This is a genomic window from Streptomyces xantholiticus (assembly GCF_014651015.1).
GTDB lineage: Bacteria > Actinomycetota > Actinomycetes > Streptomycetales > Streptomycetaceae > Streptomyces > Streptomyces xantholiticus.
This window is the reverse complement of the sequence record NZ_BMWB01000002.1, coordinates 113407-169913: the sequence shown is the minus strand read 5'-3', so window position 1 is coordinate 169913 and position 56507 is coordinate 113407. Positions and strand designations below refer to the sequence as shown.

Below are 56507 nucleotides of genomic sequence, written 5' to 3'. Positions count from 1 at the left end.
CGAGGCGAAGCTGGCGATACTGCTCGACGACCCGGTGCCGGTGGTCTCGTTCACCTTCGGCTGCCCGACCCGCAATGTGCTGGAGTCCTTCACCAGGGCGGGCACGTTCACGATCGTGACCGTGACCACGCCGGAGGAGGCGCAGGCCGCCCAGTGGGCCGGTGCGGACGCCGTGTGTGTGCAGGGCATCGAGGCCGGCGGCCACCAGGGCACGCACCGGGACGACCCCGCGGCCGACGGCTCCGGCTACGGCCTGTTCACGCTTCTCGAACTGGTGCGGGGGACCGTGGAGTTGCCCATGATCGCCGCCGGCGGCCTGATGCGCGGCAGCCAGGTCGCCGCCGCCCTGGTGGCCGGCGCGAGCGCCGCGCAGCTCGGCACGGCGTTCCTGGTGTGCCCCGAGTCGGGCGCGCACGCTCTGCACAAGCAGGCGATGACGAATCCCCTGTTCGTCCGCACCGAACTGACCCGCGCCTTCTCCGGGCGGCCCGCGCGGGGCCTGGTCAACCGGTTCATGCGGGAGCACGGGCCGTACGCGCCGGCCGCGTACCCCGATGTGCACCATCTGACGAGCGGTCTGCGCAAGGCCGCGGCGAAGGCGGGCGACGCCCAGGGCATGGCACTGTGGGCCGGCCAGGGGCACCGGCTGGTGCGTGAGATGCCCGCCGCCCAGCTGGTGGGGGTGCTTGCCGCGGAGGTCGACTCGGCACGCGCCGCGTTCGCGCACGGCGGTGGTGTGTGATGACCGCTCCTGTCTTTCTGGTCGAGTCGCTCGAAGGTGTCGCACCGGGCGCGTCCGTCACCCTCGACGGGCCCGAGGGGCGGCACGCGGTCTCCGTGCGCAGACTCCAGCCCGGTGAGGAGATCGTCCTCACGGACGGCCACGGCCGGGGGGCCTCGGGGGAGGTCCTGTCCACCGAGGGCAAGGACCGCCTGGTGGTCGGGGTGCGCGAGTGCCCCGAGGAGCCGGAGCCGGCGCCCCGCATCACCGTCGTACAGGCCCTCCCGAAGGGCGACCGCGGTGAACTCGCCGTGGAGACCATGACGGAGACCGGTGTGGACGCCGTCGTACCGTGGGCCGCAGCGCGCTGCATCACCCAGTGGAGGGGTGAGCGCGGGGCCAAGTCGCTGGCCAAGTGGCGGGCGACGGCCCGCGAGGCGGGCAAGCAGTCACGCCGGCTGCGTTTGCCCGAGGTCGCGGAGAGCGCCACCACCAAGCAGGTGGCGGAGCTTCTGGCCGCGGCCGACTTCGCGGCGGTGCTCCACGAGGAGGGCGCGCAGCCGCTCGCGACCGCGGAGCTTCCGGCGGAGGGCTCGATCGTGCTGGTGGTCGGTCCCGAGGGTGGTGTGTCCCCGGAGGAACTGGCCGTGTTCGCGCAGGCGGGCGCGAAGCCGTACCGGCTGGGCCGTACCGTCCTGCGCACCTCCACGGCCGGCACGGCGGCGGCCGCGCTTCTGCTGGGCCGCACCGGACGCTGGTCCTGACCCGGGCCCCGGAGCGGACCTCACTCCGCGGGACCACCCGGGACGGGGGCCGTCACCGTGCCGAACAGCGGCCACCCGTCGACCTCCGACCTCCGTAGTGCCCCGCACGGGCCGGCAGCAGCCCGCCGGCCGCGGCGTCCAACGACCGCCTTGCCATGCCCGGTTCGCGAAGATTGAGCCAGGCGCCGTGCGAGGCGACCGCGCCCGACTCCCAGTAGCCCTCGGAGAGGAGCCGGCCAGGGCTCTCCCGAAAGGTGATCGCCGGCCCCTCCTGGGTGCCTTCGCGTCGAAGGGACAGCGTCGTGCGGCACTCGGGGGCCTTTGCCCCGCGAGGGTGCCGATGCCGTACGGACCGGATGTAGGCGGTCTCCCCGTCGCACCAGTCGGCGCACACGTTCGAGGTTCTTGGCCATGGCGCGACCGTACGGGCCGGACCTGGCCACAACCACTCTTTTCCGCGCGGGCCGTTGCTGGCACTCTGGCCTCATGCCCGCCCGGACAAGAGCGCGGCGCGCCCTCGCCGCAACCGCCGCCGCAGCAGCGGCAGTCGGCGCCCTGGCTGCCTGCGAACCCACCGCCGGCGGCCTCAACTCCGCCGCCGTGGCCTTCACCACTGACCGGACCGCGACCAGCACCCTCGAGCGACTGAGGTTCGACGTCGCATGGCTCAGCTGCACCGCCAAGGCCGACGGCGGCGCGGCGACGGGAAGCCGCTCGGCGTCACCGTCCGCTGCGACCCGGGCCACCGTGGACTGTCAGGGGGAGACCCGTGCCGGTCAGGACATCACCGTCACCGGGGAGGTGACGGAGGAACTGGCGGGGAAGTGCGTCCGCGGGAACCTGACCGCCAGGATCGAGAAGAAGATCGTGTTTCAGGCGACGATGCTGGGAGACTGCTCCGCCGCACCGAGCACGACCCCCGCCGATCCCGGGCGTCCGCAGCCCACGGTCACCGTCACCGTGACGGAAACCGTCACCGCTGTTCCGGCCAAGTGATCCAAAACCCTCGCCCCGGGTCTCCTGCCTGCCTAGGGTGACAGTGTGACGCACCCTGCCTACCTCCGGTATCCGCATCTGCACGGTGATCTGATCGCCTTCACCGCCGAGGACGACGTCTGGGTGGCGCCGCTCGACGGCGGCCGGGCGTGGCGCGTGAGCGCCGACAACATGCCCGTGAACCATCCCCGGATCTCCCCCGACGGCACCCACATCGCCTGGTCCTCGTACCGGGACGGCCCGCCGGAGGTGCACGTCGCTCCCGTCGACGGCGGCCCGTCGGACCGGCTCACCCACTGGGGCAGTTACCGGACCTCGGTACGGGGCTGGACTCCGGACGGCCGCGTACTTGCGCTTTCCACCCAGGGGCAGGCGTCCCTGCGCCGCAGTTGGGCGCACGCGGTGCCGCTCGACGGCGGCCCCGCCGCCCGGCTCCCGTACGGGCCGGTCGGCCACGTCGCGTACGGCAAGCACACGCTGCTGCTGTCGGCCACCATGGGCCGCGAGGCCGCCGCCTGGAAGCGCTACCGCGGCGGCACGGCGGGCAAGTTGTGGATCGACCGGGAGGACGAGGGGGAGTTCGTACGCCTCCACGAGGACATCGACGGGAACATCGAGTATCCGCTCTGGGCGGGCGGCCGCGTCGCGTTCCTCTCCGACCACGAGGGTGTCGGCGCCCTGTACTCGTCCCTGCCCGACGGCTCCGACCTGCGCCGCCACACCGGTCTCGACGGCTTCTACGCCCGCCACGCCGCGACCGACGGCACCCGGGTCGCCTACGCGAGCGCCGGCGAGCTGTGGCTCCTCGACAACCTGGACGGCGCCGAACCGCGCCGGCTGGACATCCGGCTCGGCGGCCAGCGCACCGATCTGCAGCCCCGCCCGATCGACGCCGCCGACCACCTCGGCGCCGCCGCCCCGGACCACACCGGCCGCGGCAGCGCCGTCGAGATCCGCGGCGGCATCCACTGGGTCACCCACCGTGAAGGGCCCGCCCGTTCGCTCGCCGTCGAGCCCGGCGTACGCGCCAGGATGCCGCGCACGTTCAGCGCCGACGGCGAGCAGCACGTGGTCTGGGTGACCGACGCGGAGGGCGACGACGCGCTCGAGTTCGCGCCCGCCACCGGCACCGCCGCCGGCGCCACGCCGCGCAGGCTCGCCGCCGGCCGGCTCGGTCGCGTGCTGAGCCTGGCCGTCGCCCCCGACGGCAGCCGCGCCGCCGTCGCCTCGCACGACGGCCGGGTGCTGCTCGTCGAGCGTGAGACCGGCGAGGTGCGCGAGGTCGACCGCAGCGAGCACGGTGACGCCGACGGGCTCGTCTTCTCCCCCGACTCGGCCTGGCTCGCCTGGTCGCACCCCGGCCCCAGTCCGCTGCGGCAGATCAAACTCGCCAACACAGGTGACCTGACCGTCTCCGAGGCGACGCAGCTGCGCTTCGCCGATTTCCAGCCGGCCTTCACCCTCGACGGCAAACACCTCGCCTTCCTCTCCGAGCGTGCCTTCGACCCCGTCTACGACGCGCACGTCTTCGACCTGGCCTTCGTCGGCGGCTGCCGGCCGCACCTGATCACCCTGGCGGCCACCACACCCTCGCCGTTCGGGCCGCAGCGCCACGGCAGGGCCTTCGACTCCGACAAGGACAACGCGCAGGACCAGGACGACAGCGCCGAGCCCGTCACCCGCATCGACCTCGACGGACTCGCCGACCGCATAGTGCCGTTCCCGGTCGAGGCCGCCAGCTACTCCACGCTGCGCGCCGCCAAGGACGGCCTGCTGTGGCTGCGCCACCCGCTGCGCGGCGTCCTCGGCGCCACCCGCGCCACCCCCGACGACCCGGAGCCGAGGACCACCCTGGAGCGGTACGACCTCGGGCAGCAGCGCGTCGAGGAACTCTCCTCCGACGCCTCGTACTTCCGCGTCAGCGGCGACGGCAAGCGGGTCCTGCTGTTCACCGGCGGCAAGCTCAGGGTCGTCCCCAGTGACCGCGAGGTCTCCCACGACGACAGCGACGGCGACGGCGGTGCGAGCGTCACCGTCGATCTGTCCCGGGTGCGTCGCACCGTCGAACCCGCTGCCGAATGGCGGCAGATGTACGACGAGGCCGGGCGCCTCATGCGCGACCACTTCTGGCTGCCCGACCTCGGCGGCGTCGACTGGGAGGGCGTCCTCGATCGCTACCGGCCCGTCCTCGACCGGGTCGCGACCCACGACGACCTCGTGGACCTCCTGTGGGAGGTCCAGGGAGAGCTGGGCACCTCGCACGCGTACGTCATGCCGCACGGCGGCCACGGTGACGCGTCCACCCGGCAGGGCCTCCTCGGCGCGGACATCTCCCGTACGGACGACGGCACATGGCGTATCGACCGCATCCTGCCGTCCGAGACCTCCGACCCCCACGCGCACTCGCCGCTCGCCGCGCCCGGCGTGGCCCTGCGCGCCGGCGACACGCTGCTCGCCGTGGACGGCCGGCCCGTCGACCCCGTCAGGGGCCCGGGGCCGCTGCTCGTAGGGGCAGCCGGCAAACCCGTCGAACTGACCGTCTCCCCGACCGGCGGCGGCGATCCACGGCACGCCGTCGTCGTCCCCCTCGCCGACGAGGAACCCCTCCGCTACCACGCGTGGGTCGCCGACCGGCGCGCCTACGTCCACGAGAAGTCCGGCGGCCGTCTCGGCTATCTGCACGTCCCCGACATGCAGGCGCCCGGCTGGGCGCAGATCCACCGCGACCTGCGGGTCGAGGTGGCGAAGGACGGGCTCGTCGTCGACGTACGCGAGAACCGCGGCGGACACACGTCCCAGCTCGTCGTCGAGAAACTGGCCCGCCGCATCGTCGGCTGGGACCTGCCGCGCGGCATGCAGCCGTCCAGCTACCCGCTGGACGCGCCGCGCGGCCCGGTCGTCGCCGTCGCCAACGAGTTCTCCGGCTCCGACGGCGACATCGTCAACGCGGCGATCAAGGCCCTCGGTATCGGGCCCGTCGTCGGCACGCGCACGTGGGGCGGCGTGGTCGGCATCGACAGCCGCTACTCCCTGGTGGACGGCACGCTGGTCACCCAGCCGAAGTACGCCTTCTGGCTGGAGGGCTACGGCTGGGACGTGGAGAACCGGGGCGTCGACCCGGACGTCGAGGTCGTCGCGACACCACAGGACCAGGCGGCGGGGCGCGACCCCCAACTGGACGAGGCGATCCGCCTCGCGCTGTCCTCCCTCGCGGAAACCCCACCGAAGCAGCCGCCGTCGCTGCCGTAGTGCTGCGCTTCGCCGGCCCGGGGCAGGTTCTTGGGCGTGGCCCGGTCCGGGCGCCGCGTTTCCGGGCGGGGCCCGGTCGGTCCGTGCTGCGTCCTGGTACCGCTCCGGGGACATGGCCGGGGCGGGGAGACGTCCCCCGCCCTCCCCCTACGCCTGGTGATGCGGGGGTACCCGAACTCCGACCGCGGCGGCGCCGCAGGGAGACCGAGGACACCGCGAAGCGCGGTACGGGGTCCTGGGCCTGCCGTCACGCGGCGGAGCCGCGTTCGGTACCGCGGGGCGGGGAAACAGCCGCGCGCAGCGGCCCGGTCCGCCCCGCCACGGCCGCACCACGTCCCCGGCCCCGAAGGGCCCGATAGCATGCGGGGCGGAAGTGATCGCAGCGCGAGGAGGCTTTCCCGAATGGCCGGAGAACCGCAGGCGGACTGCCTGTTCTGCAAGATCGTTGCCGGGGAGGTGCCCGCCACCGTCGTACGCGAGACGGAGACGACCCTCGCGTTCCGCGACATAAACCCCCAGGCGCCCACCCACGTCCTCGTCATCCCCAAGGCGCACTACGCGGACGCCGCCGCCCTCGCCGCCGGCGCCCCGCAGTTGGCCGCCGACATGCTCCGCGAGGCCGGTGAGGTCGCGGCGGACGACAAGACGGCCGAGAGCGGCTATCGCATCGTCCTCAACACCGGTTCGGGCGCCGGCCAGACCGTCTTCCACGCGCACGCGCACGTCCTCGGAGGCCGCGGCCTCGAGTGGCCCCCCGGATAGACGGAAGCAACGCGCCTTGTCCGTACGTGAACTCGTGGTGCTGGGCACCGCCAGCCAGGTTCCGACCCGGCACCGCAACCACAACGGCTATCTGCTGCGCTGGGACGGTGAGGGCCTGCTCTTCGACCCGGGGGAGGGCACGCAGCGCCAGATGCTGCGTGCCGGTGTGACCGCGCACGACATCAACCGGATCTGTGTCACGCACTTCCACGGTGACCACTCCCTCGGTGTCGCGGGGGTGATCCAGCGGATCAATCTGGACCAGGTCCCGCACCCGGTGTCCGCGCACTACCCGAAGAGCGGGCAGCGTTTCTTCGACCGGCTGCGGTACGCGACGGCGTACCGGGAGACGGTGAAGCTCAAAGAGGTTCCGGTCTCGGCAGACGGCGTCGTCGCGAGCACGGCCGGCTACACCCTGCACGCGCACAAGCTGTCGCACCCCGTCGAGTCGTACGGCTACCGACTCGTCGAGCCGGACGGCCGCCGGATGCTGGCGGAGCGGCTTGCTGCGCACGGCATCAAGGGCCCGGACGTGGGCCGGATCCAGCGTGACGGCGTGCTGGACGGGGTCACACTGGACGAGGTGAGCGAGGTCCGCCGAGGGCAGCGGTTCGCGTTCGTGATGGACACCCGGCTCTGCGACGGCGTGTACACACTGGCCGAGGGCTGCGACATGCTGGTCATCGAGTCGACGTTCCTCGACGAGGACGGACAACTGGCCGTCGAGCACGGTCATCTGACGGCCGGCCAGGCCGGCAGGGTGGCGCAGGAGGCGGGCGTGCGCCACCTCGTGCTGACGCACTTCTCGCAGCGCTACACCGATGCTGCGGCCGAGTTCGAGCGGCAGGCCAGGGCGGCCGCCGGGTTCGACGGTGAGGTGACCGTCGCCAGGGACCTGTCGCGCATTCCCGTGCCGAAGCGGTCCTGAGGCTCGGACCCGGAGGTGCTGCCCGGCCTAGGATGTGATCATGCCCCTCCCCAAGGCAGAGCTCCACCTTCACATCGAAGGCACCTTGGAGCCCGAGCTCGCCTTCGCTCTCGCCGGGCGCAACGGCGTCGAGCTGCCGTTCGCGGACGCCGACGCCCTGCGCCATGCCTATCTGTTCAAGGATCTGCAGTCCTTTCTCGACCTGTACTACGGGCTGATGACGGTGCTGCGCACCGAGGAGGACTTCGCGGACCTGGTCGACGGCTATCTGGAGCGCGCCGCCGCGCAGGGGGTACGGCACGCGGAGATCTTCTTCGACCCGCAGGCGCACACCGCGCGGGGCGTCCCGATCGGCACGGTCGTGGAGGGGCTGGCGCGTTCGCTCGACCGGGCGGAGGAGCGGTACGGCGTCTCCACCCGGCTGATCATGTGTTTTCTGCGGGACCAGCCGGCCGGGTCGGCGCTCGCCACGCTGGAGGCGGCGAAGCCGTATCTGCACCGGATCACCGGCGTGGGCCTGGACTCCGCCGAGGCCGGTCATCCGCCGTCGAAGTTCCGTGAGGTGTACGAGGCGGCCGCCGCCCTCGGCCTGCGCAAGGTCGCGCACGCCGGCGAGGAGGGGCCGCCGGCGTACATCAGGGAGGCACTGGACGTCCTCGGCGTGGAGCGCATCGACCACGGGCTGCGCTGCATGGAGGACGCGGAGCTGGTGGCGCGGCTGGCGCGTGAGCGGATCCCGCTGACGCTGTGTCCACTGTCGAACGTACGGCTTCGCGCGGTCGACGTGCTGGAGGACCATCCGCTGGCGCGGATGATGGCTGCCGGTCTGATGTGCACGGTGAACTCAGACGACCCGGCGTACTTCGGTGGCTACGTCGGCGACACCTTCCACGCGGTGCACGAGGCGCTCGGGCTGGGCGACGAGCAGCTGCGGGAGCTGGCCCGCAACTCGTTCCTGGCGTCGTTCCTGGACGACGACGAGGAGCGCCGCGCGCGGTATCTGGCCGAGGTGGAGGAGTACGAGTTCGAGCACGCCCGTTAGGGCAGGCCGGCCGAGGGCCGGACCTGCCCCGTGGGCTCAGTCCCGGTGGGGCCGGTCCAGCCGGCCGGTACGTGCGCGACGCGCACCCGCTGCGGGTGGTCGCCCACGGCGACGGTGGCGACCTTCTTCCCGGTGGCGAAGTCGATCGCGCTGACCGCGTCGGCGCCGCTCTCGGAGACGACGCAGGACTTGCCGTCCCCGCTGACGGTGGCCCAGTAGGGCTTGGACGCGGGCACCAGCGGGCTCTCCTCGAGGGTGGCCCGGTCGACGACGGTTGCGTAGTCGTCCATCGTTCCGGCGATGCAGAGCTTGTCGCCCCGGGGGCTCATGGACATGCCGTGGTGGCGGGAGTCGTTGACCCAGGTGGTGCGGTCCTCGCTGGTCGCCGGGTTCTTCGGGAGGGTCTTGCTCCGGGTGATCGTGTCGGTCGCCACGTCGTACTCGAGGAAGCCGTTGAAGAACGACACCTGGAAGTAGAGCGTGGATTCGTCGGGGGTGAAGGCGACGGGCCGGATGGAGTCGGAGAGGTCCTTGCGGCCGAAGGCGTCGAGCCGTTCGCGCATGTCGATGACCTTGATTCGCTCGAAGTTCTGCGTGTCGACGACGGTGATGCGGCGGTCTCCCTTGGTCCAGTCCAGCCAGGGCGCGTCCAGCGCGGTGTTGACCTCACCGATGGACATGTTCCACAGGTACCGGCCGCCGTCGGTGAAGACGTTCTCGTGCGGCTTGTCGCCGGTCTTGAAGGACCCGGTCTGTTCGCCGGTCACGATGTCGAGGACGTGCACGGTGTTGGACGTCGAGGCGGAGACGGCGACCCGCGTGCCGTCGGGGGAGACGGCCATGTGGTCGGAGCGGAAGCCGGAGACGGGGAAACGCCAGTTGATCCTGCCGGTGGCGAGGTCGATCGAGACGACGTCGGCGAAGCTGGGCCGGGACACGACCATGGCGGACCCGTCGGGGGTCGAGTACATGTCATCGACGAACTGGTCGTGACCCTCGCCGGGGCCTTGGCGGATGCCGAGGAAGAAGGCCAGCTTCAGCGGGTTGAGGTAGATCTCCTTCAGCCGCTCGTCCTTGTCGGGAACGACGTTGATCCGGCCGATCCTCGCGAAGTCGCCCCGGGCCTCGATGACATCGGCGGTGCCGTCCCAGTTGTTGCCGACGAACATCACCTCCCGCAGGCCCGCGGTCCGGTCGCCCGTGGGGTCCGGGGCGTCCGCGGCGGTCGCAGTCACCGGAGCGGTGGCGGTCAGAGCCAGTGCGGCGAGGGCCGCACCCACGGCCCGCCTGGTGCTGGACTGGGACATCGTCGTTCCTTCCAAGGGGGCGGCCGCTGTGCGGGCGCAGTCTGAAAACGGAACCGTTCAGATTGGGCTACTGGAAAGTAACGAGCGGTGGCAGGCGTCACAAGACTCCGGACACGCCGAAACACGAAAATGGGTCCGCGAACGTCGAGGGAGGCGCCAGTGGCAGGCAGGGTCCGACCGGCGACCGGCCGTTATGGAGGCAGGTCGGCAGAGGAACGCCGGGCCGAGCGCCGCCGCCGCTTCCTCGACGCGGGCCTCCAGCTCTTCGGTGACGCACCGGGCTACCGCGCGACGACCGTCGCGGCGCTGAGCGAGGCGGCCGGGCTCTCCACCCGTCAGTTCTACGAGGAGTTCCGGACCCTCGAGGACGTGCTCGCCGCGCTGCACCTCGAGGTCAACGACTGGGCGGAGGAAGCCGCGCTCGCAGCGCTCGCACAGGCGGCCCACCTGCCGGTGGCGGAGCGGGCGGCGGCGGTCTTCCGCGCGTACGCGGCGAACGTGACGGGTGATCCACGGCGCATCCGGATCTCGTTCCTCGAGATCATCGGGGTCAGCTCGCAGATGGAGAGGCAGCGGCTGGCGCGCCGGGCGCGGTGGGTGGACTTCATCTGCGCGGAGGCGGCGCGCGCCGTCGAGCGGGGGGAGGCGGAGCCGCGCGACTACCGGGTCGCGGCGGCCGCGTTCATCGGCAGCGTCAACGGGCTGCTCCACGACTGGACGGTCGGATGGGTGGACGCGACGCTGGACGACCTCGTCGACGAACTGGTCCGGATGCTGCTCGGCATCCTCCGCCCGGTGGCCCTTTAGTGCCCTCGTCGGGATCACGGCGGGCTCGCGTGGCCCGGCACGCCCTCCCAGCAGCGTCGGCGCGCCCCGGGCACGGACGGCGCTCCGTGGCCTGCGGGTCCGCCTGCGGTCAGCTGTCGGTGCCGTCGGGCAGACTGGCTTGAACTGCACCACGTACGGGAGCGCTCACGGTGACCACTCGCAACGGAGAGCAACTGACGCGGTCGGACTCGCCCGACCCCCTCGCGACCACCCGCCTCGACACCGCCGGGGCCACGTGTCTCGACCCCCTCGCCGCCCTCCGGACGCCCGGCGATCCCGACTGCGACGTCTATCTCACCGGCAGCGTCTTCCTCGACATCATCTTCACCGGCCTCGACTCCGCCCCCGTGCGCGGCACGGAGTCGTGGGCCCGCGGCATGGGCTCCAGCCCCGGCGGCGTCGCCAACATGGCCACCGCCCTCGCCCGCCTCGGGCTGCGTACGTCCCTCGCCGCCGCCTTCGGCGACGACCACTACGGCGAGTACTGCTGGGATGCCCTCGAGCAGGGCGAGGGAATCGACCTGGCCCTGTCCCGCACCGTCCCCGGCTGGCACTCCCCGGTCACGGTCTCCATGGCGTACGAGGGCGAGCGCACCATGGTCTCCCACGGCCACGAGGCCCCGCCGTCCGAGTCGGCCCCCGACTGCCCGCCCCCCGCCCGTGCCGCGGTCGCCTCCCTCACGCCGGGCACCCGTGCGGAGTGGATCGCCCAGGCCGCGCGCGAGGGCACCCGGATCTTCGCCGACGTCGGCTGGGACGAGTCGGGCCGCTGGCACCCGGACGACCTGGCCGACCTGGAGCACTGCGAGGCCTTCCTGCCGAACGCAGCGGAGGCCATGCGCTACACCCGCACCGACTGCCCGCGTGCCGCGGCCCGCGCCCTCGCCGACCGGGTGCCGCTCGCCGTCGTCACTCTCGGCGCCGAGGGTGCCTGTGCCGTGGACGGTGGCACCGGCGAGAGCGCCGAGGTCCCCGCCATCCAGGTGGAGGCGCTGGACCCGACGGGCGCCGGGGACGTGTTCGTGGCCGGGTTCGTCACCGGCACGCTGGCGGGCTGGCCGCTCGCCGACCGGCTCGCCTTCGCCGGCCTGACCGCGGCCCTGTCCGTGCAGGAGTTCGGCGGATCGCTGTCCGCGCCCGGCTGGTCGGAGGTCGCGGCCTGGTGGCAGTCCGTCCAGGCCGTGCCCGCCCAGGATCCGGCAGCCCTGCGTCGGTACGGCTTCCTGGAGCGGCTGTTGCCCGCAGCGGCCAGGCCTTGGCCGCTGCGCCGCGCGGTCCCCACGATCGGCTTCGGTCGCTCGGCCTGAGGCGGAGAGGGGCCCGCAGGCCTGAGGCGGAGAGGGCCCCGCACACGGGCACGCGAGGGTCCCGCACGAGGCCGGTGCGAGCCTGCGCGGCCGTGCGGGCCCCATGCTCCTGCCGAAAAAACCTTCGGCCTTGTCAGTGGCACGTCGTACCCTGGATGTTCCAGAGGTTGTCGAGCAGCGAGAACCCTGCAACGGGAGGTATGTGCAGGCCACAGAGCCGGCCCATGACTCAGACACCGACAGACCAGACCCCTGCGCCGGGCCAGGCGCGAGCCCACTTCACCGTCCCGGCCAAGCACCCGATGGTGACGGTTCTCGGTTCGGGTGATGCACTGCTGCGCGTGATCGAGAAGGCCTTCCCGGCGGCCGACATCCATGTCCGGGGCAACGAGATCAGCGCGGTCGGTGACGCCACGGAAGTCGCTCTCATCCAGCGCCTGTTCGACGAGATGATGCTGGTGCTCCGCACCGGGCAGCCGATGACGGAGGACGCAGTGGAACGCTCCATCGCCATGCTCAGGGAGGAGACGGGGGGCAAGGCCGTCGAGACCCCGTCGGAAGTGCTCACCCAGAACATCCTCTCGAGCCGCGGCCGCACCATCCGCCCCAAGACGCTCAACCAGAAGCGGTACGTCGACGCGATCGACAAGCACACGGTCGTCTTCGGCATCGGCCCGGCGGGCACCGGCAAGACGTACCTCGCCATGGCCAAGGCCGTGCAGGCGCTGCAGTCGAAGCAGGTCAACCGCATCATCCTGACCCGGCCGGCCGTCGAGGCGGGCGAGCGCCTCGGCTTCCTGCCCGGCACGCTGTACGAGAAGATCGACCCGTATCTGCGCCCGCTCTACGACGCGCTGCACGACATGCTCGACCCCGACTCGATCCCGCGCCTGATGGCCGCGGGCACGATCGAGGTCGCGCCCCTCGCGTACATGCGCGGCCGCACGCTCAACGACGCGTTCATCATCCTCGACGAGGCCCAGAACACGAACCCCGAGCAGATGAAGATGTTCCTCACGCGGCTCGGATTCGATTCCAAGATCGTGATCACCGGTGACGTGACGCAGGTCGACCTGCCGGGGGGCACCAAGAGCGGTCTGCGTCAGGTCCGGGACATCCTGGACGGGGTCGACGACGTGCACTTCTCGCTGCTCACCTCGCAGGACGTCGTACGGCACAAGCTCGTCGGCCGTATCGTCGACGCGTACGAGCAGTACGACAGCCGCAACGGGAAGTAGAACAGCCGCACCATGTCGATCGACGTCAACAACGAGTCCGGAACCGAGGTCGACGAGCAGGCGATCCTCGACATCGCCCGCTACGCCCTCGCACGGATGCGTATCCACCCGCTCTCCGAGCTCTCGGTGATCGTCGTGGACGCCGAGGCCATGGAGCAGTTGCACATCCAGTGGATGGACCTGCCGGGGCCGACCGACGTCATGTCCTTCCCGATGGACGAACTCCGTCCGCCGGTCAAGGACGACGAGGAGCCTCCGCAGGGGCTCCTCGGTGACATCGTGCTCTGCCCCGAGGTCGCCAAGAAGCAGGGCGAGGACGCCCCCACGCAGCACTCCATGGACGAGGAGCTCCAGCTCCTGACCGTCCACGGCGTGCTGCACCTGCTCGGTTACGACCACGAAGAGCCGGACGAGAAGGCCGAGATGTTCGGTCTGCAGGCCGCGATCGTCGACGGCTGGCGGGCGGAGAAGGGCCACACCGGCCCCTCCCCGGCGCCGACCGTCTCATGACCGGCCAACTGCTCGCGGGCGCCGTCGCGCTGGTCGTCGTCGCCTGGCTGGCCGCCTGCGCGGAGGCCGGCCTCGCCCGGGTGTCCAGCTTCCGCGCCGCCGAGGCCGTACGGTCCGGGCGGCGCGGCGCCGAGAAGCTGGAGCAGGTCGCCGCGGACCCGACGCGTTATCTCAACGTCGCCCTGCTGGTGCGGGTGGCCTGTGAGATGGCGGCCGGAGTGCTCGTCACCTACGGCTGCCTGGAGGAGTTCGAGGAGACCTGGTCGGCGCTGCTCGTCGCCATCGCCGTGATGGTGCTGGTCAGTTACGTCGCCGTCGGCGTCTCCCCGCGCACCATCGGCCGCCAGCACCCGCTCAACACCGCCACCGCCTCCGCGTACGTGCTGCTCCCGCTGGCCCGGGTCATGGGGCCGATCCCGCAGTTGCTGATCCTCATCGGCAACGCCCTGACCCCCGGAAAGGGCTTCCGCAAGGGGCCGTTCGCCTCCGAGGCCGAGCTGCGGGCGATGGTCGACCTGGCGGAGCAGGAGTCGCTGATCGAGGACGACGAACGCCGCATGGTGCACTCCGTCTTCGAGCTCGGCGACACCCTGGTGCGCGAGGTGATGGTGCCGCGCACCGACCTCGTCTCCATCGAGCGCTACAAGACCGTCCGCCAGGCGCTGACGCTGGCCCTGCGCTCCGGATTCTCCCGTATCCCGGTCACCGGGGAGAACGAGGACGACATCGTCGGAGTCGTCTACCTCAAGGACCTGGTGCGCAAGACGCACATCAACCGCGACGCGGAGGCGGACCTGGTCTCCACCGCGATGCGGCCGGCCGTCTTCGTCCCGGACACGAAGAACGCGGGGGATCTGCTGCGTGAGATGCAGCAGAAGCGCAACCACGTCGCCGTCGTCATCGACGAGTACGGCGGCACGGCGGGCATCGTCACCATCGAGGACATCCTCGAGGAGATCGTCGGTGAGATCACCGACGAGTACGACCGCGAGCTGCCGCCCGTCGAGGAACTGGGCGACGGCCGCTTCCGCGTCACCGCCCGTCTCGACATCGGCGACCTCGGCGAGCTGTACGGCCTGGCGGCCGACGAACTCGACGACGAGGACGTGGAGACCGTCGGCGGCCTGCTGGCCAAGGCGCTCGGCCGGGTCCCGATCGCCGGTGCCAGGGCCGTCGTGGACCTGCCGGACGGCCGCGCCCTGCGGCTGACCGCGGAGTCCCCCGCGGGGCGGCGCAACAAGATCGTCACGGTGCTCTCCGAGCCGGTGGAGAAGATGGCGCAGGAAGGGGCCGCGGGATGACCCCCGAGCGACTGCGGGCTTTCTGCCTGGACTTCAACGCCGCGGTCGAGGAGTTCCCCTTCGGCCCGGAGACCTCGGTCTTCAAGGTCCTGGGCAAGATGTTCGCCCTCAGCACGCTGGACGCCACCCCGCTGACGGTCAACCTCAAGTGCGAGCCGGACCTCGCGACGCAGCTCCGCCTGGACCACCCGGGCGTGATCGTCCCCGGCTGGCACATGAACAAGCGCCACTGGAACACGGTGACGGTGTGCGGCCTTCCGGACCGGATGGTCAGGGAGCTGGTGGAGGACTCGTACGACCTTGTGGTGGCGGGCCTGCCCCGGGCGGAGCGGCTCAGGCTGGACCGGGGCTGAGGCCACCGGGCCCGGTGGACGGCGGCTCCGACCGGACCTGGCCGAGGTCCCGGGCCCGGTGGACGGCGTCAGTCCTGCCCGCGGCGCAGGCCCACTGCCAGCACCGCCGCCGCCGCGAGCACGATCACCGCGTCGAGGGCGAGCACCAGCCGTACCCCGTCGAAGAGGGACGACTGCGTCGTCGCCAGCACCCCCAGCACCGGGATGCCCACGGTGATGCCCACCTGCTGAGTCGTCGTGACCAGACCCGTCGCCAGGCCCTGTTCCTCGTCCGGGACCCCGGACGTCACGGTCAGGCCGTACGAGATGATCGCCCCGAGGTGGCACACGCTTGCCAGCGAAACGCCCACCGTCGCGAGCAGCGCGCCGGACTCGGCGCCGAGGCCCAGCAGCGCGCCGACGAACAGGCCCTGCCCGGCCAGGGCGACCGTCAGGACGCGGCGCGCGCCGAAACGGCCGATGACCCTCGCGGTGAGGGTGCCGGCGATCGCGGACAGGACGCCCTGCACGCCGAAGACCAGGCCGGTGCGGAAGGCCGAGAGCCTCAGCGTCTCCTGCAGGTACAGGGTGAGGACGAAGATGACGGTGCTCATCATCGAGAAGGTGACGAGTCCGCCCAGGTTCCCGAAGGCCACCGTCCGCCGCCGCAGCATCGGCAGCGAGACCAGCGGTGCGGGGCTGCGCGTCTCGACGACGGCGAACGCGGTCAGCAGAGCCACGCCCACGACGAGCATGACGATCACATCGGTACCACCGAAGCCGCGTTCGGCCGCCGTCGACAGGGCGTAGATCACGGCGAGCAGACCGCCGGTGACGGTGACCGCGCCGGGCACATCGAGCCGTGGCCGCCGCGGTGTACGGGACTCGGGCAGCAGCCCGGGCGCCAGCGGCAGGAGGATCAGCGTGAAGACGGCCAGCAGGCCCATCGTCGAGCGCCAGCCCAGAGTGTCCGTCATGACCCCGCCCAGCACCATGCCGACGGTGAAGCCCAGCGACAGCAGCGTGCCGCTGATGCCCAGCGCCCGGTCGCGCTGCGGCCCTTCCGGGAAGGTGGTGGTGAGCAGGGACATGCCGGTGGGCACGATGACGGCCGCGCCGAGGCCCTGGAGCGCCCGGCCGGCGAGGAACGACGCGGGGTCCCAGGCGAACGTCGCGAGCAGTGAGGCCGCGCCGAAGACGGCCAGTCCGGTGAGGAACAGCCTGCGCCGCCCGTAGAGGTCGGCGACCCGGCCGAACAGCAGCAGGAAACCCCCGGACGGCAGGGCGAAGGCGGTGACCGCCCACTGCAGGGACGACGGGCTCATCCCGAGGTCCCGGCCGAGGTCGGGCAGAGCCACGTTCAGCACGGAGAAGTCGAGCGCGACCATGAACTGCGCCGCGCACAGCACGAAGAGAACCAGCCGGGAGCGTCCGCCGAGCCGGGGCGGTGAGCTCGCCCCGGTGGTGGGGAGGGAGGTGTCGGTAGCCATGCCAGCACCCTCCGGCGGGCGGAGCGGCCGTGGGGAGCGGGAACTTATCCTGTTGGCCGGACCACCATGCAGAGCAACGGGCGTACGGACAGGGGGAGTACGTGGCCACGTCGACCGAGCGGCACACGATGGACGCCATGAAGGCGCACCGCCTGGGCGAGTTGCGCGAGTTCCTGATGAGCAGGCGTGCCCGGATCAGCCCGGCGGAGGCGGGCCTCCCGGACGGCGGCGCCCGGCGCCGTACTCCGGGGCTGCGCAGGGAGGAGGTCGCGGTCCTCGCGGGCGTCGGCGTCTCCTGGTACCAGTGGCTGGAGCAGGGCCGTGACATCACCGTCTCGCCGCAGGTGCTGGACTCGGTCGGCCGGGTGCTGAGGCTCAGCAGCGCGGAACGCCGCCATCTGTATGTCCTCGCGGGACTCAACCCGCCCGCGCCGGAGGTGGATCCGGACGACCGGAACATGTGCGCCGGACTGCGGCGGCTGATCGACGCCTGGATGCCGTACCCCGCCCACATCATGGACGGGTACTGGAACGTCGTCATGTACAACGACGCGGCGGCGGCGGTCCTCGGGATGCGGCCCGACATCGTGCAGAACTGCCTGATCGCGTACTTCACGGACCCGATCTACCGAGCCCGGAGCTCCGGCTGGGAGGAGATCGCGCCGCAGGTCGTCGCGCAGTTCCGTGCGGCCTGCTCGGAGTGCCCGGACGACGAGGGCTTCCAGGCGGTGGTCGCGGCGGCCAAGGAGGCAAGCGCCGAGTTCACCGACCTGTGGGAGCGGCGTGACATCGCGCCCGGCGGGCAGATCCGCAAGGAGATGGAGCATCCGCTGGTGGGCCGACTGGTCGTGGAGTCGACGCAGCTCCGGGTCCCGGCCCGTCCCGACCTGGTCATCGTGATGCACACCCCGGTACCGGACGCCGCGACGGACACGGCGGCGAAGCTGGCGTGGCTGGCGAGCTCCGAGGGCCGGCGCGGCTCGATGTATCCCGTGGCGGGCTGATCGGCGCCTCGATCTATGCTCGGGGCATGACGCAGAGTTCCGACCTCGGCCCCGAGGACCGCAAGATCATCACGCTGGCGCGCAGCGCCCGGGCGCGCAACGGTGTGCCGGAGGGGGCGGCCGTCCGCGACGAGACCGGCCGTACCTACGTCGCCGGGACCGTGGCCCTGGACTCGCTGAAGCTGAGCGCGCTGCAGACCGCCGTCGCCATGGCGGTCGCCAGCGGTGCGCAGTCGCTGGAGGCGGCGGCCGTGGTCTCCGAGGCCGACGCAGCCTCCGACGAGGACCGCGCGGCGGTAAGGGACCTCGGCGGCGCCGGGACGCCGGTGCTGCTCGCGGGCCCCGACGGGGAGCTGAAGGTCTCGGTCACGGCCGGCTGAGGCCGCGGTACCAGGACCTTGCCCCGCGTGCGTGACGGCGCCCGCCCACGGTGACGGAGGTCCTCCGTCCGGCGCCCGCCGCTCTCTCGCGAAGCATCTCGGAAGCCCCTGCCCAAGACGGTGCTCCGGCAGGGGTACGGGCGCGCGTGACGGAGGGCCCGTGGCATCAGGGACAATGGGCGCCATGAGCGCTCGTACCCAGTCCTCCGAAGCCCCCCATCGGGCCGGCTTCGCCTGTTTCGTCGGCCGCCCCAACGCGGGCAAGTCCACTCTCACGAACGCTCTGGTCGGCCAGAAGGTGGCGATCACCTCCAACCGGCCCCAGACCACCCGGCACACCGTGCGCGGCATCGTGCACCGCCCGGAGGCGCAGCTCATCCTGGTCGACACCCCGGGGCTGCACAAGCCTCGCACCCTGCTCGGTGAGCGGCTCAACGACATCGTGCGCACCACCTGGGCCGAGGTCGACGTGATCGGCTTCTGCCTGCCCGCCGACCAGAAGCTCGGCCCCGGCGACCGGTTCATCGCCAAGGAGCTCGCCGGCATCAAGAAGACCCCGAAGGTCGCGGTCGTCACCAAGACCGACCTCGTCGACTCCAAGACGCTCGCCGAGCAGTTGCTGGCGATCGACAGGCTCGGCAAGGAGCTCGGCATCGAGTGGGCCGAGATCGTGCCGGTCTCCGCCGTGGGCGACAAGCAGGTCCAGCTGGTGGCCGATCTGCTGATCCCGCTGCTGCCGGAGAGCCCCGCGCTCTACCCGGAGGGCGACCTCACCGACGAGCCCGAGCAGGTGATGGTCGCGGAGCTCATCCGCGAGGCCGCGCTGGAGGGCGTACGGGACGAGCTGCCGCACTCGATCGCGGTGGTCGTCGAGGAGATGCTGCCGCGCGAGGACCGCCCTGCGGACCGCCCGCTGCTGGACATCCACGCCAACGTCTACATCGAGCGCCCCAGCCAGAAGGGCATCATCATCGGCCCGAAGGGCAAGCGCCTGAAGGAGGTCGGCATCAAGTCCCGCAAGCACATCGAGGCGCTGCTGGGCACGCCGGTCTTCCTGGACCTCCATGTGAAGGTCGCCAAGGACTGGCAGCGCGATCCGAAGCAGCTGCGGAAGCTTGGCTTCTGAGCCGTCGCCGGAGCCGCGTCCGTCAGAGACCTTCCTTGAGCACCAGCGAGATCAGCTGACTCTGTGCCTCGGTCAGCCGGGGGTCGGAGCAGTAGACCGTGCGCCCGTCGACCGTGAGCTGGTAGCTGAACCCGTCGGGGACGCCGATGGGCGGGGTGTCCCGGCCCTCCGCCACGGCCCGTTCCGCCAGGGCGTGCACCTCGCTCGCGTCGGCCCGCGCCGAGGTGTCGACCTCGGCGTGGCGCTCGATGCCGGCGAAGCCGCCCGTACGCCTTACCTGGATACGCATGGTTTCCGTTCTAGTACGGAACGGGGCCGGGCGACAGCCGGGCCACCCGGCCCCGGGGCTCACTCGGACGTCTTCACGCCGACCTGAGACCAGGCCTTGAGCACGGCCTCCTGCTCCTCGCCCTCGCCGTAGCGCGCCTTCGCGGCGGCCACCGTGAGCCGGGCGAAGCTGCCGAAGTCGGCGTCCACCGGCAGCGCGCCGCCGGTCAGCACGTCGAACCAGATCTGTCCGGCCCGTTCCCAGGCGCGTCCCCCGAGCCGCGTGGCGAGCAGGTAGAAGGCGTGGTTGGGGATGCCGGAGTTGATGTGGACACCACCGTTGTCGCGGCCCGTGCTGACGTACTCCTCCATCGTGGCGGGCTGCGGGTCCTTGCCGAGCACGTCGTCGTCGTACGCCGTACCCGGTGCCTTCATCGAGCGCAGTGCGACCCCCTCGACCCGCGGCGTGAGCAGGCCCGCACCGATGAGCCAGTCGGCCTCGTCGGCGCTCTGGCCCAGCGTCCGCTGCTTGACCAGCGAGCCCAGCACATCGGACATGGACTCGTTGAGGGCGCCGGGCTGGCCGAAGTAGCTCAGATTGGCCGTGTACTGGGTCAGCCCGTGCGCCAGCTCGTGGGCGATCACGTCGACCGCGACGGTGAAGTCCAGGAAGATCTCGCCGTCACCGTCGCCGAACACCATCTGTTCGCCGTTCCAGAAGGCGTTCCCGTACTTCTCGTCGTAGTGGACGGACGCGTCCAGCGGCAGCCCGGCGCCGTCGATGGAGCTGCGTCCGTACGCGGTCAGCAGCTCGAAGGTCGCCCCGAGGCCCGCGTACGCGCGGTTGACGGTGGCGTCCCTGGCGGCCTCCTCGCCCTCGCCGCGCACCCGGGTGCCGGGCAGGACCGTGCCGTTCTGCGCGTCGTAGACGGTGCGGCGCGGGCCGTCGGCCGGTGCGGCGACGGCGCGTGCGGCGGCTCCGAGAACGGTGGTCAGCCGGCGGCCGGTGCGGTGAGCGGCGTCGGCCTGGAGGGTGCGCCGGGCGGGCCCGGAGACCGCCGGGTCGTCGGCGCGGGTGAGCCTGTCGAGGATGTGCGGCGGCACGATGCCGCAGAAGACCGGGGTGCGAATGTCCATGTGCGGCAATGTGGCAGCGGGTGACGGTCCTGTCACGTAAAGCGAGAGGGGTTAATGAAATGGAGTGATAGGCCACATATGACCGTTACTGATCGGTCGTCCCGCATACTGAAACGGGACCAATGCTCACGTCGAGGCTCGGTTAGTCTTCTACGCATCATGCGTTTCGGGCTGCTTCTCCTTAGCTGCCGCGGCGAGGGCCTGTAGTCGTAGGCCGACCCCCTCCCCGCGGAGTCTGGTGCTGCTTCGACTCAGTCGGCCCCCCTTCCTGCAGGAACAGAGGAGCCCTACGTCATGTCCCAGTCGCAGTGGATCGGCCGTCCCACCCCGATCACCAACACGACGCACATGCAGAAGCCGTCCGGAATGCCGATTCACAAGTACGGCCGGTACGAGGCCGTCGAGATCCCGGACCGCACCTGGCCCGAGCGGCGGATCACCAAGGCCCCGCGCTGGCTGTCCACCGACCTGCGGGACGGCAACCAGGCGCTGATCGACCCCATGAGCCCGGCGCGCAAGCGCGAGATGTTCGACCTGCTGGTACGCATGGGCTACAAGGAGATCGAGGTCGGCTTCCCGTCCTCCGGCGAGACCGACTTCGCCTTCGTGCGCTCCATCATCGAAGAGGGCGCCATCCCCGACGACGTCACCATCTCGGTGCTGACCCAGGCCCGGGAGGACCTGATCGAGCGGACCGTCGAGTCCCTGGTCGGCGCCAAGCGCGCCACGGTCCACCTGTACAACGCCACCGCTCCCACCTTCCGCCGCGTCGTCTTCCGTGGCTCGAAGGACGACATCAAGCAGATCGCGGTCGACGGAACCCGGCTGGTGATGGAGTACGCGGAGAAGCTGCTGGGCGACGAGACCGCCTTCGGCTACCAGTACAGCCCCGAGATCTTCACCGACACCGAGCTGGACTTCGCCCTGGAGGTCTGCGAGGCGGTCTGCGACGTGTGGCAGCCCGGCCCCGGCCGCGAGATCATCCTCAACCTGCCCGCCACTGTGGAGCGTTCGACGCCCTCGACGCACGCCGACCGCTTCGAGTGGATGTCGCGGAACCTGACCCGCCGCGAGCACGTCTGCCTGTCCGTCCACCCGCACAACGACCGCGGTACCGCCGTCGCCGCCGCCGAGCTGGCGATCATGGCGGGCGCCGACCGCATCGAGGGCTGCCTGTTCGGGCAGGGCGAGCGCACCGGCAACGTCGACCTGGTCACCCTGGGCATGAACCTGTTCTCCCAGGGCGTCGACCCGCAGATCGACTTCTCGCAGATCGACGAGATCCGCCGCACCAGTGAGTACTGCAACCAGATGGAGGTCCACCCCCGCCACCCCTACGCGGGAGACCTGGTCTACACCGCCTTCTCCGGCTCCCACCAGGACGCCATCAAGAAGGGCTTCGACGCGATGGAGGCCGACGCGGCCGCCGCCGGGAAGACCGTGGACGAGATCGAGTGGGCCGTGCCGTACCTGCCCATCGACCCCAAGGACGTCGGCCGCTCCTACGAGGCGGTCATCCGGGTCAACTCGCAGTCCGGCAAGGGCGGTGTGGCCTACGTCCTGAAGAACGACCACAAGCTGGACCTGCCGCGCCGGATGCAGATCGAGTTCTCGAGGATCATCCAGGCCAAGACTGACACCGAGGGCGGCGAGGTCACGCCGGCCGCGATCTGGTCCGCCTTCCAGGACGAGTACCTGCCGAACCCCGAGAACCCGTGGGGCCGCATCCAGATCCGTTCCGGCCAGACCACGACCGACACCGACGGCGTCGACACGCTGACCGTCGAGGCGGTCGTCGACGGCACGGAGACCGTGCTGACCGGCTCGGGCAACGGTCCGATCTCCGCGTTCTTCGAGGCGCTGAACGGCGTGGGCGTCGACGTACGCCTGCTGGACTACCAGGAGCACACGATGAGCGAGGGCGCGTCCGCGCAGGCCGCCTCGTACATCGAGTGCGCCATCGACGGCAAGGTGCTGTGGGGCATCGGCATCGACGCCAACACCACGCGCGCCTCCCTGAAGGCGGTCGTCTCTGCCGTCAACCGCGCGGCGCGCTGATACGCCCGCATCTTCGTCCCCGTCGCCGGGCCTGCTCGATCGGGAGCAGGCCCGGCGTTTTGCGGTGCTGTGCACGCAGTTGTGCCGGGGAGCGGAATCGGCCATGTCGATTCGCACTCGTTCCGGGGTGCTGACGCGGCATCATCCGTGTGGCTAACATCACGTCAACGCGGCAGCGCTGCCGCAGCTTGATGGAGGTGCGACGTGCTGCCAGCCCGGGGAATGTCCGTCCGAAAAATGCGGGTGTGCGGCATTCACACGTCCTGGAGCACCATCGGCGACGGCGAGTTCTTCTGCCCCGCCTGCGGAGGGGACCGCAACTACCGCCGCCGCACCGGCCGCCGCCGCCTCGCGGTCCTCGGCGTGCCCCTGCTGCCGCGAGGCCTCGCCGGGCCCGTCGTCGAATGCGCCGCCTGCCACAGCCACTTCGGGACCGACGCCCTCGACCACCCCACCACCGGCCGCTTCTCCGCGATGCTCAGGGACGCCGTGCACACCGTCGCCCTCGCCGTCCTCGCCTCCGGCGGCACCTCCTCCCGCAGCGTCCGGGAGATCGCGGTCCACACGGTACGCGCCGCCGGGCTCGACGACTGCACCGAGGACCAGCTCACCTCCCTGATCGAGGCCCTCGCCGCCGACACCGGCCGCTACGTCACGGACGCCGCGCCCTACGGCGCGGCGCTCGCCATCGAGCTCCATGAGGCGCTGGAGCCGCTCGCCCCGCACCTGGCTCCCGCCGGACGCGAGTCGATCCTCCTCCAGGGCGCACGGATCGCCCTCGCCGACGGCCCGTACACCCAGGCGGAGCGCGAGGTCCTCACCACCGTGGGCGCGGCGCTGCAACTGGGTGAGGACGACACGATCCGGCTGATGGAGACCGCCCGAACCCCCTTCTGACCCCTCGGGCCGGACCGCACTACTCCCTGGGGAGTACGGACGCGGCCGTGCCACCCCGCGGAGTACGGGGCATCTCGCCCTCCCGCGCGACGAAAGCGCCTCCCCGCGACGGGACGCTGGTGACGCATCCCGCCACCGGACGCCCGCACGAAGGGGAGACGCCCATGGGGCCCGTACTGACCGCAAGCGAAACGACGCCGGCGAAGCCACCCGCCCGCCCCACGGCACGGCGCGCCGTGCCGTGGGCCGTCGTGGCACTGTGGGTCGCCGTCATCGCCCTCGCCCTGCCCTTCGCCGGCAAACTCGCCGACGCCCAGCGGGACAACATAATCGACTACCTGCCCGCGAGCGCCGACTCCACCCAGGTCGCCAAGATCGAACAGGCCCTCCCGGGTGGCGAGTCCACCGAACTGGTCGTCGTCTACCACCGGGACGGCGGGCTCACCGCCGCCGACCGTACTCAGGCGCAACAGCGGATCGACGAGATCACCGGCGCGCACGAGTTCGACGGCGGCCCGCCCCGGGGTATCGCGTCCGACGACGGCACGACCCTGATGTACCCGATGTCGACCACCGAACCCGGCACCGACAACGACGCACGGATCGCCCTCGTCGACGACGTGCGGGAGCGGCTCGCCGCCATCCCGGTCGAAGGGCTCGACGCCGACCTCGGCGGCCCCGGCGCGCTGATGACCGACATGGAGAAGGTCTTCGAGACCATCGACGGCACGCTCATGATCGCGACCGTGCTCGTCGTCGCCGTGCTGCTGATCCTCACCTACCGCAGCCCGTTCCTCTGGCTCGTGCCGCTCACCGTCGTCGGCATCGCCGCCGTCGCCTCGCAGGCCCTCGTCTACGGGCTCATCCAGGGCTTCGACCTGACCGTCACCAGTCAGAGCGCCGCCATCATGACCGTGCTCGTCTTCGGCGCGGGCACCGACTACGCGCTGCTGCTCGTCGCCCGCTACCGGGAGGAACTGCGGCGCATCGAGCGGCCGTACGACGCGATGCTCGCCGCCCTGCGCGGCTGCGGCCCCGCCGTCCTCGCCTCCTCCGGCACCGTCGCCGCGGGCCTGCTGTGCCTGCTCGCCGCCGACCTCAACAGCGCGAGCGGACTCGGACCGGTCGGCGCCGTCGGCGTCGTGTGCGCCCTGGCCGCCATGCTGACCCTGCTGCCCGCCGTTCTCGTCCTGCTGGGGCGCCGGGTGTTCTGGCCGCTGGTGCCGGCGTACGGCTCCGAGCCCAAGCAGCGCCGCTCGCTGTTCGCCGCGATGGGCAGCTCCGCGGGCCGGCGGCCCGCCGCCGTCCTCGTCTCCGGCCTGCTGCTGCTCGGCGCGCTGGCACTCGGCGTGTTCAACCTGCCGGGGGACCTGGCGCAGGAGGACAGCTTCACGCAGCAGCCCGAGTCCGTGACCGCGATGAAGACCCTCGCCGAGGTCTACCCGGGACGGGGCAGCCAGCCGATCACCGTCGTCGCACCCACCGCCACCGCTGAGGCCGCGCTCGCCGAGGCCCGCCGCACCGAAGGCGTCGCCGCCGCCGAAGCGGGCCGCTCCGGCGGCGGCTGGACCGAGATCACCGTCCTCGCGAAGGACGCACCGGAGACACCGGGCGAGACCGCGACCATCGAGGCACTGCGCGCCGGCCTGGACGGCAGCCACGTCGGCGGACCGAGCGCACAGCAGCTGGACCTCGCCGACACCAGCGCGAGCGACCAGAAGATCGTGATTCCGCTGGTGCTCGGCGCGGTGCTGCTGATCCTCGTCGTGCTGCTGCGCAGTCTGGTGGCGCCGTTGATGCTCACCGTGGCCGTCGTCGCGGTGTGGGGAGCCGTCATGGGCCTCGGCGGGCTTCTCTTCGAGCCGGTCTTCGGCTTCGAGGGGCTCGATCCCGGGATGCCGCTGCTCTCCTTCGTCTTCCTCGTGGCGCTCGGCGTGGACTACGGCATCTTCCTGATGCACAGGTTGCGTGAGGAGTCCCTGGCCGGCGCCGACCCGCGCACGGCGGCGCTCACCGCGCTGCGCACCACGGGCGGCGTGATCGCCTCGGCGGGCATCGTGCTCGCCGCGACATTCACCGTCCTGATGAACCTGCCGCTGGTGCCGCTCTTCGAGATGGGCTTCCTGGTGGCGGTGGGCGTGCTGCTGGACACGTTCCTGGTGCGGACGTATCTGGTGACGTCGGCGAGTCTGCTGCTGGGGCGGAGGGTGTGGTGGCCGGGCCCGCTGAGCCGGCGGGGGCCGGTGACGCCGAAGCCGTAGCCCTGCGGGGCCTGTTCCCCTACCCGCGCCTTCCCGAACCGGGCAAGCCCGGACCCCGTACCGCGCTTCGGGCGGACTTCGGGGCTCCGCCCCGGTCCCGGGCCCGGGACCGCCTGCGCTTCGGGCGGACCGGTGGGGCTACCGCGCGGGTCCTCGTGCCGGGTTCCCCCTGTCCCGGTGCCGCGCTTCGTGGGGACCAGAGGGCTCCGCCCCGGTCCCCGTGCCGGGCTCCGCGCTTCGGGCGGACCACCGGGATCCGCCCGGTCCAGGCGATGCCGTCCCGGACCCGTATGCGTCGCGTGGACCATGGCGCCCCGCCCCGGACCCGTACACGTCGCGTGGACCATGGCGCCCCGCCCCGGTCCTGGCGCCGGGATCCGGGGGCTTTCGGGCCCTCTACGGGGCCCCGCACCGGGACCCGTGCGGGGCTTCGCGCGGTCCGCGCGGTGCCCGTCCCGCGCGACCGGTACCCGCTTGGCGCGGTGTCCCCGATCGCCGGACTGGCGGGATATGCAGCCTCGCCGGCGAATTGAGGCGCAGGCGCTCGGTTGGGGGCCCCAGGCTGAGGGGGAGGAGCCCTCGCACAGCGGGACCGGACGGAGCCCGGTTTCGGGGAGGACGGGGGTGGGGAAAACGCAACAGCCAGCCCAGGATGGAGCCGTGCCGCCCACACCCGACCCCCCCCGCCTCGGCGAACGCGTCCTGAACGCGGTCAGCCGCGACCCCCTCACCGTCCCCCACCGCATCCGCAACGACGCGCTCCTCGCCGCAGCCATCGGCGTGCTCTCCGTCGTGCTGGCGCTCCTCGTCGACCACGGCCGCAGGCCCGACGCCCTCGGGTGGGCGCTCCTCGCCGGCAGCGTCGTGCCCCTGGTGTGGCGCCGGGCGCACCCCGGGCCGGTCCTGGTGCTCGTGCTGGCCTGTGTCGGCCCGTACCACGCGCTCGACAACACGCATGCCGCGCCCGTACCGGCGTCCCTCGTCGCCCTGTACACCGTTGCCGTCACGGCGCGGCCCCTGTACACCTTCTTCGTCGGCTGCCTCGTCATCGGCGTCAGCCTCGCGATCATGTTCAATGTCGGCACCCACGAGGGCCTGGAGTCGCTGCGTACCTCCGGATGGATCCTCGCCGTGCTCGTCTGCGGCGTCGACGTCCGCATCTACCGCCGCTACATCGCCTCCGTCGTGGGCCGCGCCGAACGTGCCGAGCGCACCCGAGAGGAGGAGGCCGCCCGCCGTGTCGCCGAGGAACGGCTGCGCATCGCCCGCGACCTGCACGACCTGCTCGCCCACTCCATCACCCTCATCGGCGTCCAGACCTCCGTCGCCGCCCACGTCCTGGCCGTCGACCCCGACCGCCTCGACCGGGCGGCGATCGCCAAGGCGCTCGACGACATCGCGGAAACCTGCCGCACTGCCCGCGGCGAACTGCGCACCACGCTGGAGGTGCTGCGCGCCGACGGCCCGGACTGCTACGGCCCGTTGCCGGATCTGGCGGCGCTTGCGGATCTCGTACGCACGGCCGGGGCGGAGCTGACGCTGCGCACCGGGGACGCGCAGATGCCGCCGGCGGTGGAGGCCGCCGCGTACCGGATCGTGCAGGAGTCGCTGACGAACGCCGTGCGGCACGGTGGCGCGGGGGTACGTATCACGGTGACGGTGGTCCGGGACGAGGCCGCCCTCCGTGTCGAGGTGGCCGACGACGGGAACGCGCAGGCCCCCGTCCCCGGTTCGGGCTTCGGCATCATCGGGATGCGGGAGCGGGCGCGCAGCGTCGGCGGCACGCTGTCGGCGGGTCCGCGCGGGGACGGCCCGGGTTTCGAAGTCGCCGCGACCTTGCCCCTGCAGCCTTCGGAGGCCGCCGTATGAATCCCGTGAACCCGATCCGCGTGCTGCTCGCCGACGACCAGACGCTGGTGCGGGCGGCATTCGCGATGCTGGTGGAGTCGGCACGCGACATGGAGGTCGTGGGTCAGGCCGGCACGGGCGCGGAGGCGGTCGAACTGGCCCGCAGCGAACGGGCGGACCTGGTGGTCATGGACATCCGTATGCCCGAGCTCGACGGCATCGAGGCCACCCGCCTGATCGCCGCCGACGACGATCTGGCAGGCGTCAAGGTCCTGGTCCTGACCACGTACGACACCGACGAGCACATCCTCGAGGCGCTGCGCGCGGGCGCGTCGGGCTTCCTGGTGAAGGACACCAGGCCGGCCGACCTGCTGGCGGCGATCCGCACGGTCGCGGCCGGTGATTCGCTGCTGTCACCGGGGCCGACGTCGCGCCTGATCGCCCGTGTGCTGTCCGCTCCGGTGCTTCCGCGGGCCTCGGGGGCCGGCCCGGACGGTCTCACGGACCGTGAACGCCAGGTCCTGACCCTGGTGGCCCGCGGTCTGAACAACACGGAGATCGCCGAGTCGTTGGGTCTGAGCCCACTGACGGCCAAGACCCATGTCAGCCGCATCATGAGCAAACTGGGCGCCCGGGACCGGGCCCAACTGGTCATCATCGCCTATGAGTCGGGCCTGGTGACGCCCGGCGAGGGGTAGGGCAGCGCCCGCCGTGACCTGCGACCACCGGGCCGGTGCCGTGCGGACGCGGTCCGTCCGATCTGCGGCGGCCGTCCCCGGTGCCGAGACCGGTTCACCCGCCGGGCGTGCCGCCGCCGATCGCGTCATCGCCCGGAGAACGGGACAGGGCCCGGTGGCGGTCGCCACCGGGCCCTGATCCACGCCGACTACGCGCCGCTCGCCTTGAGCATGTCCTCACGCTCGACGATCTTCACGCGCTCACGGCCCTGCGGCTCGCCCAGCGCCTTCTCCGCGGCGTCGAGCCTGTACCAGCCGTCCCAGGTCGTCCAGCGGATGTTCCGCTCCGCCAGGAAGGACTCCACCGCCTCCGGCTCGGGCGCGGCCGGTGTCCGGAGGCGGCCGTTCGCGTGGTCGTCCAGCAGGTTGGCGACCGTCTCGTTCGCGTCGCCCTTGGTGTGGCCGATCAGACCGACCGGGCCGCGCCGGATCCAGCCCGTGACGTACGTCGAGTCCAGGTGCTCGCCGGACTCCTCGATCACGCGGCCGCCCTCGTCCGGGACCGTGCCGGTCTCGACGTCCCAGGGGAGCTTCGGCAGCTCGTCGGAGAGGTACCCCACGGCCCGGTAGACGGACTGGACGTCCCAGTCCTTGAACTCACCCGTGCCCTTCACGTTGCCCGTGCCGTCGAGCGTGGTGCGCTCGGTGCGCAGGCCCACGACCCTGCCGTCCTCGCCGAGGATCTCGGTGGGCGACTCGAAGAAGTGCAGGAACAGCTTGTGGGGACGCTCGCCGACGTCCCGGATCGCCCAGTTCTCCAGGGTCTTCGCGACCATGTCCGCCTGCTTGTTGCCCCGGCGGGTCTCGATGGAGCCCTCGTCGTAGTCGATGTCCTCGGGGTCGACGATGACCTCGATGTTGGGGGAGTGGTCCAGCTCGCGCAGTTCCATCGGGCTGAACTTCGCCTGCGCCGGGCCGCGACGCCCGAAGACGTGGATCTCCACGGCCTTGTTGGCCTTGAGGCCGTCGTAGACGTTCGGCGGGATCTCGGTCGGCAGCAGCTCGTCCGCCGTCTTCGCCAGGATGCGTGCCACGTCGAGCGCGACGTTGCCGACACCGAGCACGGCCACCTTCTCGGCCTCCAGCGACCAGGTGCGCGGCCAGTCCGGGTGCCCGTCGTACCAGGACACGAAGTCCGCCGCGCCGTACGAGCCGTCGAGCTCGATCCCCGGTATGTCGAGTGCGCGGTCGGCGGTGGCGCCGGTGGAGAAGATCACCGCGTCGTAGAAGGTGCGGAGGTCGTCGAGACTGAGGTCGTTGCCGTAGTCGACGTTGCCGAAGAGGCGGATCTGCGGCTTGTCGAGCACCTGGTGCAGGGCGGTGATGATGCCCTTGATCCGCGGGTGGTCGGGGGCGACGCCGTAACGGATCAGGCCGAAGGGCGCGGGCATACGCTCGAAGAGGTCGATGGACACGCCGGGGTCGGCGGCAGCCACCTCGGACTTCAGCAGCGCATCGGCGGCGTAGATTCCGGCGGGGCCGGCTCCGACGATGGCTACCCGCAGGGGGCGGGGCATGACAGGTTCCCTTCGAGCGGCGACAACTGGCTCGTCGGTAACCCTAAACAAAGGCAAGCCTAAGTCAGTACCCGGCCCGATCCTATGACCTCATAAGGCCGGCTTATGCCCTCTGAAAGGTCTGCTTGATGAAGGTTCGCATACGGCGGAGTGCGGTCCCGGCGGGATCCCTGCTGTCAGGTGACGCCATGGCGGTCCGGATCCGCTGAGGCCCCGATCCCGGCATGGGCGCGCCGCGCGACGTCGGTTCACCGTCGCCCAGTTCGACCGATGAGTCCCGACCCTGCCGGCGGTCCACACCCCATGGACAAGCAATTCAGCGCCACGCTGCAGAAGAGCCCCGCCCGGGGCGGCTGGACCTATCTGGTCTGGCCCGAGTCCGTCGAGTTCTTCGGGACCCGTGGGCTGGTCAAGGTGCGGGGGACCGTGGACGGCCATCCCTTCCGGAGCTCGTTCATGGCTCTCGGTGACGGTACGCACAAGCTGCCCGTCAAGGCCGACGTCCGAAAGGCGATCCACAAGGAGGCGGGGGACACCGTCACCGTCCGGCTCGAAGAGCGCATGTGGGAATGAGGAACCCGTGGCCGGCGGGCTTCCCCGGTGCGGGAGAATGGGGCCATGAGCCTGTTCCGTGATGACGGCGTCGTCCTGCGCACCCAGAAGCTGGGCGAGGCCGACCGCATCATCACGCTGCTCACGCGCGGTCACGGCCGCGTACGCGCCGTGGCGCGCGGGGTGCGGCGGACCAAGTCGAAGTTCGGGGCCAGGCTCGAGCCGTTCTCCCACGTCGACGTGCAGTTCTTCGCGCGCGGCAGCGAACTCGTGGGGCGCGGGCTGCCGCTGTGCACCCAGTCCGAGACCATCGCGCCGTACGGCGGTGGCATCGTCACCGACTACGCCCGCTACACGGCCGGCACAGCCATGCTGGAGACGGCCGAGCGGTTCACCGACCACGAGGGCGAACCGGCCGTGCAGCAGTATCTGCTGCTCGTCGGGGGTCTGCGCACCCTCTCACGGGGCGAGCACGCACCGAACCTGGTGCTCGACGCGTTCCTGCTGCGTTCCCTCGCCGTCAACGGCTACGCCCCCAGCTTCGACGGCTGCGCCCGCTGCGGGCTGCCCGGGCCCAATCGGTTCTTCTCCGTCGCCGCGGGCGGCGTCATATGCGGCGACTGCCGGGTGCCCGGCAGCGTCGTACCCTCTGCGGAGGCCATCGGGCTGCTCAGCGCGCTGCTGACCGGCGACTGGCCGACCGCGGACGCGTGCGAGGCGCGCCACGTCAGGGAGGGGAGCGGGCTGGTGTCCGCCTATCTGCACTGGCACCTGGAGCGCGGCCTGCGCTCCCTGAGGTACGTAGAGAAGTAGCGAAATAGGAGATGTGAGCCGCATGGCACGACGCGGATTCCTGGGCCGGTCCCGCCGCGAGTACAAGGTCCCCGAGCCGCACCCCTCCGGCGCCCGACCGCCCAGGATCCCGGCCGAGCTGGTGCCGAACCACGTGGCCTGCGTCATGGACGGCAACGGCCGCTGGGCCAAGGAGCGGGGACTGCCCCGCACCGAGGGCCACAAGGTCGGCGAGGGCGTCGTGCTGGACGTGCTCAAGGGCTGCCTCGAGATGGGCGTGAAGAACCTCTCCCTGTACGCCTTCTCCACCGAGAACTGGAAGCGCTCGCCCGAGGAGGTGCGCTTCCTGATGAACTTCAACCGGGACGTCATCCGCCGCCGCCGCGACGAGATGGACGAGCTGGGCATCCGTATCCGCTGGGTCGGCCGGATGCCGAAGATGTGGAAGTCCGTCGTCCAGGAGCTTCAGGTCGCGCAGGAGCAGACCGTCGGCAACGACGCGATGACCCTCTACTTCTGCGTCAACTACGGCGGCCGGGCCGAGGTCGCGGATGCGGCGCAGGCGATCGCACGCGATGTGGCGGCGGGCAAGCTCGACCCGTCGAAGGTCAACGAGAAGACGTTCCAGAAGTACCTCTACTACCCGGACATGCCGGACGTGGACCTGTTCCTGCGCCCCAGCGGAGAGCAGCGCACCTCGAACTATCTGATCTGGCAGTCCAGTTACGCCGAGATGGTGTTCCAGGACGTGCTGTGGCCGGATTTCGACCGGCGAGACCTGTGGCGCGCCTGCCTCGAGTACGCGCAGCGTGACCGCCGCTTCGGCGGCGCGATCCCGAACGAGGAGCTCGAGGCGATGCGGGGCCGGCCCGACGACCCGGCGGTCTGACCCGGCCGTCACAGGTGGTCGCTACGATCACGGTTCATCACCGCCATCGGGAGGGGCCATGACACAAGAGCGGCAGCACCAAGAGGACCGCCAGGCGGTGGCGCTCGCCTACGAGCCCACCGCCCGTGACATGGCGTCCGCCCTGCGGGCCCGGATGCGCGCCACCCCCTCCGGACGCCGCACCCGACGTCTGCTGCTTTTCGCGGGAGTGCTGGGAACGGGCTGCTTCTCGCTGCTCATACTGCTGGACGCCATGACCTGGCGGCTGTGGCTCATGCTGGGCATCGGCGCTCTCGCCTTCGGCTGCCTGTATCTGCTGCCGCAGCTGCAGGCACGCCAGCTCCACCAGATGGCAGCTCTCCAGGGCGAGTTCCGTGCCGTCGTCGACGACAGCGGCATCCGGCTGACCACCCGCGACTCCGACGCCACCACCAACTGGTCGGTGTACTCGCGGTACGTGGAGGCCGACGACGTGTTCGTCCTCCTCACCGGCGACAAGCACGGCGTGGGAATCATGGTCCTGCCCAAGCGCGGGGCGGCGGAGCCGGCCGTCGTCGAGCGCCTGCGGGGCATGCTCGACCGGCACATCAAGAAGGCGTGACCGGCCGCGGCTGCGGCAGCGCCGCACTCTTCGCGGTCGCCGCGTTCCTCGCCTGGTACAGCTTCGGCATCACGGTCGAGATGGAGACGTTCCCCGGGTTCCGCCCCAATCGCACCGGCTTCGCGATCTTCTTCGTCCTTGCCGCGGCCGGAGCCGCGTCGGCGGCCCTCACGCTGGGGGGCCGTCGCTCCCGCCTCGCCCTGACCGCCACCGCGTGCGTGGCCGCGGCACTCGTCTGGCGTGTGCACACGATCGCCCCGGCCCTGCACTGCTGGGACCACAACACCGTCGGCCGCAACGACGACGGGTCCTTCAACTGCTACGACCTCTGACGCGCACACAGCCGTGGCCCACATCCCGGGAGGGGTGCGGGCCACGGTCGTGTCGTGGAGGTCAGCCGGCCTTTGCAGCGCACCCCGCGCAGGTGCCGAAAATCTCGACCGTGTGCGCCACGTTCACATAGCCGTGCTGCGCCGCGATCGTCTCCGCCCACTGCTCCACCGCGGGGCCCTCGACCTCGACGGCCTTGCCGCACAGCCGGCACACCAGGTGGTGATGGTGGTCGTCGGTCGAGCAGCGGCGGTACACGGACTCGCCCTCGCTGGTGCGCAGCACATCGACCTCACCGGCGTCGGCGAGGGACTGCAGCGTGCGGTAGACCGTCGTCAGGCCGACGGAATCGCCGCGGTGCTTGAGCATGTCGTGCAGTTCCTGCGCGCTGCGGAACTCGTCGACCTCGTCCAGCGCCGCCGCCACCGCGGCCCGCTGCCGGGTCGACCGGCCTCGCACCGGGGCGGTGTTTCCGCCGGTTGGCGCCGTGGTCACAGGTGCCTCCTCGCCTTGCCCGCACATACGTCGGGCCATTCTGCCAGGCTTGCGCGCGGACCCGTTCCGGGCGGGGACGGGACCTGCGGACCCGTCCCCCGCTCGACCCCGGCCGGTGACCCGCGCTCAGACCTTCACGTCGTCGCCGGGGCGCCGGGTGCCCGGCATCTCGACCGCGCACTGCGACCCGTTCGCCCCGCTCACCTCCAGTGTCCTGGCCCGCCGCCGCGCCAGGGGCGTGGCCAGCGCGGTCAGCACGACGAACACGGCGATGGCGAGCATCACAATCGTCGCGCCCGGCGGCACGTCCTGGTAGTAGGAGGTGGTGGTTCCGGCCACGGCGACCGTCACCCCGATGGCGACCGACAGCGCGTACGTCGCCTTGAACGAGCGCGAGATCTGCTGGGCCGCGGCAACCGGGACCACCATCAGGGCGCTCACCAGCAGCAGCCCGACCACCCGCATGGCAACGCTGACCGTGACCGCGGCGGTGACCGCGACGAGCAGGTTCAGCGCCCGCACCGGCAGGCCGGTGACCCGGGCGAACTCCTCGTCCTGGCTGACGGCGAACAACTGCCGGCGCAGCCCCAGCGACACCAGCACCACGAACGCGGCGAGCAGCACGATCGCGATGACGTCCTGCTCGGAGACCGTCGAGAGAGAGCCGAAGAGATACGTGGTGAGGTTGGCCGTGGATCCTGTGTCGGAGAGTTCGATCAGCAGGACACCGCCTGCCATCCCGCCGTAGAACAGCATCGCCAGCGCGATGTCGCCGCGGGTGCGGCCGTAGGTGCGGATGAGCTCCATCAGCACGGCGCCGAGGACCGAGACCAGCGTCGCCATCCAGATGGGGTTGGTCGACATCAGGAAGCCGAGACCGACACCGGTCATCGCGACATGGCCGATTCCGTCCCCCATCAGGGCCTGCCGCCGCTGCACCAGATAGATGCCGACGGCAGGGGCGGTGATGCCCACCAGCAGCGCCGCGAGCAGCGCGCGCTGCATGAACGGGGAGTCGAGCATTTCCAGGATCATGTGAGCAGTCCCGTGCGGAGCGGCTCGTCGGCCGCGTGCGGATGTACGTGGTCGTGGCCGGGCAGGGCGTGCTGGCCGACTGCCTCCGGGGGCGGCCCGTCGTGGACCACGCAGCCGTCGCGCAGCACCACGGCCCGGTCGATCAGCGGCTCCAGCGGGCCCAGCTCGTGCAGCACCAGCAGCACCGTCGTACCGGCGGCGACCTGCTCGCGCAGCGTCCCCGCCAGCACCTCCTGGCTGGCCAGGTCCACGCCCGCCATCGGCTCGTCCATGATCAGCAGCTCGGGCTCCGCGGCGAGCGCCCGTGCTATCAGCACCCGCTGGTGCTGGCCGCCGGACAGGGCGCTCACGGAGTCCTTGGCGCGCTCGCCCAGGCCGACCAGCTCGATGGCGCGCTGCACCGCAGCCCTGTCGCCACGGGAGGGCAGACCGAAGCGGGCGCGGGAGAGCCTGCCGGCGGAGACGACCTCGCGGACGGTCGCCGGCACACCGCTCGCGGCGGTGGTGCGCTGCGGTACGTAACCGACCCGCGCCCACTGCCTGAAGCGCCGCAGCTCCGTGCCGAACAGCTCGATCCGGCCGTCGGTGAGGGGCACCTGGCCGATCACAGAGCGCACGGCGGTTGACTTGCCCGAGCCGTTGGCGCCGAGCAGGGCCACGACCTCACCGCGCCCGACAGCGAGGTCGATGCCGCGCAGGACGGAGCGCGAGCCGAGAGTGGCACGGGCTCCGCGGACGGATATGACCGGCTCGCTGCTCATGGGGGGCCGCCTCTCCTGGTGGGACTGCGTCACTTCGCGCCGAGGGCCTTCTGCAGCGCGGCGAGGTTCGAGCGCATGACCTCGATGTAGTCATCGCCCTTCGACCGGTCCGTGATTCCCTCGAGCGGGTCGAGGACGTCGGTCTTCAGGCCGGTGTCCGCGGCGAGGGTCTTCGCGGTCTTGTCGCTGGCCAGGGTCTCGAAGAAGACGGTGGTGACCTTGTCCTCCTTCGCGATCGTCTGGAGCTCCTTGATACGGGCCGGGCTGGGCTCGGACTCGGGGTCGACGCCTGCGATGCCCTCCTGCTCCAGGCCGTAGCGCTCCGCGAGGTAGCCGAAGGCGGAGTGGGTGGTGATGAACGTCTTCGTGGCCGAGTTCTTCAGGCCCTTCTCGAAGTCGGTGTGCAGGGCGGTGAGCTCGGCGACCAGCGCGTCGGTGTTCTTCTTGTAGTCCGCGGCGTGGTCCGGGTCCGCCTTCTCCATCTGGGCGCCCACGCCCTTGGCGACCTCGGCGTACTTCACCGGGTCGAGCCAGATGTGCGGGTCGCCACCGGCCTCGGCCTCGTGGTCCTCGTGCCCGGCCTCTTCGTGCCCGGCTTCTTCGTGTCCGTGGTCGTGGGCGTCGGCGGTGTCGAAGTGCTCGAGCTCCGTGAGGGTGGCGGCGTCCACCTTGTACTTCACGCTTGTCTGGTCGATGGCCTTGTCGACGGCGGGCTGGACGCCCTTGAGGTAGAGGATCAGACCGGCGTCGTCGAGCTCGGCGGTCTGGCGGGGCTTGAGCTCCAGGTCGTGCGGCTCGACACCCGGCTTGGTGAGGGTGGTGACGGAGACATTGTCGCCGCCGATCTGCTCCGCGAGATACTGCATGGGGTAGAACGACGCAGCGACCTTCAGCTTGCCGTCGCCGTCCACGCTTGCGGCGTCGGAGGTGGAGCAGGCGGAGACGGCCAGGAGGCCGAGCGTGACTGCTCCGGCGGTGGCGGCGGTGGGTATGAGGCGTCGTACGTTCATGACACTCATTTTCAACAAAAACGGAAACGATTGTCAATAAACCTCCGTCCCTGCCCCCTCCTCCAATCCGATTTGATCCGGGGGGTGGAGCCGCCGGTAACCTGAGTCATTCTCCGTTCGTCGTCGTCGTAATGAAGAGAGCACCGTGGCCGCCGACAAGATCGATACGATCGTCAACCTGAGCAAGCGCCGTGGCTTTGTCTACCCCTGCAGCGAGATCTACGGCGGCCAGAAGGCCGCCTGGGACTACGGGCCGCTGGGTGTCGAGCTCAAGGAGAACATCAAGCGCCAGTGGTGGCGCTACATGGTCACCTCGCGCGAGGACGTCGTCGGCATCGACTCGTCGGTGATCCTGGCCACCGAGGTCTGGGAGGCCTCCGGTCACGTCGCCACCTTCACCGACCCGCTCACCGAGTGCACCTCCTGTCACAAGCGCTATCGGGCCGACCACCTGGAGGAGGCGTACGAGGAGAAGCACGGCAGGGTCCCGGAGAACGGCCTCGCCGACCTGAACTGCCCCAACTGCGGCAACAAGGGCACCTTCACCGAGCCCAAGCAGTTCTCCGGCCTGCTCGCCACCCACCTCGGCCCCACCCAGGATTCCGGCTCCGTCGCCTACCTCCGGCCCGAGACGGCGCAGGGCATCTTCACCAACTTCGGCCAGGTGCAGCAGACGTCGCGCAAGAAGCCGCCGTTCGGCATCGCGCAGATGGGCAAGTCCTTCCGGAACGAGATCACTCCGGGCAACTTCATCTTCCGCACCCGCGAGTTCGAGCAGATGGAGATGGAGTTCTTCGTCAAGCCCGGCGAGGACGAGCAGTGGCACGAGTACTGGATGGAGCAGCGCTGGAACTGGTACCGCGACCTGGGCCTGCGTGAGGAGAACATGCGCTGGTTCGAGCACCCGCAGGAGAAGCTTTCCCACTACTCCAAGCGCACCGCCGACATCGAGTACCGCTTCCAGTTCGGCGGCAGCGAGTGGGGCGAGCTCGAGGGCGTCGCCAACCGCACCGACTACGACCTCTCCGCGCACTCCAAGGCGTCCGGCACCGACCTGTCGTACTTCGACCAGGAGGCCGGCGAGCGCTGGACGCCGTACGTCATCGAGCCGGCGGCCGGTGTCGGCCGCGCCATGCTCGCCTTCCTCCTCGACGCGTACAACGAGGACGAGGCCCCCAATGCCAAGGGCGTCATGGAGAAGCGCACCGTGATGCGCCTCGACCCGCGCCTGGCCCCGGTGAAGGTCGCCGTCCTGCCGCTGAGCCGCAACCCGCAGCTCTCCCCGAAGGCCAAGGGCCTCGCCGCCGATCTGCGCAAGAACTGGAACATCGAGTTCGACGACGCGGGCGCCATCGGCCGCCGCTACCGCCGCCAGGACGAGATCGGCACCCCGTTCTGTGTCACCGTCGACTTCGACACCCTCGACGACAACGCGGTGACCGTGCGCGAGCGCGACACGATGAAGCAGGAGCGTGTCTCCCTCGACCAGATCCAGGGCTACCTGGGCAGCCGTCTGCTGGGCTGCTGACGCCCGGCGTCCGAAGCGTTCGAAGCCCCCGGTTCCGGGTAACGGAACCGGGGGCTTCATGCACACTCGGCCCCACGTGCACCGTAGGGCAGGCCCGGCACAGGAGGCACAGATGCCGTCCATGACCACCAGCAAGGTCCGCAGATGGGACGAGCACGGACGCGAGTACGTCGTGCAGGTCGAAAAGGCCGGGATCCAGCGGCAGTTGAGCTGCGCCACCTGCGACTGGCGCAAGAGCGCGCAGTTCCTGCCATGGCTCAAGGCCGAGGAACACCTGGCTCAGGCACACCAGGCGACCGTGGACCCTACGGCAGGCGAAGGCTGAGACCCGCCCGGACGTGCCGGCCCGGTCCCGCCGCTCGCGTGTCCGGGCTGCCGTCTCCGGGAGCCGGCCTGCGGCCCCCGGGCGCGGGCGGGTCGGCGACGGGCGACGGGCGCCCAGGGCGTCAAGTGGTGGGCCGGTCGGTCGGGCGTGCGGTGAGGCCCCGCAGGCAGAGGTCCGCGACCGCCGCGAACTCCGCGTCGATTCCCGGCTTCGACCACTCGGGCGCATAGGCCGGGTCGTGGAAGCGGGTCATCGCGTCGAACACCGCCCGGGCGGCACCCAGCGGCTCCACAGGCATGAACTGGTGCGCCTGCACGCCCTCTTCGACGATCTCGCTCAACTGCCCGACCAACTCGGCGATATGCGCCTCGACCACCGTGCTGTTCCCCCCGATCAGCACGCCGAACGTCTCGAACAGCTCAGGGTCGCCCCCCGCCTTCTGCCGCTTCGTTTCGAAGAGCGCCGACAGCCACTGACGCAGCTTCTCCGGCGCCGGCTGCTCCGCTTCGGAGGCGATCGCCGCCAGCTCGTCCACCGTCCGCCGCAGCCACCGCTCGGTGACCGCCTCCCGCAGCGCCGCCTTGGTACGGAAATGCCGGTAGACGCTGCCGTGGCTGACGCCCAGCGCCCGGGCCACGTCCACGACCGTGGCCTTCGCCGGACCGTACCGGCGCAGCACGTCCTCGGTGGCTTCGAGGATGCGCTCGGGAGTCAGTGCTTCGGGCGTCATGGCGTCTGGGCTGCCTTTCGCTGAACAGGGGGCACCGAGACGGTACCGCGCGGTTCAGTTCTCGCTGTCCAGGTGGGCCATCTGTGCTGCCGGGTAACGCTCACCGGCCGCCGCGCCGGCCGGCACGGCCTCCTCGATCGCCGCCAGGTCGGCGTCGGTCAGCCTGACCTCCAGGGCGCCCAGCGCCTCGTCCAGCCGGGTACGGGTGCGGGCTCCGATCAACGGCACGATGTCCTCGCCGCGCGAGAGCACCCATGCGACGGCGGTCTGGGCGACGCTGATTCCCTTGTCGTCGGCCACCTTTCGGAGCCGGTCGACGAGCGCCAGGTTGTGGTCGAGATTGTCGCCCTGGAAACGAGGGCTCATGCCACGGAAGTCACCGGGGCCGAGCTCGCGGTCACGGGAGAAGTGGCCGCTGATCAGGCCGCGCGACAGTACGCCGTACGCGGTGACGCCTATGCCGAGCTCTCGGACGGTGGGCAGGATCGCCTTCTCGATGGCGCGTGATATCAGCGAGTACTCGATCTGGAGGTCGGCGATCGGGGCGACGGCCGCCGCACGGCGGACGGTGTCCGCGCCCACCTCCGACAGGCCGATGTGCCGGACATGGCCCGACTCGACCAGCTCGGCGATGGCGCCGACGGTCTCCTCGATGGGGACATCGGGGTCGAGACGGGCGATCCGGTAGATGTCGATGTGGTCCGTGCCGAGCCGCTCGAGGCTGTACGCGGCGAAGTTCTTGACCGCGGCGGGCCGGCCGTCGATTCCGGTGAACCCGCCCTCGGCGGTGCGCAGCGCGCCGAACTTGACGCTGACCAGGGCCCGGTCGCGGGCGGCACCGGACGTGGTGCGCAGCGCCTCGTTGATCAGCAGCTCGTTGTGACCCATGCCGTAGAAGTCGCCCGTGTCGAGAAGGGTGACGCCCGCGTCGAGGGCGGCGTGGACGGTCGCCACGGACTCGGCGCGGTCGGCGCTGCCGTACAGAGCGGACATGCCCATGCAACCGAGACCGAGAGGGAAGACCCTCGGGCCGGTGGAGCCGAGGGCACGGAAGGCGGGCGCGATGGTCGTCATCGGGGTCTCCCAGTGTGGTTGGTCGGTGACATCGACGACTGTGGCATAACGACTGACAGATTTCAATATCTGTCAGTCGTTATTGGCTCGGAAGGGTGACGTCGGCAGGGCGCCGTCGCCCGTGGCGCGGCGGTAGCCGGAAAACCTGGTGTCGATCGCACCGCCGAAGCGGTACCGTCGCTGCCATGTCTTCGTTCTTCCAGATCTACGAGTGAGAGGGCGGCGGTCACCCGCCCCCGTCAGACGTTTCCGAAGTCACTTCTCACCCACGATGGGAGAACCCCATGGCCAAGAGCCGGAACAACCTTCTCGGCGTCGGAGGACAGCGCAAAAAGCTGTCCCGCAACGAACAGCAGTCGGGCGGCCCTGCCCGCGAGGCCGACCGCAAGGCGGCTTCCGACCAGAAGCAGGAGCTGCTGCGCAAGATGCGTGAGCGCGCTCAGGTCGCGTCGGACACGGAGCCTCGGACCGAGGACGCGGCGCCGCAGTCCGAGGGTGGGGCGGCACCGCAGGAGAGCCAGGCCTGACGGCCGATCAGCAGCACGGGCCCGGACCGCGTCACGCGGCCCGGGCCCTTTTCCGTCCAGGGCCCCTCTTACCTCCAGTGCGCGACCCCGCCCGGCCTGTCCCCGGCCGTGCCCGGCACGGGGGCGGTGGACGGGGTGGTGGATGAGGTCGTGGTCGCGGTACTCACGGCATCCACGGTCGACCGGCCCGTAGCCTGGTACCAGAGCCTTCTTGCCCTGGTGCAAGCACTACCTGGCACCGGCTCGACAGGCTCGGCACCCTGGGGGCATGGGGACGATGACGCGGGAACTCGACGCACCAGGGCGGGACGGCGTGCAAGGGCCCGACGTCGCCCGACGCCCGGACGACGTGCGGCGGCACGAGCTCGCGGCGTTCCCGCGCAGTCGCCGCGGAAGGATCACCCCCGAGCAGGTGGGCCGGCCCCGGGGTCCCCGACGGCGCACGCCGGGGCTGCGCCGGGAAGAGGTCGCGCAGCTGTCCGCCGTCGGCGTCACCTGGTACACGGGGCTGGGGCCGCCCCAGCTTGCGGACACCGCGGCTCGCCGCGCAACGTCCGCCTGACCGGCCGGAGGGACAGGGACAGCAGTCATTCCCGGCGGTGCGCGACAATGGGCGAATGACCACGCTCGCCCCCGCCTCCACGAACACGCTCCGGATCGGCCCGCACGCCGTGCAGCCGCCGGTGGTCCTTGCGCCCATGGCCGGCATCACCAACGCGCCCTTCCGCACCCTGTGCAGGGAGTTCTCGGGCGGCAAGGGTCTGTTCGTCAGCGAGATGATCACCACTCGGGCGCTGGTCGAGCGCAACGAGAAGACCATGCAGCTCATCCACTTCGACGAGACCGAGACGCCGCGCTCGATTCAGCTGTACGGGGTGGACCCGGTCACCGTCGGCAAGGCCGTACGCATGATCGTGGACGAGGACCTGGCCGATCACATCGACCTGAACTTCGGCTGCCCGGTCCCCAAGGTCACCCGCAAGGGCGGCGGCTCCGCCCTCCCGTACAAGCGGCCGCTGCTGCGCGCCATCCTGAACGAGGCCGTCGGCAACGCCGGTGACCTGCCGGTCACCATGAAGATGCGCAAAGGCATCGACGACGATCACATCACCTACCTCGACGCGGGCCGCATCGCCGTCGAGGAGGGCGTCACGGCCATCGCCCTGCACGGGCGAACGGCGGCGCAGCACTACGGGGGTACGGCGGACTGGGACGCGATCGCCCGCCTCAAGGAGCACGTCCCTCAGATCCCGGTGCTCGGCAACGGCGACATCTGGTCGGCCGACGACGCGGTGCGGATGATGCGCGAGACGGGCTGCGACGGTGTGGTCGTGGGCCGTGGTTGCCTGGGCCGGCCGTGGCTGTTCGGGGACCTGGTGGCGGCCTTCGAGGGGCGGCCGAACGACTACGCCCGGCCGACGCTGCGCGAGGTGGCGGACGTGATGCTGCGCCACGCGAGACTGCTGGGGGAGTGGATCGGGGACGAGTCGCGCGGGGTGATCGACTTCCGCAAGCACGTGGCCTGGTATCTCAAGGGCTTCGCGGTGGGCTCGGAGATGCGCAAGAAACTGGCGGTCACCTCGTCGCTGGACGAGCTCGGCGGTCAGTTGAGCGCGCTCGATCTGGACCAGTCGTGGCCGGTGGGTGCGGACGGCCCGCGCGGGCGGACGTCGGGGAACAACCGGGTGGTCCTGCCGGACGGCTGGCTGAAGGATCCGTACGACTGCGCGGGTGTCGGCGCGGAGGCCGAACTGGACACCTCGGGTGGTTGAGGGCACGACTCCTCGGGCGGAAGAGGGAGTTGCCCCGAGACGCGCTGATCAGAATGCGAGCCTCGGGACACCAGGGGCCGGGTCACCAGCGCCGTCCTTGTGCACGGCACGGCGTACGGGAGGACTCGTACCGCACGTCGTACAGCCGGGTCGCCGAAGGGCTGAAACGCTCACGGCCCGACGTCCGTCTCGTCCCCCGCTATTGCGGCTCCACGTACGGGGCACATCTCGCACCCGGCGGCGCCTGCTTTCCCGAACAGGACCGGGAAGGGCTGTACCGGCCCTTGGTGCCGACGACCCGCCGGCCGTGTGGGCCCTTCTCGATGGCGACCCGGTCGCCGAGATCGGCACGACCTCGCTCTGATCCTGCACACAAATGCGGGACGGTCGGTGGAGGCCGAGGTCCTTCCGCGGGTTGTCCTGACGGACATGAGCGAGCACCTCGGCACGGAGGACGGTTTCACGGGCGTGACCCGGTACGTGCCGGCGGAGGTGCTCGACGCGCTGGGCCGGGCGGATGGGCCCTCGCCGTCTGCCGGGAACTGCCGGCGATCGAGGAACGCCGGCTGCCCGAGAACAGCCTGGTCACGGTGAGGGCGCGGGGCAGACTGGCCGGGCTGCTCACCAGGAGCGGCGCGCACCAGGAAGCGGTGGAGCAGGCACACAGGGTGTGGGCCGTGCGGCGCCGGGTGATGGGGGAGTGCCCACCCCGCGACGCTCGAAGCCCGGCAGTGGCTGGACGACGCCTTGCCGCGCCGGGCCGCAGGGACCGCGCCCACGAGGAGTGGACGGCGGTGCGGGAGGCGGCGGCCGCCGAATGGGGTGCGGACCATGCGCTCGTGCGTGCCACGGCCGAAGCCCTGGATCGAACGGGGAGGCGCCGGCTCGAGTGCCTCCAGGCTGGCATCGGGTGCCGGTCCCAAATGGCCGCTCGTTTGAGCGCTGAAATCTGCGCCGTGCGGCAGTGTCTGGACGCAGAGCGGCAGTTGCCAGGCCGATTCACGCTCGAAGCGAGGGTGAATGACGCGGACGGTGGCAGTGGTGCAACCATGAGTGATCAGCTTCATGTCCGGATGGTGACATCTGAGCGGCGATTGGAGGGTGATCCTCGCCACCTCTGAGGTCGCGGGGGCTCATATGAGCACGGAATTGCATGTTGCACTTCTCAAAGGATGGCACTGAGTGCCAGACGATCTTGCCTTGATTGATCGACGTGTTCACTACTCAATGTGAGTGAATTTACCGATTGCGCACACGTTCCGTATCGCTTGCTTCAAGAAGTAAACATGTGCCTCTTGCTGGCGAGACCGGCGCGTCACTTTTGATCTGGTGGCGGACCAGTCGTTAAGGCCGTATGACGCGCAAGTGGACGTACCCAGACGCCTTCGATCTGGGTATGTTCCTCGCCGTCAGGGCAGCCACCGAGTCCTCGAGGAGTCGAGACCCGTGTCGGAAAACAAAGATCAGAAGTTCGTCTACGACTTCACCGAGGGCAACAAAGACCTCAAGGACCTGCTCGGCGGGAAGGGTGCCAACCTCGCCGAGATGACCAACCTCGGTCTGCCGGTCCCTCCGGGCTTCACGATCACGACCGAGGCCTGCAAGGTCTACCTCGAGAGCGGCGCCGAGCCGCCCGCCCTGCGCGACGAGGTGAGTGCGCACCTCGACGCCCTCGAGAAGACGATGGGCAAGAAGCTCGGTCAGGCCGACAACCCGCTGCTCGTATCCGTACGGTCGGGCGCCAAGTTCTCGATGCCCGGCATGATGGACACGGTCCTCAACATCGGTCTCTCCGACGAGTCGGTCGCGGGCCTCGCCCAGCAGGCCGGCGACGAGCGCTTCGCGTGGGACTCCTACCGCCGCCTCATCCAGATGTTCGGCAAGACCGTGCTGGGCGTCGACGGCGAGCTCTTCGAGGAAGCACTCGACGAGGCCAAGGCGGCCAAGAAGGTCACCGTCGACACCGACCTCGACGCCGCGGACCTCAAGAAGCTCGTCAAGCAGTTCAAGAAGATCGTCAAGACCGAGGCCGGCCGCGACTTCCCGCAGGACCCGCGTGAGCAGATGGACCTCGCGATCTGCTCGGTCTTCGAGTCCTGGAACACCGACCGCGCCAAGCTCTACCGCCGCCAGGAGCGCATCCCCGGCGACCTCGGCACGGCAGTCAACGTCTGCTCCATGGTCTTCGGCAACCTCGGCCCCGACTCCGGCACCGGCGTCGCCTTCACCCGCGACCCCGCCTCGGGCCACCAGGGCGTCTACGGCGACTACCTGCAGAACGCGCAGGGCGAGGACGTCGTCGCCGGTATCCGCAACACCGTGCCGCTGGCCGACCTCGAGTCGATCGACAAGCAGTCGTACGACCAGCTGATGCAGATCATGGAGACGCTGGAGAACCACTACAAGGATCTCTGCGACATCGAGTTCACCATCGAGCGCGGCCAGCTGTGGATGCTGCAGACCCGTGTCGGCAAGCGCACCGCCGGCGCTGCCTTCCGTATCGCCACCCAGCTCGTCGACCAGGGCCTGATCGACGAGGCCGAGGCGCTCCAGCGTGTCAACGGCGCCCAGCTCGCCCAGCTGATGTTCCCCCGCTTCGACGAGAAGGCGAAGACGGAGCTGCTCGGCCGCGGCATCGCCGCCTCCCCGGGCGCGGCCGTCGGCAAGGCGGTCTTCGACTCCTACACCGCGGTCAAGTGGTCGCGTTCCGGCGAGAAGGTCATCCTCATCCGCCGTGAGACCAACCCCGACGACCTGGACGGCATGATCGCCGCGGAGGGCATCCTGACCTCCCGCGGTGGCAAGACCTCGCACGCCGCCGTCGTCGCCCGCGGCATGGGCAAGACCTGTGTCTGCGGCGCCGAGGAGCTCGAGGTCGACACCAAGCGCCGCCGGATGACGGTGAACGGCACCCTCATCGAGGAGGGCGACGTCGTCTCCATCGACGGCTCCACCGGCAAGGTCTACAAGGGCGAGGTGCCGGTCGTGCCCTCCCCGGTCGTCGAGTACTTCGAGGGCCGCATGCACGCGGGCGCCGACGACGCCGACGAGCTCGTCCAGGCCGTCCACCGGATCATGGCCTACGCGGACCGCGTACGCCGGCTGCGCGTACGGGCCAACGCCGACAACGCGGAAGACGCGCTGCGCGCCCGCCGTTTCGGCGCCCAGGGCATCGGGCTGTGCCGCACCGAGCACATGTTCCTCGGCGAGCGCCGCGAGATGGTCGAGAAGCTGATCCTCGCGGACACCGACGACGAGCGCGAAGAGGCGCTGAAGGCGCTGCTCCCTCAGCAGAAGCAGGACTTCGTGGAGCTGTTCGAGGCGATGGACGGGCTGCCGGTGACGGTGCGTCTGCTCGACCCGCCGCTGCACGAGTTCCTCCCCGACATCACCGAGCTCTCGGTGCGCGTCGCCCTCGCCGAGGCCCGCAAGGACCACAACGAGAACGATCTGCGCCTGCTGCAGGCCGTGCACCGGCTGCACGAGCAGAACCCGATGCTGGGTCTGCGCGGTGTGCGCCTCGGGCTCGTCATCCCCGGTTTGTTCACCATGCAGGTACGGGCGATCGCCGAGGCCGCCGCGCAGCGCATCGAGGCCAAGGGCGATCCGCGCGCCGAGATCATGATCCCGCTCGTCGGCACCGTCCAGGAGCTGGAGATCGTCCGCGAGGAGGCCGAGCAGGTCATCGCCGAGGTGCAGCAGCGCACCGGCATCGAGCTGAAGCTGGCGCTCGGCACGATGATCGAGCTGCCGCGCGCCGCGCTGACCGCCGGCCAGATCGCGGAGGCCGCCGAGTTCTTCTCCTTCGGCACCAACGACCTCACCCAGACCGTGTGGGGCTTCTCCCGCGACGACGTGGAGGCCAGCTTCTTCACCGCGTACCTGGAGAAGGGCATCTTCGGGGTGTCGCCGTTCGAGACGATCGACAGGGACGGCGTGGGCTCGCTCGTCCGCAGCGCGGTGGCGGCCGGCCGGGCCACGCGGCCCGACCTCAAGCTGGGCGTGTGCGGTGAGCACGGCGGTGACCCGGAGTCCGTGCACTTCTTCCACGAGGTGGGCCTGGACTACGTCTCCTGCTCGCCGTTCCGTATCCCGGTGGCGCGGCTGGAGGCGGGCCGCGCGGCGGCCGAGTCGACCGGCAGCGACTCCCGGTAGGAACCCACAGACCCCGGAACTGTCACCGGGCCCGGGGCACGAAAACCCGGAGTCCGGTACCTCGACCCTCACCGGCGACCCGGTGGTGGTTCCGGCTCACCAGAGAAGGGGCGGGCGCCTGTGCGGGGCGCCCGCCCCTTCGGCGTGCCCGGCGTGCCTGGCGCACGGTCGCTCGGACGGGGGAGCTCGCCCGTGCCCGGCTCGCCGGCGGGCCGGCGCCAGTCTTTCACCTGGCCCACCACCGCCTGGCCCGCGGGGATCCCCCTCGGACAGGGCGGGGAACCGCGCCGGCACGGCTGCTGGGCGAGGGCGACCGTGACGGTGGGACCCATGGGATTCGAGATGTTTCTATTGAATCCAGAGTCAGTTGAATGGCGTATGAGTTGGGCTTCCGGAGGTTAACAACGGTCGAATTTTTTTCCGCTCACGCCGGCTCTGCAACGGACGGAGGGCGGCCGGCGGATCCCCACCCGCCGACCGCGCTCCATTTCCCGTGCCGGACACGGAGCCGCAACCTTCGTCACCGCCGCCGGACGCGCAAAGCCCCCCACGGTCCTCGCTGCGTCACATCGGTGAAGTAGGTTTCATGCCCGACGTCGTACAGCTTTTCGGTTGTCCCCCAGGGCCCGCGAGGCGTTTCAACTGTGGCTGAAACACCGTGGTAACAACCTGTGATTGCATGCATACTCAGTGGTGGGGGCGATGGCGGGTGCAACAGTGGGGGTTCGGTGCTTCGTATTCATTTCAACGCGGACGACCTGGCGCGAGTGAGGATGGCCGCCAGGCCGGACGCGTTATGGGAATCGATTCTCAGTTTTCACCGATTGCGCGACCGAAGGGGCGCTCTGGTCTTCGGCGAATGGCGCTCCCAAGCGCGAACGCGGTTGAAAGGTGAAACACGACTGCTCTCCGCCCTGGTGCCCCAACGCGGCTATTTCCCGGACTTTCTCACGCCCCCGGAGGGATGCGACGGCCTCGACACCGGCCTCGAGGCGCTGCGCGCCACGTCCCCCTCGCGTCTGCACTCCGAGGTCGCCCTCGCGGCCGCCCACCGCTCGCCGCTGCGCTCCCTGCCGGGCCGGCTGGTCTGCCTCGCCGAAGGCAGGGCCGAGTCGGTGGCCCGCCTCGTGGGCGCGCTGCGCGCCTACTACCGCGCGGCCATCGAGCCGTACTGGGCGCACATCCAGGGGCGCGTGGAAGCCGACCGCGCCGTGCGCGGCCGTGCGCTGCTCGACGGCGGCGCCGGTGAACTGCTCGCCTCCCTGCCGCCGGTGCTGCGCTGGCGCGCACCGGTTCTGGAGGCCGACTATCCGGTGGACCGCGAACTGCACTTGGACGGGCGCGGGTTGCTGCTCCAGCCGTCGTTCTTCTGCCGAGGGACGCCGGTCGTCTACCGCGACACGTCCCTGCCGCCGGTGCTGGTCTACCCGGTCTCGCACAGCCCCGAGCAGCCCGCGGGCGAGGGCGGGGGAGCCTCACTGGGCCGACTTGTCGGCCATACGCGCTCCGCGGTGCTCCAGGCCATCCGCGGCGGCTGTACGACGAGCGAACTGGCCCGCAGAGCAGGGGTGTCCCTGGCCTCCGCGAGCCAGCACGCAGCCGTGCTGCGCGAGGCAGGCCTGGTGGTGACCCTGCGCCACGGCAACGCGGTGCTTCACTCGCTCACCCCGCTGGGCGCCGCCCTGCTGCGCGGCGGCGCCACCCCGGAGCCCGAGCTCGCTATGCGCGGAACGGACCCGTCACTTCGTAGGTGATGCCGCCGGACGAGCTGCCGCTGGTGCCGCGCTGGCTGGAGAAGTACAGCCGCCTGCCGTCGGGCGAGAAGGCGGGACCGCAGATCTCCGACGACGACTGGCCGTTGATGCGCAGGAACGGCGCCACGACGTCGTCAGGGGTGATCACGCAGATCTCCATGTTCCCGCCGTCCTCGGCGACGAAGAGGTCGCCGGAGGCGGCCCCGGTCACGTTGTCGACACCGGTCAGCGGTGCGCCGCCGCCGACGACGAGGGAGTCGTCGTAGGCCAGTTCGTAGGTGCTGTTCAGCAGGTTCAGCTGCCACAGGCGGTTGTCGCCCTTGGTGGTGAACCAGACGGTGTCGTTGGCGTAGTGGCAGCCCTCGCCGCCGTTGAACAGCTTGGCGCCGGACACCTGGTCGCGGGTGGCGGTCGGGGAACCGTCGGGGTCCGGCACGGTCCCCCACGTGAAGGAGCCGGAGGTGGCCGTTCCGGCCTTGAGCACCTGGAGGGTGCCGGAGGACAGGTTGCCCCAGGTAGTGGGGACGAACCGGTAGAGGCAGCCGTCGGACGCGTCCTCGGTGAGGTAGATCACCTTGCGCACCGGGTCCGCCGCGGCGGCCTCGTGGTTGAAGCGTCCCATGGCGGACCGGCGTACAGCGGCGTTCACGCCCCACGGGTCCGTCTCGTAGACGTAGCCGGTGCTGACCTCCTCGCAGGAGAGCCAGGTGTTCCACGGGGTGGCGCCGCCCGCGCAGTTGCGGTTGGTGTTGGACAGAATGCGGTACGCGCCGGTGATCGTGCCGGTCGAGGAGAACTTCACGGCGCTCGCGCCGCCGGTGGAGGAGATCTCCGAGTTGGAGACGTAGATCCAGCCGCTGCCGTCCGCGAAGCAGGCGCCGCCGTCCGGAGCGTTGTGCCAGATGTACGAGGTGGAACCGACCGTCTGGCCGGACCGGGCGATCACCCGGCTGGTGAAACCGGACGGGAGCTGGATGCCGTTCGCGTCGGCCGCACCGAGCGCCCCGTACGGGCCGGGGCCGGGCTGGGCCGGGGCCGCGGACGCGGCGCCCTGCCACAGGGTGAAACCGAATGCGGCGGCGGATGTGCCGACGACCGCGCCACGCAGGAATCTACGACGTTCCACTTGTCACTCCAGGGAGGGGATGACCGCCCCGCGGTGCCGGTCGGCACTACGGGGTCGCGCGTTCGGAGAACCTAGGAGCGGTGAATTGACGCCACGGCAACGGATGGTGACTCGCAGGCGTCGACTCCAGGGAGTACCGGCGCGTTCGTTCCCGGCCGTCACAGGAGCCCCAGGAGACGGCCGAAACTTTTCGGCGCGCGAGCGATGAGTACGGACCACCGCCCCCGTCTACCCCTACGAACGCGCCGCACCGCGGAGCAACCCGACGAGAGCGTACGAGAGAGAGACGGCCATGCCCCAGATGATCTTCGTGAACCTGCCCGTGAACGACCTGGAGACCAGCAAGGCCTTCTGGAGCAAGCTCGGCTACTCCTTCAACCCGCAGTTCACCGACGAGAACGCCGCGTGCCTGGTCATCAGCGACACCATCTACGCGATGCTGCTGACCAAGCCCCGGTTCAAGGACTTCACCAAGAAGGAGATCGCGGACGCCGCCACCTCCACCGAGGTGATCCTGGCGCTGAGCGCCGAGAGCCGGGACAAGGTCGACGAGCTCGTGGACGCGGCCCTCGCCGCCGGCGGCTCGCCGGCGGGCGACCCGCAGGACTACGGCTTCATGTACGGCCGTTCCTTCCAGGACCCCGACCACCACCAGTGGGAGGTCATCTGGATGGACGAGGAGGCGGCCAAGGAGGCCATGGCGCAGGGGGAGTGACTTGGGCGGGGGCGACGGCGGCCGGCCCTGACGGACGCGTCACGACCGGCCCGCCCGCTGGTACAGCCCCGGTGTCACGCCGAAACAGCGCACGAACCACCGGTGGAAGTGGCTCTGGTCGGTGAAACCCACCGTGACGGCCGTGTCCGCCGCCGGCGTACCGGCCGCGAGCAGCCCGCGCGCCCGCCGCAGGCGCACCAGCCGCTGCCAGTCCGACGGTGACATCCCGTACTCGGCCCGGAAGGCCCGGTACAGCGCGAACCGGCTGCAGCCCGCCGCCTCGGCGAGTGCCTCGGCCGTCACCTTCTCCGCGTACGCCTCCTCCAGCAGCGCCCGGGCCTGCCGCGCCGCGAGCCGGGCCGGACGCTCGCGGCCCGGCACACGCGCCCGGGGCGGGCGCGCCGTGCAGCGCGCGACCATGGCGGTGACCGCTGCCGTCAGGCGCTCGTCGCGCACCAGCGGCTCCGCGTCGCCGACGAGTGCCGTGTGCAGCCGCAGCAGGGCCCCGCGCAGCACCGGGTCGCTCAGCGCGGGCTCCGGGAACAGCGGCATGACCGCCCGTCCGCCGGCCATGTCCGCCAGCACCTCGCGTACGACATCGGGGCCGATGTGCACGATCCGGTACTTGTACCCGAGGTCGGCCGCCGCCCGCCCGTCGTGCGGATCGTCCGGGTTGAACGCCATCACCATGCCCGCACCGCTGGTGTGCGCGCCGCCCCGGCAGCTGAAGCGCTGGGCGCCCGCCTCGGTGATCCCGAACGAGTACGCGTCATGGCTGTGCGGATGGTAGACGTGGTCGAAGAAGTGGGCGTGCATGGCCTCCAGCGGACGATCCGGGTCGCGCCAGTAGCGTGCCCATCCGTCGCCGTGCGTGCCCGGTGATCCGTGAGCGGTGTCCACCCCCTCATTGTGGGCCCGCACGAACGTACAAGACCGGGGAGGGCGGCACGGGCGACGCTGGCCCCATGAACTCGGCGAGGACGGCTCACCAGGCCAAGGACAAGGACAACCCGTATCTGCTGCTGACGGTGACGATGGTGCTGTGGGGCAGCGCCTTCAGCAGTTCCAAGGTGGTCGTGGAGCAGCTGCCCCACGGTGTCGCGGCGTTCCTCCGCTTCGGCGGCGGCGCGCTCGCCCTGCTTGTCGCCGTGCGCCTCTTCGGCCGGCGCGGCGCACGGGTCATCCCGCGCGATGGGGGGAGGGCGGCGCTCGCCGGGCTGCTCGGCGTCTTCGCGTACAACCTGAGCTTCTTCTGGGGGCTCTCACTGGCGCCCTCCATGGACGCGGGTGTGATCATCCCGGTCATGAGCCCGGTCCTGACGACCGCGTTCCTGCTGCTCACCCGCAGGGAGTCGGCGTCGCCCGCCCGCATCGCGGGGCTCGGCCTGGGCGTGGTGGGCGCGGTGGTCTTCTTCGTCGGGGCGGGCACCGGCGGAGGGGGCGCGGCGCGGCTGACCGGTGATCTGCTGTTCCTGCTCAGCGCCGTCTGCTGGGCCTCGTTCACGCTCGCGGGGCCGCGGGTGCTCGCCGGCATCGAACCGCTGCGGGCCACGACGTACGCGACCTGTGCCGGAGCCGTCGCCCTCGGCCTCTTCTCGGCCCCCGGGCTGGGCGACGTGAGCTGGGGCGAACTTCCCGCCGGGATATGGCTGAACGTGGTGTTCCTCGCCGTCGGGCCGACCGCCCTCGCCAATCTCCTCTACTACCGCGGAGTCGGCGCCGTCGGCCCCGCCTCGGCCTCCGTGATGATGTTCCTCGTGCCCGTCTTCGGCAGCTCGGCGGCCATGGTCTTCCTGGGCGAGTCCTTCGGCCCCGTCCAGGCGGCCGGCGCCGTGGTGCTGCTCGCCGGCGCGGTGCTCGCCGTCACCCAGGGGTGGCTGCCGGGCCGCCGGGGCCCGGCAGGAGGGGATGCCGCTCACGCGTCGCGAAGAGTCAGGGCAGTGACAGACGACGCGTGAGCGGAGCTTCCTCAGGGGGTACGGCGGTTCAGCGCAGCCGTACTTCGTACGCCGTCACCGACACCGAGTCGTCGTCCAGGCAGCGCCCGGTCTCCAGGTCGAAACGCTGCTTGAGCAGCGGGGAGGCGACGAACGGCCGACCGGCTGCCGAGCCGACCAGGCCGCGCGCGAGGACCCGCGCGCCGCTGAACGGGTCGCAGTTGTCGATGGCGTAGGGCCGGCCCTCACGGTCGAGGAAGACCGCGGCCTGACGGCCGTCCGGCAGCAGGGCCGCCACACCGCGGCCCGGCGTCAGCCGGGACAGCGGGCACAGCGCGGCCCAGTCGTCGCCCAGCCTGAGCTGGATCTGGACGTCCGTCGTGGCGGGGGCGAGGGTCGTCGCGGTCATCGGGCGGCACCTTCCAGGGTCTGGTCGAACGAACGGATGGACAGCAGGGGCAGGTCGGGCTTGACCTGGTCGCGCTCCGGCACGAATTTCACCGTCGGGTCCGGGACGTCGGGCGCGTTGACGAAGGACTCGAACCGCAGCAGCCGCTCGGGGTCGTTCAGCGTCTCGGCCCACTCGTCGCGGTAGCCGGCCACATGGTCGGCCATCAGCGACTCCAGTTCGGCGCAGATGCCGAGCGAGTCGTTCACCACCACGTCCCGTACGTGTTCCAGACCGCCCTCGATGCGCTCCAGCCAGGTCGAGGTCCGCTCCAGCCGGTCGGCGGTGCGGATGTAGAACATCAGGAACCGGTCGATGAGCCTCACCAGTTCGGCGTCGGAGAGGTCCTGGGCCAACAGGTCCGCGTGGCGCGGGGTCGCGCCGCCGTTGCCGCCGACGTACAGGTTCCAGCCGTTGGCGGTGGCGATCACGCCGAAGTCCTTCGACTGGGCCTCCGCGCACTCCCGCTGGCAGCCGGAGACCGCCGACTTCAGCTTGTGCGGCGAGCGCAGACCCCGGTAGCGCAGTTCCAGGTCGATCGCCATGCGGACCGAGTCCTGCACGCCGTAGCGGCACCAGGTCTGCCCCACACAGGACTTGACCGTGCGCAGCGCCTTTCCGTACGCGTGCCCGGACTCGAAACCGGCGTCCACCAGCCGCGCCCAGATCTGCGGCAGCTGGTCGACGCGGGCACCGAACATGTCGATCCGCTGACCACCGGTGATCTTCGTGTAGAGACCGAAGTCGCGGGCCACCTCACCGATGATGATCAGCTTCTCCGGGGTGATCTCACCGCCGGGGATGCGCGGCACGATCGAGTACGAGCCGTTCTTCTGCATGTTGGCGAGGAAGTGGTCGTTGGTGTCCTGCAGCGCGGCCTGCTCGCCCTCCAGCACATAGCCGGAAGCGCCGATCGTGGGGGCCAGCGAGGCGATGATGGAGCCGACGGTCGGCTTGCAGATCTCGCAGCCGTCTCCGCCCCGCGCCGCCTCACGGCCGTGCGCGTCGAGCAGCTGCTGGTACGAGGTGATGCGCAGAGCACGCACGATCTCGTACAGCTCCTGGCGGGTCTGGCCGAAGCAGCCGCACAGGCCCTTGTCGACCTCGACGCCCGACGCCTCCAGCTCGGCGTTGACCAGCTGGCCGAGCACCTTGACGCAGCTCCCGCAGCCGGTGCCGGCCTTGGTGCACTTCTTGACCTCGGGGACCGTCGTGCACTGATGGTCGGTGACCGCGCCGCGGATGGTGCCCTTGGTGACGTTGTGGCAGGAGCAGATCACCGCCTCGTCGGGCAGCGCGGCCGGGCCGAGCGCCACGGGAGCGCCCGCGCCGGCGGGCAGCACCAGTTGCTCCGGGGAGATCGGCGGCACGCTGCCGGTCAGCGCGCGCAGGGTGCCGTACGACTCGGCGTCGCCGACGAGGATGCCGCCGAGCAGCGTGCCCTCGCCGTCGACGACCAGCTTCTTGTAGACACCGGCGCGGGAGTCGGAGTACACGACGTCGAGGCAGCCGTCGGCCGCGCCGTGCGCGTCGCCGAACGAGGCCACGTCCACACCCAGCAGCTTCAGCTTGGTGGAGGTGTCCGCCCCGGTGAACGTCTGCGTCTCGCCGTTCAGGGCGGCGGCCACCGCCTCGGCCATCTCGTAGCCCGGGGCCACCAGCCCGTACACCCGGCCGTCCGACGCCAGCGCGCACTCGCCGATCGCGAAGACTGCCGGGTCCGACGTGCGGCACTGCTCGTCCACGACGATGCCGCCGCGCTCGCCGACCGCGAGCCCCGCCTCACGGGCGAGCTGGTCCCGGGGCCGTACGCCCGCCGAGAAGACCACCAGATCCGCCTGGAGCGCCGAACCGTCCGACAGGGCCATGCCGTTGACGGTGCCGTCCTCGCCGGCCGTGACCTCCTGGGTGCCGACACCGGTGTGGACGGTGAGCCCCATGTCCTCGATGGTGCGCAGCAGCGCCGCGCCGCCGCCCTCGTCCACCTGCACCGGCATCAGCCGCGGTGCGAACTCCACGATGTGCGTCTCGAGCCCCAGCCCCTTCAGCGCGCCGGCCGCCTCCAGACCGAGCAGACCGCCGCCGACGACCGCGCCCACGCGCGCCGTCTTGGCGTACTCCTCGATCGCGAGCAGGTCCTCGATGGTGCGGTAGACGAAACAGCCCTCCGCGTCCTTGCCCGGCACCGGCGGCACGAACGGGTACGAGCCCGTGGCCAGCACCAGCGTGTCGTACGACAGGGTCAGGCCGGCGCGAGAGGTGACCGTGCGGGCGGCGGTGTCGATGCGCTCCGCCGGGTCGTCCAGATGCAGCTCGATGCCGTGCTTCTCCATGAAGCCGTCCTCGACCATCGACAGGTCGTCCGGCGTGTTCCCGGAGAAGTACGAGGTCAGGCGCACCCGGTCGTAGGCGGGGCGGGGCTCCTCGCACAGCACGACCACCCGCGCCCGCTCGGTGACGCCACGCTCGGCGAGAGCCTCCAGGAACCGCTGGCCGACCATTCCGTGGCCGACGACCACAATCGTGGGAGTGGTCGCGGAAGGGGACATCGCAGCCATGTCAGAGGCCTCCATCATTCGTGAGCAGGTGGAGCAGGGGGAGGGAGTCCGGCAGGGCCTCGTCGCCCTCCCAGGCCCGGGCGAGCGCGCCGACGGACGCGAGATCCCCGAGCAGTACGCCGCCGACGAGCCGGTCCCCGCGGACCACGACCTTGCGGTACGCGCCCCGGGTGGCGTCGGCGAGCTGGACGACGTCGTCCCCCGGGCGGGGGGTCGGATCGCCGAACGCGGCCAGGTCGAGCGGGCTCGTCGAGGAGGCCAGAGTGAGCCGGGTCAGGGCTCGGGTGCCGGAGTAGCGGGCGCCGTCGCCGTTCAGCACGGACGCAAGGACATCCGCCTGCTCCAGCGCAGGGCCCGCCAGACCGTGTACGACACCGTCGTGCTCCGCACAGTCGCCGATGGCGTGGATGTACGGGTCGGAGGTACGCAGCTCGTCGTCGACGACGATGCCTTTGCGCACCTCGAGGCCGGCGTCGACCGCCAGACCGACTCGGGGCCGCACCCCGCAGGCCAGCACCACGATCTCCGCGTCCAGCGCGAAGCCGTCCGCCAGGATCACGGCGGCGACCTCACCCTCGGGCGTGGTCCGCAGCCCGCGCACCCGGCACTCGGTGTGCACCTCGACGCCGAGGAGCTCCAAGTGGGCGCGGAGCAGGCCCGAGGCGGACACGTCCAGCTGACGCTCCATGAGGTGCTCGCCCTGCTGGGCCAGCACCACCTTTGCGCCACGGACCGCCAGCGCACGGGCCGCCGACACGCCCAGCAGGCCGCCGCCGACCACCACCGCGCGCGTGCCCGGGCGGACGGCGTCCGACAGGGCCGCACAGTCGTCCATGGTGCGGAAGGGGTGGACGCCGTCCGGGAGCCCGGGGCCGAGGCCGCGGAGCGGCGGCAGCACCGGGTTGGAGCCGGTCGCGAGCACGAGGCGGTCGTAGCCGACGGTCGTGCCGTCCGCGCAGTGCACGAGCCGCCGCTCGCGGTCGACCGACGTCGCCCGCACCCCGCGCCGCACCGGGACCTCCGGCAGCGCGATCACCTCCGGGCCGTACCTGCCCGCGAGCACCTCCGCGAGCAGCACCCGGTTGTACGGCGCGTGCGTCTCCTCGCCGAGGACCGTGACGCGGGCGCCCGCGCCGAGCTGACGCGCAAGCCGCACGCCCGCCGTCCCGCCGCCGATCACCACGATCTCCGAAGTCATGCATGCAGCGTGCGTCGTGGGTGTTACCCGGCAGGTTCCCTTCTGTTTCCCGCGGGGAACCTTGCGCTCAGCGGGGGCCGTCGGCGTGTGTGAGGCCGGGGGCCTTCGCTACGGGGGCTCCGCCCCGCACCCATGCGCCCGATCGCCGACGGGGCTGGTACTTGCCCGTCCCGTCGAGGCTCTGCCCC

The 56507-nt window shown here is 70.9% G+C and carries 50 protein-coding genes and 1 pseudogene (1 of these 51 running past the window's edge); 35 read left to right on the top strand and 16 right to left on the bottom strand.

The features are described 5' to 3' along the window. From IE198_RS05110 to IE198_RS05080, 7 genes are all read left to right on the top strand, one after another. Positions 1 to 742: the 3' portion of a nitronate monooxygenase gene (locus IE198_RS05110; RefSeq protein ID WP_189883106.1), read on the top strand. Its footprint begins 332 nt before the window's first position; only the last 742 of its 1074 coding nucleotides appear in the window; the start codon falls outside the window, past its left edge; it ends in the stop codon at positions 740 to 742. Beyond that, positions 742 to 1485: a 16S rRNA (uracil(1498)-N(3))-methyltransferase gene (locus IE198_RS05105; RefSeq protein WP_189883103.1), complete on the top strand. Its 744-nt coding sequence runs from the start codon at positions 742 to 744 to the stop codon at positions 1483 to 1485. The genes IE198_RS05110 and IE198_RS05105 overlap by 1 nt, the downstream gene beginning before the upstream one ends. Positions 1486 to 1971: 486 nt before the next feature. Continuing rightward, positions 1972 to 2481 (top strand): hypothetical protein, encoded by a 510-nt coding sequence (locus tag IE198_RS05100; protein WP_189883101.1) that lies wholly within the window; start codon positions 1972 to 1974, stop codon positions 2479 to 2481. 45 nt (positions 2482 to 2526) lie between these two features. Beyond that, a complete protein-coding gene (locus tag IE198_RS05095) occupies positions 2527 to 5730 on the top strand; it encodes a S41 family peptidase (protein ID WP_189883099.1) in 3204 nt (1067 codons plus the stop codon). A gap of 402 nt (positions 5731 to 6132) precedes the next feature. Further along, positions 6133 to 6492 carry a histidine triad nucleotide-binding protein gene (locus IE198_RS05090; RefSeq protein WP_189883096.1) on the top strand — a complete coding sequence of 120 codons (360 nt, stop codon included), beginning with the start codon at positions 6133 to 6135 and terminating at the stop codon, positions 6490 to 6492. A gap of 16 nt (positions 6493 to 6508) precedes the next feature. Next, on the top strand, positions 6509 to 7420 hold the full coding sequence (locus tag IE198_RS05085; protein WP_189883094.1) for a ribonuclease Z: 912 nt from the start codon (positions 6509 to 6511) through the stop codon (positions 7418 to 7420). 40 nt (positions 7421 to 7460) lie between these two features. After that, positions 7461 to 8462, top strand: a complete 1002-nt coding sequence (locus tag IE198_RS05080; protein ID WP_189883092.1) for an adenosine deaminase — start codon at positions 7461 to 7463, stop codon at positions 8460 to 8462. Here the strand turns inward: IE198_RS05080 and IE198_RS05075 are convergent. Beyond that, positions 8459 to 9769, bottom strand: coding sequence for a YncE family protein (locus IE198_RS05075; RefSeq protein WP_189883090.1), 1311 nt, complete (start codon positions 9767 to 9769; stop codon positions 8459 to 8461). The two genes, IE198_RS05080 and IE198_RS05075, sit on opposite strands and share 4 nt — an antisense overlap. Before the next feature lie 159 nt (positions 9770 to 9928). Between IE198_RS05075 and IE198_RS05070 the strand changes: the two genes are divergently transcribed. The 6 genes from IE198_RS05070 (at position 9929) to IE198_RS05045 (ending at position 15306) form a co-directional block, all read left to right on the top strand. Next, the gene (locus IE198_RS05070; protein WP_189883088.1) at positions 9929 to 10576 is read left to right on the top strand and encodes a TetR/AcrR family transcriptional regulator; all 648 of its coding nucleotides are present in this window, start codon (positions 9929 to 9931) and stop codon (positions 10574 to 10576) included. 170 nt (positions 10577 to 10746) lie between these two features. After that, positions 10747 to 11904, top strand: coding sequence for a PfkB family carbohydrate kinase (locus IE198_RS05065; protein ID WP_229833750.1), 1158 nt, complete (start codon positions 10747 to 10749; stop codon positions 11902 to 11904). Between the two features lie 224 nt (positions 11905 to 12128). Beyond that, entirely contained in the window at positions 12129 to 13142 is a 1014-nt protein-coding gene (locus IE198_RS05060) for a PhoH family protein (protein WP_189883086.1), read from the top strand. 12 nt (positions 13143 to 13154) lie between these two features. Next, positions 13155 to 13652: an rRNA maturation RNase YbeY gene (gene ybeY, locus IE198_RS05055; RefSeq protein WP_189883084.1), complete on the top strand. Its 498-nt coding sequence runs from the start codon at positions 13155 to 13157 to the stop codon at positions 13650 to 13652. Then, the gene (locus IE198_RS05050) at positions 13649 to 14953 is read left to right on the top strand and encodes a hemolysin family protein (protein WP_189883083.1); all 1305 of its coding nucleotides are present in this window, start codon (positions 13649 to 13651) and stop codon (positions 14951 to 14953) included. Before ybeY ends, IE198_RS05050 begins: the two co-directional genes overlap by 4 nt. Further along, on the top strand, positions 14950 to 15306 hold the full coding sequence (locus tag IE198_RS05045) for an MmcQ/YjbR family DNA-binding protein (protein ID WP_189883081.1): 357 nt from the start codon (positions 14950 to 14952) through the stop codon (positions 15304 to 15306). The genes IE198_RS05050 and IE198_RS05045 overlap by 4 nt, the downstream gene beginning before the upstream one ends. Before the next feature lie 68 nt (positions 15307 to 15374). Here the strand turns inward: IE198_RS05045 and IE198_RS05040 are convergent, their stop codons facing one another. Then, entirely contained in the window at positions 15375 to 16775 is a 1401-nt protein-coding gene (locus IE198_RS05040; protein WP_189883079.1) for an MFS transporter, read from the bottom strand. 128 nt (positions 16776 to 16903) lie between these two features. Between IE198_RS05040 and IE198_RS05035 the strand changes: the two genes are divergently transcribed. The 3 genes from IE198_RS05035 to era all read left to right on the top strand — a co-directional run bounded on the left by IE198_RS05035 (position 16904) and on the right by era (position 19285). Next, positions 16904 to 17779, top strand: a complete 876-nt coding sequence (locus IE198_RS05035) for a helix-turn-helix transcriptional regulator (protein ID WP_189883663.1) — start codon at positions 16904 to 16906, stop codon at positions 17777 to 17779. A 26-nt stretch (positions 17780 to 17805) separates the two neighbouring features. Continuing rightward, positions 17806 to 18159 (top strand): cytidine deaminase-like protein, encoded by a 354-nt coding sequence (locus IE198_RS05030; RefSeq protein WP_100107094.1) that lies wholly within the window; start codon positions 17806 to 17808, stop codon positions 18157 to 18159. Positions 18160 to 18343: 184 nt separating this feature from the next. Beyond that, a complete protein-coding gene (gene era / locus IE198_RS05025) occupies positions 18344 to 19285 on the top strand; it encodes a GTPase Era (protein ID WP_189883077.1) in 942 nt (313 codons plus the stop codon). Positions 19286 to 19307: 22 nt separating this feature from the next. Here era and IE198_RS05020 read toward each other — a convergent pair whose 3' ends face one another. Continuing rightward, entirely contained in the window at positions 19308 to 19574 is a 267-nt protein-coding gene (locus tag IE198_RS05020; RefSeq protein ID WP_189883075.1) for a protealysin inhibitor emfourin, read from the bottom strand. A 59-nt stretch (positions 19575 to 19633) separates the two neighbouring features. Continuing rightward, entirely contained in the window at positions 19634 to 20689 is a 1056-nt protein-coding gene (locus IE198_RS05015; protein ID WP_189883073.1) for a M4 family metallopeptidase, read from the bottom strand. A 294-nt stretch (positions 20690 to 20983) separates the two neighbouring features. On the opposite strand from IE198_RS05015, the gene leuA reads away from it, so the two are divergent. From leuA to IE198_RS04990, 5 genes are all read left to right on the top strand, one after another. Further along, on the top strand, positions 20984 to 22747 hold the full coding sequence (leuA, locus tag IE198_RS05010) for a 2-isopropylmalate synthase (RefSeq protein WP_189883070.1): 1764 nt from the start codon (positions 20984 to 20986) through the stop codon (positions 22745 to 22747). A gap of 222 nt (positions 22748 to 22969) precedes the next feature. Further along, positions 22970 to 23644 (top strand): TerB family tellurite resistance protein, encoded by a 675-nt coding sequence (locus IE198_RS05005; RefSeq protein WP_189883661.1) that lies wholly within the window; start codon positions 22970 to 22972, stop codon positions 23642 to 23644. Between the two features lie 164 nt (positions 23645 to 23808). Further along, on the top strand, positions 23809 to 25905 hold the full coding sequence (locus IE198_RS05000) for an MMPL family transporter (RefSeq protein ID WP_189883068.1): 2097 nt from the start codon (positions 23809 to 23811) through the stop codon (positions 25903 to 25905). Positions 25906 to 26415: 510 nt separating this feature from the next. Then, entirely contained in the window at positions 26416 to 27774 is a 1359-nt protein-coding gene (locus IE198_RS04995; RefSeq protein WP_189883066.1) for a sensor histidine kinase, read from the top strand. Further along, entirely contained in the window at positions 27771 to 28451 is a 681-nt protein-coding gene (locus tag IE198_RS04990) for a response regulator transcription factor (protein ID WP_189883064.1), read from the top strand. Before IE198_RS04995 ends, IE198_RS04990 begins: the two co-directional genes overlap by 4 nt. 188 nt (positions 28452 to 28639) lie before the next feature. Here IE198_RS04990 and IE198_RS04985 read toward each other — a convergent pair whose 3' ends face one another. After that, on the bottom strand, positions 28640 to 30007 hold the full coding sequence (locus IE198_RS04985; protein WP_189883062.1) for an FAD-dependent oxidoreductase: 1368 nt from the start codon (positions 30005 to 30007) through the stop codon (positions 28640 to 28642). A 303-nt stretch (positions 30008 to 30310) separates the two neighbouring features. Here IE198_RS04985 and IE198_RS04980 point away from each other — a divergent pair, with 303 nt between their 5' ends. Genes IE198_RS04980 through IE198_RS04960 form a run of 5 tightly spaced genes read left to right on the top strand, consistent with a single transcriptional unit; the run spans position 30311 to position 33173 of the window. Then, positions 30311 to 30580, top strand: a complete 270-nt coding sequence (locus IE198_RS04980; RefSeq protein WP_189883060.1) for a DUF1905 domain-containing protein — start codon at positions 30311 to 30313, stop codon at positions 30578 to 30580. Positions 30581 to 30625: 45 nt separating this feature from the next. After that, positions 30626 to 31372: a DNA repair protein RecO gene (gene recO / locus IE198_RS04975; RefSeq protein ID WP_189883058.1), complete on the top strand. Its 747-nt coding sequence runs from the start codon at positions 30626 to 30628 to the stop codon at positions 31370 to 31372. A gap of 22 nt (positions 31373 to 31394) precedes the next feature. Beyond that, entirely contained in the window at positions 31395 to 32240 is an 846-nt protein-coding gene (locus tag IE198_RS04970; protein WP_189883056.1) for an isoprenyl transferase, read from the top strand. Positions 32241 to 32298: 58 nt separating this feature from the next. After that, a complete protein-coding gene (locus tag IE198_RS04965; RefSeq protein ID WP_189883054.1) occupies positions 32299 to 32841 on the top strand; it encodes a YcxB family protein in 543 nt (180 codons plus the stop codon). Next, a complete protein-coding gene (locus tag IE198_RS04960) occupies positions 32838 to 33173 on the top strand; it encodes a hypothetical protein (protein ID WP_189883053.1) in 336 nt (111 codons plus the stop codon). The genes IE198_RS04965 and IE198_RS04960 overlap by 4 nt, the downstream gene beginning before the upstream one ends. 61 nt (positions 33174 to 33234) lie before the next feature. Here the strand turns inward: IE198_RS04960 and IE198_RS04955 are convergent, their stop codons facing one another. The 4 genes from IE198_RS04955 to IE198_RS04940 all read right to left on the bottom strand — a co-directional run bounded on the left by IE198_RS04955 (position 33235) and on the right by IE198_RS04940 (position 36472). Continuing rightward, the gene (locus IE198_RS04955; RefSeq protein WP_189883051.1) at positions 33235 to 33666 is read right to left on the bottom strand and encodes a Fur family transcriptional regulator; all 432 of its coding nucleotides are present in this window, start codon (positions 33664 to 33666) and stop codon (positions 33235 to 33237) included. A 126-nt stretch (positions 33667 to 33792) separates the two neighbouring features. Beyond that, the gene (locus IE198_RS04950; protein WP_189883050.1) at positions 33793 to 34701 is read right to left on the bottom strand and encodes a metal ABC transporter permease; all 909 of its coding nucleotides are present in this window, start codon (positions 34699 to 34701) and stop codon (positions 33793 to 33795) included. Continuing rightward, the gene (locus tag IE198_RS04945; RefSeq protein WP_189883049.1) at positions 34698 to 35462 is read right to left on the bottom strand and encodes a metal ABC transporter ATP-binding protein; all 765 of its coding nucleotides are present in this window, start codon (positions 35460 to 35462) and stop codon (positions 34698 to 34700) included. The genes IE198_RS04950 and IE198_RS04945 overlap by 4 nt, the downstream gene beginning before the upstream one ends. A 29-nt stretch (positions 35463 to 35491) precedes the next feature. Further along, positions 35492 to 36472: a metal ABC transporter substrate-binding protein gene (locus IE198_RS04940; protein ID WP_189883048.1), complete on the bottom strand. Its 981-nt coding sequence runs from the start codon at positions 36470 to 36472 to the stop codon at positions 35492 to 35494. A gap of 145 nt (positions 36473 to 36617) precedes the next feature. Between IE198_RS04940 and IE198_RS04935 the strand changes: the two genes are divergently transcribed. Together IE198_RS04935 and IE198_RS04930 are read left to right on the top strand one after the other, a co-directional pair. Beyond that, positions 36618 to 38000 (top strand): glycine--tRNA ligase, encoded by a 1383-nt coding sequence (locus IE198_RS04935; protein ID WP_189883047.1) that lies wholly within the window; start codon positions 36618 to 36620, stop codon positions 37998 to 38000. Between the two features lie 112 nt (positions 38001 to 38112). Further along, positions 38113 to 38325 carry a hypothetical protein gene (locus tag IE198_RS04930; protein ID WP_189883046.1) on the top strand — a complete coding sequence of 71 codons (213 nt, stop codon included), beginning with the start codon at positions 38113 to 38115 and terminating at the stop codon, positions 38323 to 38325. A gap of 121 nt (positions 38326 to 38446) precedes the next feature. Here the strand turns inward: IE198_RS04930 and IE198_RS04925 are convergent, their stop codons facing one another. Together IE198_RS04925 and IE198_RS04920 are read right to left on the bottom strand one after the other, a co-directional pair. Then, the gene (locus tag IE198_RS04925) at positions 38447 to 39055 is read right to left on the bottom strand and encodes a TetR family transcriptional regulator (RefSeq protein WP_189883045.1); all 609 of its coding nucleotides are present in this window, start codon (positions 39053 to 39055) and stop codon (positions 38447 to 38449) included. Positions 39056 to 39109: 54 nt separating this feature from the next. Beyond that, positions 39110 to 40129 (bottom strand): aldo/keto reductase, encoded by a 1020-nt coding sequence (locus tag IE198_RS04920; protein ID WP_189883043.1) that lies wholly within the window; start codon positions 40127 to 40129, stop codon positions 39110 to 39112. Between the two features lie 284 nt (positions 40130 to 40413). Between IE198_RS04920 and IE198_RS04915 the strand changes: the two genes are divergently transcribed. From IE198_RS04915 to IE198_RS04895, 5 genes and pseudogenes are all read left to right on the top strand, one after another. Beyond that, the gene (locus tag IE198_RS04915) at positions 40414 to 40656 is read left to right on the top strand and encodes a DUF6243 family protein (RefSeq protein WP_189883041.1); all 243 of its coding nucleotides are present in this window, start codon (positions 40414 to 40416) and stop codon (positions 40654 to 40656) included. Positions 40657 to 40924: 268 nt separating this feature from the next. Continuing rightward, positions 40925 to 41167: pseudogene (locus tag IE198_RS04910) on the top strand (XRE family transcriptional regulator); the annotation flags it as partial. Between the two features lie 106 nt (positions 41168 to 41273). Further along, positions 41274 to 42428: a tRNA dihydrouridine synthase DusB gene (dusB, locus tag IE198_RS04905; RefSeq protein WP_189883039.1), complete on the top strand. Its 1155-nt coding sequence runs from the start codon at positions 41274 to 41276 to the stop codon at positions 42426 to 42428. A 1446-nt stretch (positions 42429 to 43874) separates the two neighbouring features. Then, a complete protein-coding gene (gene ppdK, locus IE198_RS04900; protein ID WP_189883037.1) occupies positions 43875 to 46583 on the top strand; it encodes a pyruvate, phosphate dikinase in 2709 nt (902 codons plus the stop codon). Between the two features lie 728 nt (positions 46584 to 47311). Next, positions 47312 to 48337, top strand: a complete 1026-nt coding sequence (locus tag IE198_RS04895) for an ArsR/SmtB family transcription factor (protein WP_189883035.1) — start codon at positions 47312 to 47314, stop codon at positions 48335 to 48337. Here IE198_RS04895 and IE198_RS04890 read toward each other — a convergent pair. Then, positions 48303 to 49463, bottom strand: coding sequence for an alkaline phosphatase PhoX (locus tag IE198_RS04890; RefSeq protein ID WP_189883033.1), 1161 nt, complete (start codon positions 49461 to 49463; stop codon positions 48303 to 48305). The two genes, IE198_RS04895 and IE198_RS04890, sit on opposite strands and share 35 nt — an antisense overlap. Positions 49464 to 49755: 292 nt before the next feature. Between IE198_RS04890 and IE198_RS04885 the strand changes: the two genes are divergently transcribed. Then, positions 49756 to 50178: a VOC family protein gene (locus tag IE198_RS04885; RefSeq protein WP_189883031.1), complete on the top strand. Its 423-nt coding sequence runs from the start codon at positions 49756 to 49758 to the stop codon at positions 50176 to 50178. Positions 50179 to 50217: 39 nt separating this feature from the next. Here the strand turns inward: IE198_RS04885 and IE198_RS04880 are convergent, their stop codons facing one another. Further along, the gene (locus IE198_RS04880) at positions 50218 to 50994 is read right to left on the bottom strand and encodes a helix-turn-helix transcriptional regulator (protein WP_189883659.1); all 777 of its coding nucleotides are present in this window, start codon (positions 50992 to 50994) and stop codon (positions 50218 to 50220) included. Positions 50995 to 51143: 149 nt separating this feature from the next. Here IE198_RS04880 and IE198_RS04875 point away from each other — a divergent pair, with 149 nt between their 5' ends. Further along, positions 51144 to 52136, top strand: coding sequence for a DMT family transporter (locus tag IE198_RS04875; RefSeq protein WP_189883029.1), 993 nt, complete (start codon positions 51144 to 51146; stop codon positions 52134 to 52136). Between the two features lie 28 nt (positions 52137 to 52164). Here the strand turns inward: IE198_RS04875 and nirD are convergent, their stop codons facing one another. Genes nirD through IE198_RS04860 form a run of 3 tightly spaced genes read right to left on the bottom strand, consistent with a single transcriptional unit; the run spans position 52165 to position 56319 of the window. Beyond that, positions 52165 to 52524 (bottom strand): nitrite reductase small subunit NirD, encoded by a 360-nt coding sequence (gene nirD, locus IE198_RS04870; RefSeq protein ID WP_189883026.1) that lies wholly within the window; start codon positions 52522 to 52524, stop codon positions 52165 to 52167. Next, on the bottom strand, positions 52521 to 55112 hold the full coding sequence (nirB, locus tag IE198_RS04865; protein WP_189883657.1) for a nitrite reductase large subunit NirB: 2592 nt from the start codon (positions 55110 to 55112) through the stop codon (positions 52521 to 52523). Before nirB ends, nirD begins: the two co-directional genes overlap by 4 nt. Before the next feature lie 10 nt (positions 55113 to 55122). Next, positions 55123 to 56319: an NAD(P)/FAD-dependent oxidoreductase gene (locus IE198_RS04860; protein ID WP_189883024.1), complete on the bottom strand. Its 1197-nt coding sequence runs from the start codon at positions 56317 to 56319 to the stop codon at positions 55123 to 55125. Positions 56320 to 56507 lie beyond the last annotated feature (188 nt).

What these genes read in the sequence shown, in the direction of transcription:
- IE198_RS05105 (WP_189883103.1), top strand. Translation starts at nt 742, where the DNA reads ATGACCGCTCCTGTCTTTCTGGTCGAGTCGCTCGAAGGTGTCGCACCG.
- IE198_RS05100 (WP_189883101.1), top strand. Translation starts at nt 1,972, where the DNA reads ATGCCCGCCCGGACAAGAGCGCGGCGCGCCCTCGCCGCAACCGCCGCC.
- IE198_RS05090 (WP_189883096.1), top strand. Translation starts at nt 6,133, where the DNA reads ATGGCCGGAGAACCGCAGGCGGACTGCCTGTTCTGCAAGATCGTTGCC.
- IE198_RS05080 (WP_189883092.1), top strand. Translation starts at nt 7,461, where the DNA reads ATGCCCCTCCCCAAGGCAGAGCTCCACCTTCACATCGAAGGCACCTTG.
- IE198_RS05075 (WP_189883090.1), bottom strand. Translation starts at nt 9,769, where the DNA reads ATGTCCCAGTCCAGCACCAGGCGGGCCGTGGGTGCGGCCCTCGCCGCA.
- IE198_RS05060 (WP_189883086.1), top strand. Translation starts at nt 12,129, where the DNA reads ATGACTCAGACACCGACAGACCAGACCCCTGCGCCGGGCCAGGCGCGA.
- ybeY (WP_189883084.1), top strand. Translation starts at nt 13,155, where the DNA reads ATGTCGATCGACGTCAACAACGAGTCCGGAACCGAGGTCGACGAGCAG.
- IE198_RS05050 (WP_189883083.1), top strand. Translation starts at nt 13,649, where the DNA reads ATGACCGGCCAACTGCTCGCGGGCGCCGTCGCGCTGGTCGTCGTCGCC.
- IE198_RS05045 (WP_189883081.1), top strand. Translation starts at nt 14,950, where the DNA reads ATGACCCCCGAGCGACTGCGGGCTTTCTGCCTGGACTTCAACGCCGCG.
- IE198_RS05040 (WP_189883079.1), bottom strand. Translation starts at nt 16,775, where the DNA reads ATGGCTACCGACACCTCCCTCCCCACCACCGGGGCGAGCTCACCGCCC.
- IE198_RS05035 (WP_189883663.1), top strand. Translation starts at nt 16,904, where the DNA reads ATGGACGCCATGAAGGCGCACCGCCTGGGCGAGTTGCGCGAGTTCCTG.
- IE198_RS05030 (WP_100107094.1), top strand. Translation starts at nt 17,806, where the DNA reads ATGACGCAGAGTTCCGACCTCGGCCCCGAGGACCGCAAGATCATCACG.
- era (WP_189883077.1), top strand. Translation starts at nt 18,344, where the DNA reads ATGAGCGCTCGTACCCAGTCCTCCGAAGCCCCCCATCGGGCCGGCTTC.
- IE198_RS05020 (WP_189883075.1), bottom strand. Translation starts at nt 19,574, where the DNA reads ATGCGTATCCAGGTAAGGCGTACGGGCGGCTTCGCCGGCATCGAGCGC.
- IE198_RS05015 (WP_189883073.1), bottom strand. Translation starts at nt 20,689, where the DNA reads ATGGACATTCGCACCCCGGTCTTCTGCGGCATCGTGCCGCCGCACATC.
- leuA (WP_189883070.1), top strand. Translation starts at nt 20,984, where the DNA reads ATGTCCCAGTCGCAGTGGATCGGCCGTCCCACCCCGATCACCAACACG.
- IE198_RS05005 (WP_189883661.1), top strand. Translation starts at nt 22,970, where the DNA reads ATGTCCGTCCGAAAAATGCGGGTGTGCGGCATTCACACGTCCTGGAGC.
- IE198_RS05000 (WP_189883068.1), top strand. Translation starts at nt 23,809, where the DNA reads ATGGGGCCCGTACTGACCGCAAGCGAAACGACGCCGGCGAAGCCACCC.
- IE198_RS04995 (WP_189883066.1), top strand. Translation starts at nt 26,416, where the DNA reads ATGCAGCCTCGCCGGCGAATTGAGGCGCAGGCGCTCGGTTGGGGGCCC.
- IE198_RS04990 (WP_189883064.1), top strand. Translation starts at nt 27,771, where the DNA reads ATGAATCCCGTGAACCCGATCCGCGTGCTGCTCGCCGACGACCAGACG.
- IE198_RS04985 (WP_189883062.1), bottom strand. Translation starts at nt 30,007, where the DNA reads ATGCCCCGCCCCCTGCGGGTAGCCATCGTCGGAGCCGGCCCCGCCGGA.
- IE198_RS04980 (WP_189883060.1), top strand. Translation starts at nt 30,311, where the DNA reads ATGGACAAGCAATTCAGCGCCACGCTGCAGAAGAGCCCCGCCCGGGGC.
- recO (WP_189883058.1), top strand. Translation starts at nt 30,626, where the DNA reads ATGAGCCTGTTCCGTGATGACGGCGTCGTCCTGCGCACCCAGAAGCTG.
- IE198_RS04970 (WP_189883056.1), top strand. Translation starts at nt 31,395, where the DNA reads ATGGCACGACGCGGATTCCTGGGCCGGTCCCGCCGCGAGTACAAGGTC.
- IE198_RS04965 (WP_189883054.1), top strand. Translation starts at nt 32,299, where the DNA reads ATGACACAAGAGCGGCAGCACCAAGAGGACCGCCAGGCGGTGGCGCTC.
- IE198_RS04950 (WP_189883050.1), bottom strand. Translation starts at nt 34,701, where the DNA reads ATGATCCTGGAAATGCTCGACTCCCCGTTCATGCAGCGCGCGCTGCTC.
- IE198_RS04945 (WP_189883049.1), bottom strand. Translation starts at nt 35,462, where the DNA reads ATGAGCAGCGAGCCGGTCATATCCGTCCGCGGAGCCCGTGCCACTCTC.
- IE198_RS04940 (WP_189883048.1), bottom strand. Translation starts at nt 36,472, where the DNA reads ATGAACGTACGACGCCTCATACCCACCGCCGCCACCGCCGGAGCAGTC.
- IE198_RS04930 (WP_189883046.1), top strand. Translation starts at nt 38,113, where the DNA reads ATGCCGTCCATGACCACCAGCAAGGTCCGCAGATGGGACGAGCACGGA.
- IE198_RS04925 (WP_189883045.1), bottom strand. Translation starts at nt 39,055, where the DNA reads ATGACGCCCGAAGCACTGACTCCCGAGCGCATCCTCGAAGCCACCGAG.
- IE198_RS04920 (WP_189883043.1), bottom strand. Translation starts at nt 40,129, where the DNA reads ATGACGACCATCGCGCCCGCCTTCCGTGCCCTCGGCTCCACCGGCCCG.
- IE198_RS04915 (WP_189883041.1), top strand. Translation starts at nt 40,414, where the DNA reads ATGGCCAAGAGCCGGAACAACCTTCTCGGCGTCGGAGGACAGCGCAAA.
- dusB (WP_189883039.1), top strand. Translation starts at nt 41,274, where the DNA reads ATGACCACGCTCGCCCCCGCCTCCACGAACACGCTCCGGATCGGCCCG.
- IE198_RS04885 (WP_189883031.1), top strand. Translation starts at nt 49,756, where the DNA reads ATGCCCCAGATGATCTTCGTGAACCTGCCCGTGAACGACCTGGAGACC.
- IE198_RS04880 (WP_189883659.1), bottom strand. Translation starts at nt 50,994, where the DNA reads ATGCACGCCCACTTCTTCGACCACGTCTACCATCCGCACAGCCATGAC.
- IE198_RS04875 (WP_189883029.1), top strand. Translation starts at nt 51,144, where the DNA reads ATGAACTCGGCGAGGACGGCTCACCAGGCCAAGGACAAGGACAACCCG.
- nirD (WP_189883026.1), bottom strand. Translation starts at nt 52,524, where the DNA reads ATGACCGCGACGACCCTCGCCCCCGCCACGACGGACGTCCAGATCCAG.
- nirB (WP_189883657.1), bottom strand. Translation starts at nt 55,112, where the DNA reads ATGTCCCCTTCCGCGACCACTCCCACGATTGTGGTCGTCGGCCACGGA.
- IE198_RS04860 (WP_189883024.1), bottom strand. Translation starts at nt 56,319, where the DNA reads ATGACTTCGGAGATCGTGGTGATCGGCGGCGGGACGGCGGGCGTGCGG.